Origin of the sequence: Herpetosiphon sp. (genome assembly GCF_003512625.1) — a bacterium.
Taxonomy (GTDB): Bacteria; Chloroflexota; Chloroflexia; order Chloroflexales; family Herpetosiphonaceae; genus Herpetosiphon; species Herpetosiphon aurantiacus.
Genome location: NZ_DOPT01000071.1, coordinates 1 through 48,753, shown reverse-complemented (window position 1 = coordinate 48,753; position 48,753 = coordinate 1). Strand labels below are relative to the sequence as shown.

The window sequence follows — 48,753 nt, the reverse complement described above, 5'->3', positions numbered from 1 at the left end:
TGCCTTTTGCCCTTTGCCTTTTGAGGTTCTCACTATTCCCTCGCCTAAACGTCTATGGTAAAATTAAGCTACTTCCGCGTTTGCGCCCATCGCCAAAGGATTTTTAGGAGTGCAGCTATGGCCCAAGACCCGCCTTCATCTGTCGATTTAGCTGCTCGGCTGGCTCAGCTTGAACGTGAAAATCGTATTTTACAGGCCATGCTCGACACGGTGCCTGATGCGATTGTGTTTAAAAATGCTGATCTCACGATTGAGTATGCCAATCGCGCTTTTCGCGAATGGTTTGGCTTGCCGCTTGAGCAGTTTCATGTAGCCGATGATCGTTCGGGCGATGATGCCTATGCCTCAGAATATCAAAGCCACGATCGCCAAGTCTTACGTAGTGGCCTTGGTAGCGAGTTTGAGGAGCGCTCAAATGCGCCCGATGGCTCGTTGATTACCACCCGTAGCATCAAACAACCAGTGCGTGATGCTAACCAAGTCATTGGCTTGGTGGCAGTGTTGCGCGATGTAACCAGTGCGGCCCAAGCTTCGCGCTCACTGACGGAAACCCAAGCCCGACTTTCGCGGATTATCTCGAATGTGCCTGGCATGGTTTTTCAGTTTGTGCTGCATCCCGATGGCACAAGCGAGTTTCCCTATGTGAGCGAGGGCATTCGCCAAGCCTTTGGCATCGAGCCAGAACGCCTGACTTCGGAGCGCGATGCTCTCTATAACTGGGTGCATCCCGAAGATCAGCCAGAATTTATCCGTTCGTTTGTTGAATCGGGCCAGTTGCTCGAACCTTGGCAATGGGAAGGCCGTGTGGTCTACGATGGTGTTGTGCGCTGGGTACGCGGTGCTTCGCGGCCAACTCGCACCGAGGCTGGTGATATTTTGTGGGATGGCGTGTTGATGGATATTACCTTGCAACGCGAAAATGAAGCTGCGTTGCGCCGTCTGCAAAATCGTTTGCAACAGTTTCTTGATGCGACTCCCGTTGGTTTGTATGTGGTCGAGCCTGATGGCAAGCCCTATTATGCCAATGCCAAAGCCCAAGAGTTGCTCGGCCAACATGTGATGCTGCCAGTCAGCCAGCAAACCGAGACCTATCGCACCTACAAAATTGGCAGTGAAACGCTCTATCCGCGCGAAGAATTGCCAACCCAACGCGCCCTCAAGGGCGAAATGGTGCACCTTGATGATCTTGAATTTCGCTATGCCGATAAGCCTGCAACTGCAATTGAGGTTTATGCCCGCCCGATTTACGACCCCAATGATCAAATTGAATATGCCATCGCCACCTTTTTCGATATTACCGAGCGCCGCCAAATTGCCCAAGAATTGTTTGATTGGCGGCAACGCTTCGATCTGATCATGTCAACCGTCGAGTTGGTGATGTACGATTACGATGTGACCAACAATAAAATTGAATGGAGCGATTCGGTCACCAAGATTTTGGGCTATCCCAAGGCCGAATTTAGCCTGAGCCTTGATGCATGGGCTGCTGGTTTACACCCCGACGATGCCCCCGAAGCCTTGCGCTTGCTCGAAATTGCCCAAGAAAATTGCAGTACCTATGCGGTTGAATATCGCTTTTTACATCATTCTGGTCATTGGCTCTGGCTCTTAGATCGTGGGTTCTTTATTCCAAACAACGATGGTGTGGCAATTCGCATGTTGGGCTTGGTGCAAGATATTACTGAACGCAAACAAGCTGAAGTGATGCGCGAACAAATGCAGGGCCAAATTATCGAAGCTCAAGCTGCCGCGCTCCGCGAACTTTCCACGCCATTAATCCCAATCAACGATCGCACGGTGATTATGCCACTGATTGGCTCGATTGATTCAGCACGCGCGACCCAAATTGTCGAATCGCTGCTGCAAGGTGTGAGCCAAATGAACGCTGGCGTGGTGATTCTCGACTTAACTGGGGTTCCAGTCGTCGATACCCAAGTTGCTAGTGCTTTGTTGCAGGCGGCGCGGGCCGTGCGTTTGCTGGGCGCTGAGGTGGTATTAACCGGAATTCGCCCAGAAATTGCTCAAACCTTGGTTAGCTTGGGCATTAGTTTGGGCGATGTTGTGACCTTGAGCAATTTACAAAGCGGGATCGAACGCGCCTTGAATCGCCGTTTATCCTAAGCGAGGGGGTTTGTATCAACCCTGAAACTGAAATTTGGGCAACGGAATTAGCGGCGGCGATCGCCCATACCATTCAAGCGCATACATTTCAAGCACGAACACCGCAAAATCAAGTGCGTTTGTGGGATGGTCGCACGCCATATGCCATGCACCCAATTTGGTGTGCCATGACGATTTTGGCCGAACCCTTGTTGCCTGAAACTACTCGTCGGGTGGGATCGATTGTGCTGCTCTGGCACGATTTACTTGAAGATACCAATGCCGATTTGCTGGAGAACACTCCCGAACAAGTGCGTCAGCTCGTTCAAGAAATGACTTTCGATGATTTTGATCATGAAATGCGTGATCTGTGGCAGCGCAGCGATTTGACCAAATTGTTTAAGCTTTACGACAAAACCTCGCAATTCTTCGATGCAATTTGGCTGCGCGATGCTCGTTATGCTCAATTACTCCAGCATACTCAGCAATTAATCAGTTTTGTGCGCGAAACCTATGGCGAATTGAACATTGTCAAGGTAGCCCAGGCATTGGCTGTGCCCCGTGTTACTGCTGCACAATCAGGTTAGTTATGGATCAACGCTTGCGCGAAGTGCTCGAATATTTGGCCAAGCAATCGTTGGTCGAGCCAACCCGTTGGCAGCATTGGCAGTTAACTCCAATTGCTGGTGGCGCGAACAATCGGGTCTATCGGGCGCAATCCACCAATGCCGATTATGCAATTAAGTGGACGATTCGTGATGAGCGTCGCCGCGCATGGCGTGAATATCAATCACTCCAGATAGTAGCTGAGTTTAATCATTTGCTGGCTCCGCAGGCAGTTTGGCTTGATGAAGCCAATTTTGCCCAGCCAGTTGTCGTGCAAACATGGCTCGATTTTCCAGCGTTGACGAGCATTCCCCAGGATTCGGCTCAATGGCAAGGCTTAATTGCTCACTACTGGGCGCTTCGCCAAATAACCCAAACGTCAGCCACATTTGAACTCCCCAAAGCAACCCTCAATATGACCAGTGTTGCTGATGGCAAGGCTTTGATCGAACAACATTGCGCCAAAATTCCGACTGATCAATTGCCGATTACGCTCGAAAATCTATTAATCTGGCTAGAAACTTGGGCTGTACCCGAGTTGCCTAGCCCGCCAATGAGTTTGTGTCGGGTTGATAGCAATTGGCGTAATTTTTTGGTAACACCCACAGGTTTTGTCTCAGTCGATTGGGAAAATGCAGGCTGGGGCGATCCAAACTTTGATATTGTTGATCTGATGACCCATCCGGCCTATGCTGAGGTGCCGACTGAGCATTGGTCGTGGTTTGTGCAGGCCTATTGTGGCTTTGGCGACGACCCACGGGCTGTCCAGCGAATTGAGATTTATCGCACGTTGATGCTGATTTGGTGGGTTGTGCGTTGGCAGCGATACCTGTATGAAGTGCCACGTGGCTTGGATGAACGGTTGGTACAACGCCCGCCAGCTTGGTTGATTACGGCTCAAGCCAATTATCAACGCTATTTAAATTTAGCCCAACAGGCTATCAATCAATGGAGGTGATCGATGCAAAGCAAAGCTACGACTGTCGAGCAATATCTGGCAGAGTTGGCTCCTGAGCGCTACAGTGTGATCGAGCCAGTGCGCCAATTGATCTTGCAGCATTTGCCCGAGGGCTATGTTGAAACCTGCAATTGGGGTATGCTGAGCTATGAAATACCCTTGGAGCGCTTTCCCAATACCTACAATCGCCAACCGTTGAGCTATATCGCTTTGGCTGCCCAGAAAAATTATAATTCGTTATATTTAATGCCTGTTGCTTACGATGAACCCTATGCGGCGTGGTTGCAGCAGCAATTTAGCCAAGCAGGCAAAAAATTCGATATGGGCAAATCGTGTTTGCGCTTTCGTAAACTCGAAGATTTGCTGCCCGATGTGATCGCCCAAGTCATTCAGCGCTATTCGGTTGATGACTATATTGGCTATTATCGGGCGATGCGAGGGTAAGTTGAGGGATTAGGGCGCAGAGAGTTGAGGCTAGGAAGTAGGGTCAGGGGCCAGAAAGAAATTATGAATTTAACGCAGAGGCGCAGAGCAACCATGGCTATTGGCTATTGGTGTAACGGTTCATTTAGTTGGCAATGAATGGTATGCCCTCACCCCCGACCCCTCTCCCACGGCGGCGGGCGAGGGGAGTGCCACGCTTCATGATGCAATAATTCCCCCTCGCTCGCTTGGCGGGAGAGGGGGCTAGGGGGTGAGGGAACGCTAGCGTGGCGGCGCTTGCATTTGCTCAAACCGATCAGCTTGGCCAGTTTCAGCGTCGCTCAAATCGAGCGCGATTGGAAAGCCAGCGGTGTAGCCATCGTTGGTTTTGGTTAAGCTAAGCAGCATTTGCTCGCCACCATTGGCGTAGTGCATATCGTTTTCGTTGGTGGTGTCGCGTTGGCTCCCAGCTTTGTAGGGTGCATTCGCCAAAATTTCATTGGTCAAGGCGGTATCGAAATAAAATTGCGAGGTAAATTCATAGGCTTCGTTGGTGTTGCTGGTGGTGCGAATTTTGACATGAATATGCACGGTGCGCCCTTGATACCAGCCTGGGAAAATCGTGGTAAAGCTGGCATCGCCATTAGAATCGGTTATTTGGTAGCCGCGCAAAAACTTTAAGCCCTCAGTTTGAAAGCCTGCATCAGTCACCCCCGAATAAATTCCTTCTGCATCGCATTGCCAAATATCGACCATCGCCCCTGCCAAGGCCGTACAAGCGCTGCTGCTAATTTGTGAAACGTTGATATTGAGGGTCAGCGGCACGCCCGCCCGTAGCGAATTATCCGATGGCTCGCTGCGAATATCCGAGCGATTGAGTTGCTCATCGACAAAATATGGCCCAACTGTCATCTCTGGTTTGACCACACACGATGGCAAACTGGCAATGCTGGTTGCGGCAGTCGTTGCAGTTGGTATGGCGGTTGCGGCACTTGTACCAGTTGTGGCGGTGGCTGCTGGTGCGGTGGTCGCAGTTGAGTTTTGGCTCCCACAGGCGGCCAACATCATGCCTGCGCCAACCGCTGAAAAAAGCTTGAGCGCCTCGCGGCGGCTTAAAATTCGGCCTACTGGAATATCATCATTATCCATCGTTGCTGCTCCTTCGTCGCTAAGAACTTTCCGCTTTGCAAGAGCTATTCTCGTGGGTGGCGATGAAGGATCGATGAAGATTCAACGCTGAAAATGTTTAGATTCGCTCGCTCAATTGGCCTCCAAGCCAACCTGCTAGCACGATTAGCCCAATTCCCAGCAGATGACGGCGCTTTTGGGCGGCGGCAGGCAATGGCTTGCCTAACACTAAACGCCAATAAACCGCCACCAAGCTAAGGCTAACCACTGCGTGGCTATTGATCCAAGTCAATTGCTGGCGAATCTGATCGAAGGCTAGGGCGGCGGCTAAAATACCCGTCATTACTGCCAGCAAGCTGCTCCACCAGCCGATTTTCAAGCACCAACGAGCGGTAATCGCCAGCTCGTGGTGCGGGCGGCGTTCGTTCCAGAGGGTCAAAATTGAGCTAACCAGCAAGAGTGCAATGGGAAAATGGACTGCTTGGGGATGCAAACTCATGCTTAGTTCTCCATATTATTGGCTAGTTTGGCGCGATTATTCAGCAAAAAACCGATGGTTTCGCCCAACACCTGCGATTCAAATGGCTTGGGCAGCACTGCATCAAACACATGGCGGCGAGTATCAAGATCGGGCGCATTCCAAACCGTCAACAGCATGGCCACCAACAGCGGGTCGCGGGTTTTCAGCAGTTCGGTCAAATCCCAAGCATTGATGTCGGTCAGGCCGCTATCGGCAATCAAGGCATCAAAATCACGGGCATAGGCCAAATCGAGCGCCAAGGTGCCGCTATCGGCGCAAACCACCGTGTGCCCTAAACTTTCGAGCAAGCCCGCCAACGCCGATTGGACCCGCGTATCGCTCTCGACCACCAGAATTGTGCCCCGTTGCAAGGCTTGTGCTCCCCCAACTTGCAAGGGGTCGTTGGAGCTTTCGGGGCGCGGAATTGGGAACACCAGCGAAATCGTGCTGCCAGTACCTACTTCGCTTTGCACTGCGACCCGCCCGCCATGATGCTGCACCACAATCGCATGGGTCATCGAAAGCCCTAGGCCTGTGCCATGCTCCCCTTTGGTGCTGAAAAATGGCTCCCACATGCGAATTTGGGTTTCTTCATCCATGCCAATGCCTGTGTCGCTGACTTCCATAATCACATCAGCCTCAACTTGCTCGGTGCGGATCGTCAAAATTCCGCCTTTGGGCATGGCATCGGTCGCATTCAGTACAACGTTGGTTAGCACTTCGCGCAAGGCAAAAGGTGAACCATAAATTAATGGAATTTGGCCTTTTTCAATGCGGGTTTGAATCATGGTGCTGGCAGGGCGGCTCCGCCAACGTGGGCGAATCAGCTTAATCACATCATTAATAATTGTATTCAAATCGACCATTTCATGATCTTCGGGCTGCTGAGCACGGGTAAATTGCTGAATCCGCTCGACCATATGCCGACCATCACGCGCTGCTTGTTCGATCACCGCCAAGCCTTCGCGTTGCTCCTCGGGCGCTTCGATCAGCAATAATTGGGTGTGCCCCAAAATTCCCGCAATCAAATTGTTGAAATCATGGGCGATCCCGCTCGATAATTCACCCAAAGCCCGCAAGCGCTCGGTTTGCAGCAACACATCTTGGGCTTCTTGTTTGGCGCGGTAGGCTTGCTCAAGCTCCTGGTACAGTTGCGCATTGGAAATTGCCAAGGCCATGTGTCGCGCCAAAATTTGCAACAACTGTTGGTGTGCTGGTGGAAAGGCATCAGGATCAAAGCTGGAAAGCACCAACACACCCAGCCAGCGATCATCGCGGCGCAATGGAACCAACAGTGCTACCGCCAAGCCAATTTGGCGCAACTCCGCTGCGCGACTAACTGGCGATGAATTCATAATCATGCGATAGGGCGGCGCATCGATCGGCCCAAAATCCTGCCAAATTTCCTGTGAAAGCACCAAGGTTTTATCAAGCAGGTCAACTTCGGCACGGCCAGTTTTCATCAGTACGCTGAAAAAGCGGGTTTGCTCGGTTGCCAAGGCCACACAAGCCCAATCGTAGGGCACGACCCGTTCGATTTGCTGGGCGATTCGATGGCAAACCACTTCAAGGTTGAGGGTTGCGTTGAGTGTGGCGGTAATATTCGAAACCGCATTCAGTTGCTCGGTTTGTTGCTGGAGCGTGGTAATCAAATCGCGTTGTTCGAGGGCGATCGCTGCTTGCGAACAAATTGCTTCAGCAAAATTGATATTGCTGCGGCCAAAATAGCGCTCAGGTCGTTGATCAAACAGCGCCATCAAGCCCAAGGTGCCGTTGCGTCCAACCAATGGGATGAGTAAGGCCGATACTAAGCCAGTTTCGAGCCAAAATGCGCTGGTGTTGGTGGCTGCATTACGATCGTTGTGATGGTAGGCGCTGGCCGAGGTTTGGGTCATCTGTTTCAAATCGGGAAAATACGTTAATAGCGCGGTGGCGATCACATCAATTGAGCAATCTTTGGGCATTTGCCAGGCTAGCGGCTTAAGGCTTTGGCTGTGGGCATCATATTGAAACATAATTCCAACGTTGGTTTGGAGCGCTTCACAGACCGTTTGCACCAATTGATCAAGCAAATCTTCTTTTTGCGCTTGGTTGAAAATCCGATTGACATGGCTCAGCATGGCGAGGCGTTGCTTTTCGGCGCGTTGAATATCAATTAATAAACCGCCGATCATGCTAATTAAGTAGTACACGCCTAATTCAAAAACAATGCTAGCAAAGGCTACACGGTCGTTGCCCATCGTGCCAACGCGGCGCATGCGGCTGGTTTCATCGAGGAAAAATGAGAGTGCGATTAACATACTGCCTGTGGCCGAGAGCAATGCGCCATCAAACCCATGGCGGGCAGTAAAGGCCACGATTGGCAAGAGAAACAACACATTTAAAAATTGCACAGGAATATAGGCAACCCGATCGATACCCCAGCCGATCAGGCCGACGATGGTCAGCATAAAGATCAATTGCAATACGTCGCTACGGGTGATGGTGCTGCGATGAATGCTGCGTTGCAAAGCGGCGGGCGTGCCAAACCAGCCACGGGTTGAGAGCCATGGCGTGCCTAAACGCAGCATTGGCAAGGTGATGATCAACGAACCCAAACTATTGGTGAGCCACATCAATGCTGTGGTTACCACCAACGAATGTTCCTCGATCCAGCCGACTTGCCAGCCGACAATGCTCATACAAAATGCGCTAATCGCCGTGTTGAACAACACCCCACTGGCCAAAAAACCATTCAGGGCCGATTCGCGCGACATATCGTAGGGATACCGATACAGAATAAAAATGAGGGCTGGCAAGCCGCCTTGAGCCAACCAACCACCAACCAACAGTGCTAGCCACCCAACCTGATTAATGCCCGCAAACCATGCGATGAGCGCCATGCTGATGGCACTGCCAACAGCCCATGGTGTGCGCCACCACATAATGCCTGCTTGCACAACCCCTAAGGCTAAAATCCAAGGCATCGGCAGATTGGCTAGCCAACCCAATCCAAACAAGAGCGCGGTTATGGTCGCACTGCAAAAACTCAGCAAGAGCGGCCTTGTCATGGTGAGCCTCGTCTCAGGAAGATGCTCTCTCATTCTATAGCGATGAGCATGCTAGCGTCAAGCGCAAAATTGGCATTTAACTTGATGCTTTGGGCCTATTTTAGCGCAGATTTGAACAGCCTTCGTCAAGCCTTTTGAGCTGAATTCTGTTAGCGATTTGTCATGTTGGGCCATGGCCTGCGGTTGAAAAAACCTAATCCATGGCCTATAATGGCGATCGAAGTGGGGCAAAGTGGGGGAATGTGGGGAATTCTGTAGGCGAACATCTGAGCGAAAAAACCTTGACAGTGGGAGCATGCCATGTTTTTGGGCGAATATGAACATACGGTTGATGAAAAAGGCCGCTTGGCGATTCCAGCAAAATTTCGGGCTGGTTTGGCCGAGGGTCTGGTGTTGACCCGTGGTTTCGACCAAAATTTGCTGCTCTACCCCATGCCAGTTTGGCGTGAATTGGCTGCTCGGATTAACGCGCTGCCAATTACTCAGCCTTCGGCTCGCAATTTGCGCCGTTTGATGTTTGCTGGCGCTAGCGATTTGGGCCTCGATAAACAGGGCCGAATCGTGTTGCCCCCCAACTTACGCCAGTATGCCACAATTACCAACCAAGCGGTGGTTACGGGCATGGATAGTTTTATTGAAATTTGGTCGGCTGAGCGCTGGCAAACGGTGCTCGATAGTTTTGCCGATGAAGCGCCTGCCTTGGCTGAGCATGTCTCCGCCTTTGGGATTTAGGCTGTTTGATGGTGAGTATGCATATTCCAGTTTTATATGATGCCGCACTGGCAGCCTTGAATTTACGCCCAGATGGGCGCTATATCGATGGCACGCTTGGTTGGGCGGGCCATAGCAGCGGTATCTTGGAAGGCAGCGGCCCCACAGGCCGATTACTCGCGATCGATCAAGACCCCATGGCCTTGGCGGCAGCGCGTGAACGACTTGCCCCCTATGGCGAGCGTGCGACGATTGTCCATGGCAATTATCGCCAAATGGCTAGCCTCGCCGCCCAACACGGCTGGCAGCAAGTCGATGGTATTCTACTCGATATTGGGGTTTCCTCGCCGCAACTCGATTTACCCGAACGCGGTTTTTCGTTTCAGTATGATGCGCCGTTGGATATGCGCATGAATCCGACGCGCGGCGAAAGTGCTGCCGATTTGATTGCTCAGCTTGATGAAACCAGTTTGGCTAATTTGATTTATGAATATGGTGAGGAACGCCTTTCGCGGCGGATTGCGCGGCGGATTGTTGAGCAACGCAGCAAAAGCCCAATTACCAGCACTGCTCAATTGGCTAGTTTGGTCAAAAGTGCTGTGGGTGGTCAGGCTGGCAAAACCCATCCCGCTACCCGAACGTTTCAAGCCTTGCGGATTGCGGTCAACGATGAGTTGGGGGCGTTGCGCGAAGGCTTGGCAGCGGCCACCAATTTATTAGCCCCAGGTGGGCGTTTGGCCGTGATCACCTTCCATTCTTTAGAGGATCGGATTGTCAAAGAATGGATGCGCGATCAAGCTAGTGAATGTTTGATTCCAGCCAAGCTTGAAATTTTGGCCTGCCCGCATAATTGTGCTGCCAACACTGGCCCACGCTCGTGTATCTACCCGGTTGGCCGTGATTGCGATTATGTGCCAACGCTTGAGGTGCTGAGCCGCAAGCCAATTGAGGCCACACCCGAAGAATTGAAAGCCAACCCGCGGGCGCGTTCAGCTAAATTGCGGGTTGCCGAACGACGATTAACCAAGACGCTTGCGTCTTAACCATAGCTCAACTGTCGGAGGATGCTTGATGGCGGTTCAATCTCAATCAATAGGTGGCCTGAGTGCCATCCGTAATCGCAGCACCAGCCAATCAACCCGTCAACGTCGCGCTAGCGTGCTGATCGCCTTGGCGGTGGTGGTGGCCTTAATGTGTATGCTCTATTTGGCGCAAACTGGGCGAATTGCCGCGCTGGGTTTTCGGCTCGAACAACTCGAAGTGCAGCAGACGAAATTAGAGCGCGAGAATAACCAGTTGCTCTATGAGATTGAACAATCGCAATCGCTTGAGGTTGTGCGTCAGCGGGCAACTGCCTTGGGCTTCAAGCCAATTGACGCAAGCCAAGCCGAATATCTGATTATCGAACTACCACACCATCGTTGGACGGCTCAGGCTCGTTAGCGCCCGTTCCAGCCTTTGCTGCTTGGAGGAACTTGCATGGCCTCACGTACCGCTCCAACTCCTCAAAACCCACCATTGCTCTCACGCTGGCGGATCAACGCAATTTTGCTGATCTGTGTGGTGTTTGCTTTAGCCAATGCCCATAAATTATTTGAAGTGCAAATTCAACGCCATGATCAGCTTTCGGGTTTGGCGCAGAGTGAGTTTCGCCAAAATCGCACAATTCAGCCTGCCCGTGGCATCATTCGCGATAGCACTGGCAGTGTGTTGGCAATGAATGTCGATCGCGATACGCTCGGCGTTGCTCCGCCTTATATCGATGATGACCCGACCGACCCGAATGAATCGGATCGTTTGGCCTTGTTGCTTTCGCCGTTGATTGGCAAAGCCCCTAGCGAAATCAAGCAACTGCTGCTGACCAAAAATCGCGAATATGTGGTCTTGGCGCGGCGCTTAACCCCTGAGGTCAGCGAGCAAATTCGGGCGCTCAAAAATACCGCGCTAACGCTTAATCCAGAGCCAGTGCGGGTGTACCCTAAAGGCACATTTGCGGCGAATGTGGTTGGGGTTGCCAATTACGAAAATGTTGGGATTAGCGGGGTTGAGGGCTATAACAATTCGTTGTTAGCTGGGGTCGCTGGCTCTTTAGAAGCCGAAATCGATTCGGCCTCGAACTCGATTTGGATCGAGCCGCCAACCGTGCAAGAGCCACGCGATGGCGCTGACATCACTTTGACGATTGATCCAACTGCCCAACATATTGCCGAAGAAGAATTGCAAAATGCCTTAGTCAACCATGGCGCAAGTGGCGGCTCAATCACCGTGATGGATTCCAAAACTGGCGCGATTTTGGCCATGGCAACTTCCACCAAGTTTGATCCCAATCGTTATACCGAATATCAACCAGAAATTTACAACAAAAACTCGGTGATTACCGATCAATACGAACCTGGCTCAACCTTCAAACCGATTAATTTGGCAATTGGATTACAAGCCAAAGCCTTTACGGTCAATAGTGTGGTTGATGACCCTGGGTTTATTGCCCGTGCGCCTGGCTGCTGCGCCAACTTTGATTCCAATGGCCATTCGCCGATGACTCCCGAAAATGTGATTTTGTATTCATCGAATGTGGGAGCCTTGCAATATGCCGAAATGGCGGGCGATCAAGCCTTCTATCAAGGCTTGCATGATTTTGGCTATGGCGAGCCAACTGGAATTGAGTTGGGTGGCGAAGAGGCTGGGATTGTGCAATGGCCTGAATCAACCGCTGATTGGCGGCCAATCGTGCTTTCAACCAATGGCTACGGCCAAGGGATTGCCGTCACGCCGCTGCAACATGTGCGGGCGATGTCGGCGCTTGCCAATGGTGGCAACTTGATGCAGCCCTACATAATTCAAGAATGGTGTGAGCGCGGCGAGTGTCACAAGGTTGAGCCAAAAGTGTTGCGCAAAGTCATCGATGCTGATGTTGCGATGGATGTGGCCAAAATGATGGTGCGAGCGGCCAACAATAACTATGCGTTTCAAGAAAAGATGTGGTGGACGGCATGTAATGGCTATTACGATCGCCAAGGCAATGGCGGTGTGCCCTTGGTGCCTGGCTACAATATTGCGGCTAAAACTGGTACAAGCTCAATTCCCGATGGCCGTGGTGGCTACGAAAATGCCACGATTGGCTCAGTGATGGGCTTTGGGCCGATTGAAGATGCGCGTTTTACGGTATTGGTCAAGCTTGATCGTACCCAGGATATTTGGGGCACATCGGCGATTCCAGTCTATGCTGCCGTGTTCAAACGCTTGCTGACCCATTATCAAATTCCGCCCAACCCTGATTTGGTGCATGAATGCCAAAAAGCCCAATAAGCAATGAATTAGCGCCATGCAACCCATGGCTTTGAGATAGGCCTATGCTAACCTTACAAACGGTCGTTGATGGGGTGAAAATTGCCAGCGAACCACGCCTGCAATTGCCCGCAGCCCTCGCCAATTTGCCAATTCGCAGTGCCTGCATCGATTCGCGTGAAGCCAGCGTTGATGGTTTGTTTGTGGCCTTACAGGGCGAACGGGTCGATGGCCACGATTTTATTGCGGCAGCGGCGGCACGCGGCGTTCGGGCGGCTTTAGTCCAACGCGGGCGTTTGGCTGATCCCAGCCAGCTTGGTTTGGATCGACCGTTTGTGCTGCTCGACCCTGATCAAGGCCAGATTGCCAATGAAGCGCCAGCCAATGCCTTTTTTCTGATTAGTGTTGATCAGACCTTGACTGCGATGCATCGGTTGGCGACGCGCTATCGTCAACAGCAGGATTTGGTAGTGGTGGGGATTACGGGTAGCGTTGGTAAAACCTCGACCAAAGAGGTGCTAGCGGCCATGCTTGCACCAACCATGCGCACCCACAAAAGCCCACGCTCCTACAACAGCGAAAATACTTTGCCCTTGGTGGTGTTAGGAATTGAACCAGAACATCAGATTGCAGTGCTCGAAATGGGCATCTACAACAAAGGCGATCTGGCTTTGCTAACAACGATTGCCCAGCCCCAAATTGGCATCGTGACCAACGTTGGCGCATCGCATTTGGAGCGTATGCACACGATCGAGAATGTGGCCGAGGCCAAAAGCGAATTGGTGCAAGCCTTGCCCGCCGATGGTTGGGCGATTCTGAATTACGATGATCAGCGGGTGCGGGCGATGCAACAGGTGACCAAAGCCCAAGTTTTTACCTATGGGCTTGACCCTGAAGCCGATTTGTGGGCCGATAACATCGAAAGCCGTGGCCTCGATGGCATTGGCTTTGATGCCCATTATCGTGGCGAACAATGGCATATCAAATTGCCCTTGATTGGCTTGCACAGCGTGCACACGGCTTTGGCGGCGGCAGCAGTCGGGATTGTGTTAGGGCTTTCATGGGATTCGCTGATTCAAGGGTTGCGCAGCAGCGCCCAATTGCGCTTGCTCTCATATCCAGCAGTTGGCGGCGCAACCCTGATTGACGATACCTACAATGCCTCGCCTGTTTCCTGCATTGCGGCGCTGAATTTATTGGCTGAACTACAAGGCCGCCGCATCGCTGTATTTGGCGATATGGCCGAGCTTGGCCCGCACGATGAATCGGGTCATCGTTTGGTCGGGGTGCGAGCCGCCGATGTGGTTGATCAATTATATGTAGTAGGCGAAAAAGCGCGTTGGATTGGCGAAGAAGCCATTGAAGTAGGCCTGCCTGCTGAACAAGTGCATGTGCTGCCTGATAAAGCTGCGCTGATTGCGGCGTTGCAATCGACGCTCCAAGCGAATGATTACGTCCTTGTCAAAGGATCGCGTGCTGCTGCCATGGAAGCTGTTGCAAATGCCTTGCAAGTTAGGCCGGAGGCTACGGCGTGAATAACGAACAGGTCGTGATCGAGATTCAGCGAGCGCTGGTGCTCAAACTGGCTGAGGCGTTGTTGTTGGCCGGAGCGGCCTTTATTTTGACTTTAGTGCTTGGTCGCTGGTGGATTCGCTGGCTCAAGGCTCATAACATTGGCAAAGCGATTCGGGTTGATGGCCCGCAAAGCCACATGATCAAAATTGGCACCCCAACTATGGGCGGCGTGATGATCATCGCCTCGGTTGTGATCATCACGGTGATTTTCAATTTGGTTGGACGTTGGTCGATGCTGTTGCCCTTGGCGGCGCTGGTTGGCTATGGCATTCTTGGCGCGTTCGATGATTATCTTTCGTTGACCAAAGTGCGCTCGAAAACCTTTGGCCTGACCGAACGCTTCAAAATGGTTTGGCTGGTGATGATCGCCTTTTTTGCCTCACTGGCCTTATATCTGCCCACACCATTTGGCTTGGATAATGGCGGTGAGGTGGTCGTGCCGTTTGTCGGCGTGATCGATATTGGCTATTGGTACATTCCGATTGCGACCTTTTTGATTGTGGCGATGGCCAACGCGGTGAATTTTTCCGATGGCATGGATGGCTTGGCAGGCTGGACTTCAGCGATTGCCTTTGCCGCTTTTGGCGTGATTGCCTTTGTCTATCGCTTCGATTATTTGGTGACCTACTCGTTTACGGTTTCGGGCGCGTGTGTGGCCTTTTTGTGGTTCAATGCCCATCCGGCTCAAGTATTTATGGGCGATACTGGCTCGTTGGCCTTGGGCGCGACCTTGGCGATTGTGGCGCTAATTTCCAAAGCGTGGTTGTTGCTGCCAATCGTCGGGATTATTTATGTGCTCGAAGCTGCCTCGGTGGTGATTCAGCGCTACTACTTCAAATATACCCGCATCACTACTGGCACTGGCAAACGGGTTTTCAAAATGACCCCAATTCACCATCACTTCGAGCTAGCAGGTTGGTCGGAGATGCAAGTGGTCCAGCGTTTTGTGATGATTGGGATTATTGCCGCGATGATCGGCATTTCGCTGGCGCTGAATCCAGCCTTGCCCCAACAAACCAGTTCCAATCAGCCGACAGCGCCCAATAATCCTTTTACCACGACCGATGATCCGTTGCCGACGGCCTATCCAACGCCGATCGGCAATTAACGGGCGTTCGTAAGGTTGCTGGTAGAGTTAGCTTGATTCAATAGCAAAGTGCTTAGCAAGTAAGGCAATGCATGCTCGATTTACGCAATAAACGTATAACGGTGATGGGCTTAGGTGTTCATGGTGGCGGTTTAGGGGTCACGCGCTTTTTGCTTGAGCAAGGAGCCCATGTGATTGTGACCGATCTCCGTAGCGCCGAGATTTTGCAGCCCTCGCTTGAGGCTTTGGCAGGCTTACCAGTTGAATTTGTGCTGGGTGAGCATCGTGATCAAGATTTTGAGCGGGTCGATATGGTGATTCGCAACCCAGGTGTGCCGCGTGAATCGCGTTATTTGCAATTGGCTCGCGCTGCTGGTGTGGCGATTGAAATGGAGATGACGCTGTTCTTTCGGCTTTGCCCTGCGCCAATTATTGGCATCACCGGAACCAAGGGCAAAACCACCACCACTACCCTGACTGGGGCGATGTTGCGCGAGGTTTATCCTGATACGGTGGTTGCGGGCAATTTGCGGGTTTCGGCTTTGGAACAATTGCCACGGATTACTGCCAAAACGCCAGTGGTGCTTGAGCTATCGTCGTGGCAATTGGAAGGCTTGGGCGAGGCCGGATTAAGCCCTGAGTATGCCTGTGTCACCAATTTGTCACCTGACCATCTCGACCGTTATGGCTCGATGGCCGATTATGGATTAGCCAAGCAACAAATTTTTCTGTATCAAAGCCCTGATGATGTGGTAGTGCTGCCTAAGCATGATCTGATTGTCAATACGTGGGCCAATGACGCTCCAGGCCGAGTGATTTGGTTTGATGGCAACGAAGGCTGGCCGATGGGTCAGTTGCAAGGCCAACATAATGCTTTGAATATTGCAGCGGCGGCGGCTTTGGCTCAAGCCTATGGCGTGCCCGATGCCGCAATTCGCAAGGCCATTGAGCATTTTGCTGGGGTTGAGCATCGTATGGAGTTGGTACGCGAGATCAACGGCGTGCGTTTGATCAACGATACGGCTGCTACCACTCCAACGGCTGCTGCTGCTGCGCTCAATTCGATGACCAGCCCAGTAATTTTGATTGCTGGTGGGGCTGATAAAAAACTGGCGTGGACACCATTGGTTGAAGCGATTCAACAATCGGCCCAATTGAAACGGCTGATTATCTTGGATGGCACGGGTTCGCCAGCCCTGAGTGCGGCGCTTGGTACTGAGCAAGAGCGCTATCAATCGTTTGAGCAAGCGATTCGCGCCGCCTTTGCCGAGGCTGAAGCTGGCGATACCGTGTTGCTCTCGCCTGGCGCTGCCAGTTTTGGCATGTTTCGCAATGAATTTCATCGCGGCGAAGAATTTCGCCGAATTGTTGGCCTACTGACGGAAGCTTAAAAATTATTTAGGAATATTGGGCTATAGCGCAATTGCTGGAAACCAGCCACGATAGTGAAGGTTCTGCGATTGAAGGTTATTGCCAAAAGCCTAAGTTCTTGTTTCGTCGCTATTGAGCTTGATTGCTGCAATTGGCTCAGAAATTGGCAACCCATGCAAGATCCCTATTCAGGCTATCAACCTGAGCGTGTTGAATATTCGCCCAGCCAACCTGTGATGGTGCAACTGCCCAATGCACCAGTACGGGCTACTTGGGTGTTTATGGCGATCAACGTCGTTATGTTTGTGATCTGTATTCTTCAGGGCATGAGTGTGATGGGCAATACCGAAGGCGATGCCTTTGTCTTGATCGAACTTGGAGCCAAGTGGTCGCCTTTGATGGATATCGGCGGCGAATGGTGGCGCTTATTCACGGCGACCGTGCTGCACGGCGGGATTGTGCATATTGGCTTTAATATGTATGCCCTGTATGCGCTTGGCCCAACCGTTGAGCGCTTCTATGGTAGCCTGCGGTTTAGCGTGATCTACCTGATTGCGGGGATTGGCGGGGCTTGGGCTTCGTATAGTTTTGGCAGTTTGACTGGCCCTTCAATTGGCGCATCGGGGGCAATCTTCGGCCTGATTGGCTGCTTGATTGGCTTTTTCCTTTCGGCTCGCAGTGTCTTGGGTGATTTTGCTCGCCAAAACTTGCGCCAAATGGTCGGTACAGCCGCGATTAACTTGATCATTGGCTTATCGTTTTCGTCGGTGATCGACAATTATGCTCACATTGGCGGGATGCTGATGGGCTTGGCGGTGGGCTATGGTTTGGCTCCACGCTTAGTCTATATTGCCGATTGGTTTAAGCCGCGGATTGAGGCTAAAGCACCATCAGCATTGCTCTGGCTGAGCGTGGTTGGCGCGATTGGCTTTATTCTGGTTGCGACGTGGTTTGTGCATAACCAACGCATGAACGATGCTACAAGCGTTGCGCTCTTAGAAGAACTTTATCAAGCTTGGTTAAATGCCCGTTAGACGGTTGGAGGTCGCATGAACGATCGAGTTCCGCGAAAACCTGATGGAATGTTGCTAGCCCTGGTGGGCGGCTTGGTTGCGTTTGGGCTAGTGATGGTCTATAGCTCATCGTTCTATGTGGCCTATGCTGAATATGGCTCATCGGTCTATTGGGTGTTGCGCCAAACCATGTGGGCAATTGCCGGCGTTGGCGCAATGATTGCGACCATGCGCTTTGATTATCGTAAATTGCGGCGTTTTTCATTGCCCTTAATGCTTATTACGCTCTTTTTGCTGCTATTAGTCTTGCTGTTGCCCGAACATATTACCAAGGTCAATGGTGCTAGTCGCTGGATTAATATTGGCCCAGTTGGCATGCAGCCCAGCGAAATTGCTAAATTTGCGGCAATTATTTATTTTGCCGACTGGCTCTCGCGGCGTGGCTCGAAGATTCGCCAATTTGTTACGGGGCTGTTGCCGTTTGGGATTATGCTGGGGCTATTGGCGGGCTTGGTGCTGTTGCAACCAAATATGAGTACCACGATTGTAATTGTGGTGATCAGCGCAGCGATTTTGTTTACCTCAGGTGCAAGTTTGACCCACTTGGGCATCGCCGCCAGTATGACCACGGTGGTTGGTTGGCTGGCAATTCAGTCAGCAGGTTATCGGGCCTTGCGGGTGTTGGTTTGGCAAGATCCCTTCAGCTATCCGCGTGATGGTGGCTATCAACCAATTCATGCTTTGTATGCACTTGGCTCAGGCAGCTGGACGGGCGTTGGTTTAGGCCAAAGCCGCCAGAAATTCTTCTGGTTGCCGTTTGCCCATACCGATGCGATTTACGCCGTGATTGGCGAAGAATTAGGCATTATCGGGGCTGGCTTGGTGTTGGCAGCGTTTGTCGTGTTAGCAGTGCGCGGCTTCCGCATCGCCTCGCGAACACTTGATCCATTTGGAGCCTTGATTGCCGTGGGCGTGACCACGTGGTTGGTGGTGCAAGCGCTGATCAATATCGCCGTGGTGACTACCGTGATCCCATTTACTGGAATTACCCTGCCATTTATTTCGTATGGTGGTTCATCGTTGATGATGACCATGATTGCGGCGGGCTTGCTGCTGAGTGTAACCCGTTATGCGCCGTTGAAACGGGCTGAGGAACGAACCAATGAACTCTCCATCCCCACAATTGGCCAACTCCGACCGCGAGTGGTCGCCGCTGCTGATGCTGTGCGGCGGTGGCACGGGCGGCCACGTGTATCCGGCTTTGGCGGTGGCCAGCGCCCTGAAGAAAATCACCGATCCGGCAGCTTTGCCGTCGGCAACTCCCTCGGCGGAACGTGGCGCAAACCCGCCGACGAATCCAAGCGACTTATCGCTTGGCGCAAGCCCAAACAGCGCAAAAACTTGGTCAGCCAGCCAATCAACGGCAGCACTGCCCGCGAACGCATCGAGCAACGTCGGCGCAATAAACGCCAACGTTAAGCCGCAACTGCGCTATATCGGCTCGGTTGATGGCATGGAAGGCGATTTGGTTCAGCGCGAAAGCACAATTCCGTTTGTTGGCCTGCCGGCTGCGGCCATGCGCGGGCGCAACCCATTGCAAATGGTGAAAAATGCTGGGGTTTTGATCAAAGGAGTGCTTGCTGCCCGCAGCTTGTTGCGACGCGAACGGCCTGCGGCAATTTTGGGCACTGGTGGCTATGTGTGTGTGCCGTTATTTGTGGCAGCGGCGCTTGAGCGTGTGCCAACCTTGCTGTATTTGCCTGATATTGTGCCAGGCTGGGCTGGGCGGGTGCTGGCCCGTTTAGCTACGCGCATTGCCGTAACCTTTGATGACTCCAAGCGCTACTTGCCTGCGCATAAGGTGGTTGAAACTGGCTATCCGGTGCGTGGTGAGCTGTTTAATCAAAATAAAGCCCTCTGTCGAGCCATATTTGGCCTGAATGATCGATTGCCAGTGCTGTTGGTGTATGGTGGCAGTCGCGGGGCACGATCGATTAATCAGGCGGTTGCCGCGCTCTTAAGCGATCTGTTAGAATTAGCGCAGGTCGTGCATGTTTGCGGACGGAATGGTGATGAAGCATGGCTGCGTGAGGCTCAAGCCAAACTCAGCCCTGAGCTAGCCAGCCGTTATCATCTTTACCCATATCTGCATGCGGATGCTGAACGCTCGATGAGCACAGCGTTTGGCGCAGCAGATTTTGCGTTAAGTCGGGCTGGCGCATCGACGATGGCCGAGCTTCCTGCCGCAGGCATTGGATCGATTTTGGTGCCTTTGACCATGGTGAAGCAAGAATACAACGCTGCTGCCCTAGCCGACCGCGGCGCAGCAATTAGCATTCCTGATGAAGCAATGCTAGGCTCTGGAGAGCCAACCCAAGGCCGTTTGTGGCGCGAACTCTCAGCAGTGCTGAGCAACCCTTTGCGCTTACAAACGATGGCGCAACGCAGTGCCAGCCTTGCCCAACCAGATGCAGGGGCGCGGCTTGCCAGCGAATGGCTGGCGCTTGCCCGAGGAGGCTAAAGCGTATGTCGTTTCGACTGATCCTCTTGCAACAAGCGATCCAGTTTAGCTTTTTGCAGCTTTTGATGCTTGTGATTTTTCCAATCGCAGGCTTCTTTGGCTGGCGACGCGGCTGGAAGGAAGAGGCGATCACCACGGTCGGGCTGATTTTCTCGTTGGTTCTGTTCGCAAACCCTACGGTTGCTGAAAACATGGCAGGGCTGTTGAATCGAATTGTCAATGCCTTTGCGGTGTTTATTAATGCGCTTTTTGGCAGCGAGAGCGGTGAACGTTCGCCCTTTATCGATAGCGAGAATTTCGAGAATTTTCGAGCAATTTCGTTTATTATCGGGGTGATTCTTTCGTATGTGATTGGCTCGGCAATTGGCAGCCGCGAGGAGACCAGTCGTGGTGGGCAGGTAATTGGGGTTGGCGTAGGCGTGCTCAATTCGTATATTGTGCTTTCACGCTTACTCGATTTTTGGATTGCCTTTGACAAAGATGGCGCGAATTTGCCCTTTGATGAGGGCGTGGGCATCACCGTCTCGTCAATCTCGCAAGACAATGCTTTGAAAGACAATTTGCCGACGATCTTTGCTTTGCTCTTTTTGGTCGTCTTGGTTGTGACCTTCTTCCGCTTGCCCAAAATGCGGGAGTAAGCTAAAGAGCATAGAGCAAAGAACATAGAACATAGCTGTAATGTTCATAGCCTTAACAATAATCATCAGTCCCTCTCCCACAGCGGCGGGTGAGGGGAGCACTGCTAGAGCGATTCCCCCTCGCCTCGCGTGCGGGAGAGGGGGCTAGGGGGTGAGGGACGCGATTCATTGTCAACTCGATGAACCATGACCCATCGAACATAGATTGTTTCAATGGCTGCTCGATGTTCGATGTTCTGAAAATCCTTGGGGACGCTGGGAATCGTCGATCTCAGCGTTTCTGCTGTTTTTATCTGGCTTTTTTAAGGAGTCACTGGTGCATACGCACATTGTTGGAATTGGTGGTTCAGGCATGAGTTCGATTGCGACGCTGCTGCTGGAGCGTGGCGATCAGGTTTCTGGCTGCGATCGGGCGGCCAATGCGGCTACAACCCGCTTGGCTGACCATGGTGTTTCAGTCGAAATTGGCCATAGCGCGAGCCATGTGCAGGGGATTGATCGGCTGTTGGTGACTTCGGCCTTGCCACTTGACCACATTGAGATTGTGGCGGCTCACCAAGCGGCGATTCCGGTGCTGACCCGCCATGATTTATGGCGTGAATGGAGCGCTGAACGCCCAACCCTTGCGGTTACTGGAACGCATGGCAAAACCACCACTACCGCAATGTTAGCGGTTATTTTTAAGCATTGTGGCTATACGCCTGGCTTTTTGATTGGAGCCGAAGTGCCAGCCTTAGGCGCGAGTGCCGCTTGGGGTCAAGGGCCATTGGTGCTCGAAGCCGATGAGTATGCCCGCACGTTTTTGGCCCTGAGTCCAGCAATTGGCATTATCACCAATCTCGATTGGGATCATGTGGATATTTATCCCAGCCAAGCTGAGTATGATGCAGCTTTTCGTGAGTTTGCCATCAAGCCGAGCCTACAACATTTGGTGTTGTGCGGCGATGATCTGGGCACGCAACGGGTGCTTGCTGATGTGCCAGCGATTCGTTGTGGTTTGACTGAACATAACGATTGGCGAGCAACGGCGGTTCAAGCTACGCCCGATGGCATGCTGTTTGAACTCATCAGCCCTGCTGCTGAGCCAATGACGGTGCAATTAGCGGTTTCTGGTGAACATAATGTGCGAAATGCTTTGTTGGCCTTAGCCGCTGCCCATTCCTATGGCATTGATTTAGCGGTAGCGGTGGCAGCGATTGCCCACTATCAAGGGGCAGCGCGACGCTTCGAGCCAAAAGGTCAAGTTGGTGCTGTACGCGTATTCGACGATTATGCACATCATCCGGTGGAAATTCGTGCGACCTTGGCGGCAGCTCGCAAGCGCTTTCCAGCGCAACGAATTGTGGCCTATTTTCAGCCACATACCTTTAGCCGCTTGGAAGCGTTTCTAGCTGATTTTCAAACTGCTTTTGAGCAGGCGGATCTGGTGCGAATTGGCGCGGTGTATGGGGCACGCGAAACCAGCAAGGGCGACCCAACCGCTCAAATCGTGGCTGGCATGCAACATCCCAATGCCTTGGCAGTCGGCGATTTAGACCAAGCGTTTGAGCAATTGCTGCGCGATGTGCAGGCTGGCGATGTGGTGCTGACCTTGGGAGCTGGCGATGGGGTTGTGGTTGGCGAGCGGTTGGTGGCGGCGCTGAGGTGATTCGATGATTGCTGATGCTGCCTATCGCCAATTTCATCGTGATGCGGCAGAGCGCTTGCGTCAACTCTACGCTGAACAGACAGGGCGGCCTGAAGGTTTGGATGGAATTATGGCATGGCATTTAGCATTGGCCTGTGAATGGCCCGCCGCAATTACGGCTGCGCTTGATCAAGCAGAAACGGTGATTGCTCAACATAATATTGCTGATGCGCGAGTTTGGTGTGAACGGGCCTTGGAATATCTGAACCGTTTGGCCGAGGAGCAACGCGCTAATTTTGCGATTCGGGCCTACAGCTTGGCTTGGACGGTGCTGGATTGGGCGGGCAATCACGATGATGCCTTGTTTTACGCTCAGCAATTGTTGACCTTAGCCCGCGCCGCGCAATCGGTGCAAATTGAGGGTGGTTCGTTGGTGGCCTTGGGGCGTTCGCAACGAGCAATCCGCGATTATAGCAGCGCCGAGCAAACATTAAAACGGGCGCTCGATTTGGCTCGAACTACCAACAATGTGCCGCTTGAGGCCGAAGCTTTGTTGCATCTTGGTAAAACTGAGCAACTCCAAGGCCACCATACCGCAGCAATTCACCTCTATAACGCCGCACAAGCACGCGGAGCGGTGATTGACGATCGGCTAACAATCGCTAAAATTATCACAAGCATTGGTGATGTGTATCGGTTGATTGGTTCCGGCCAACAAGCAGCCGATTACTACTCACGCGCCTTAGAAATCGAGGAACATCTGCCTGGCACGTTGGGCGTGGCGATTGTTCATGAAAAATTGGCGCTTTCGTATCTCGAATTAAACGATTTGGATCAAGCGCTGCGTTGCCAAGCTGAAAGCCTGATGCTGCGCGAAAAATTAAACGATGCGGTTGGCACCGCCCGCGCCTACACCGTGCTTGGGGTGATTCACCATGCCCGCGGCGATTATCAAACGGCGATTGAGTCGTTGCTCAAAGCCTTGCAATATGAGGATCGGCGCACGCCTGGAGTTGGCCAGATTATGCTGCACAATCGCTTGGGCGATGCCTATCGGGCGCAAGCTGATTATGGCTCGGCCAGCACCAACTACAATATTGCCCTGACTAATGCCCAACAATTGGGCGATACAGTCGGGATTGCCTTGGCCAGCGAGCGTTTGGGCGATTTGGCCTATGAGTGGAATGATCGCCATGATGCGGCCAAGCATTGGCATACGGCCTTTTTATTGCGCCAAGGTCTTGGCCATTACGATGAACAAAAACGCTTGCGTGAACGCTTGCGAACTATAGGAATACAGGTTTAAGCATGATCGATCTTCGCGAACATGAGCTACTCGCGCCCTACACAGCTTGGCGCATTGGTGGCCCTGCGCGGTATTTTGTAAACGTTACCAGCCCTGAGCAACAGGTTGAGGCGGTGCAATGGGCTGAACTTCGGCAGTTGCCAATTTTTATGCTGGGCGGCGGCTCGAATTTGCTGATGAGCGATGCAGGCTGGAATGGCTTGGTGATTCGCAACCGCGCGACTGGCTTTGAATTGCATGAACATGGCGATCAATTGACGATTCATGTGCAGGCTGGTGCACCAACTGCTGGCACAGTGCGGCGCTTGGCGGCTCAAGGCATTGCGGGCCTCGAATGGGCCGAAGGTTTGCCCGGCACAATCGGCGGGGCAATTTATGGTAATGCTGGTTGTTATGGTGGCGAAACTGTCAAACATCTGCAATCGGCCCGTTTATTAATGCCCGATAACCAGATTGTCGAGTGGGCGGCGGCTGATTTTCAATTCGACTATCGCACCAGCCAACTCAAACGACTGGCAGGCAATCGCCCAACCACGCGCATTCCATATGTGCTTGATGCCGTGTTGACTGCTTGGCGCGATGACCCAGTGTGGATCGCCAGCAAAATGGCTGAGATTGCCGAAGGTCGTAAGCAACGCACGCCCGCTGGCTCGTCGTGTGGCTCGGTGTTTAAAAACCCTGCCAATACCACGGCTGGCCGTTTGATCGATGCTGCTGGCTTGAAAGGCTTTCGCATGGGCGCGGCCCAAATTGCCGAAAAACATGCCAACTATATCTTGAATTTGGGCGGGGCGACGGCTAACGATATTTTGCGGGTGGCCGAATATGCCCAAACCGAAGTGCTCAAACAATTTGGTATCGAACTCGAATTAGAAGTTCGCGTGATCACCAGTGAGGATCAATCGTTATGACAAAACGGCGGGTTGGAATTGTTTTTGGCGGGAAATCGGGCGAGCACGAAGTGTCGTTGAAATCGGCGCGGGCCGTGATGAATGCGCTTGATCCTGAAAAATATACCGTGATTCCGATTGGAATCACCCGTAATGGCCAATGGCTCAGCGGCGGTGATCCGTTGTTGGCCTTGGAGCAACAGGCCGACCAAAAGATGCTTGGCCGTACACCGCAAGCTGGTGTCGTCAGCGAAACAGCGATTGTGCAAAGTGCTGGCAGTTTGCCCGAACAAACCAACGTTGCGGCTTTGGATGTGATTATTCCAGTCTTGCATGGCCCATTTGGCGAGGATGGCACGATTCAAGGGGTGTTTGAGTTCGCCAATCTGCCCTATGTTGGCTGTGGAGTTTTGGCGGCTTCAGTTGGGATGGATAAAGGCTTGATGAAATCGGCTTTTGCCGCCGCTGGTTTGCCCCAAGTGCCCTGGCAGTTGGTTTTGCGCCGTGATTGGCAAACCCAGCCCGAAGCTGTCTACGAGCGGCTTGAGGCTACGTTGCACTATCCAATGTTTGTTAAGCCCGCCAACTTAGGTAGCAGCGTTGGTATTAGCAAAGTCAGCAATCGAGCTGAATTGGCGACTGGCATGGCCGAGGCCGCTGGTTATGATCGGCGAATTGTAGTCGAGCAAGGCATCAATGCCCGTGAAATTGAAGTCGCAATTTTGGGCAACGACGATCCCAAGCCCTCAGTGCCAGGCGAAGTGCTGCCTGCCAACGATTTTTACGACTATGCCGATAAATACCTTGAAGGCCAAACCCAATTTGCAATTCCGGCGGAGCTTGATGCTGCGACCAGCGAACAGCTGCGCGAGATGGCAGTTACCGCCTTCAAAGCGATTGACGGGGCTGGCTTGGCGCGGGTCGATTTCTTTGTCGAGCGCGAAACTGGCGCGATCTATATCAACGAAATTAATACCTTCCCTGGCTTTACGGCGATGAGCCAATATCCCAAATTGTGGGAAGCTACGGGCCTTGGCTATAGCGAATTACTCGATCGGCTGATCGATTTGGCGATTGAGCGTTATCACGAGCGAGGCCGATGAGTAATCCACGTCGCACAAGCCGCTTGATTAGCCGCAAACCGCGTGGGCGTGCGCCGCTGGGCGTGCGTACCACCACGCCGATGGTGCGCCCAACGGCACGAACCATTCTGCGCAGCATGCTCTTAAATGGCAAATTAGCGGCGTTGGTGTTGTTGTTGGTCGGTATTGGCTGTTTGATTGTGGTCTTTCGTTCGCCAGCCTTTGTGGTTGGCGAATTGGAGATCGAGGGCAATCGCTCGGTTAATGCTGCCACGATTAGCCAATTAGCCAATCTGCAAGGCATCTCGATTTGGGATATTGATCCGGCGGAAGTGGCCGCGCGAATTAGCCAAAACCCCTATGTGTCCACCGCCAGCGTGCAGTTGCGGATTCCCGCCCGCGTATTGGTGCGGGTGCAAGAGCGTCAGGCCGCCGTGGTTTGGAATATGGGTGGTACAAATTACGAAGTGACGGCGGGTGGCGAAGTGTTAGGCTTAGCTACGTCGATTACGACGGCAACCTTAGTGATTTACGATACCCGCACGATTCCGATTTCGGCGGGGAGCTATATTGACACGGATGCGCTGAATTTGGCTCAAACGCTCTATTTGCGCATTCCCAAAGAGCTTGGTTGGCAACCGACGCGCTACGAATGGGACCCATACTATGGGCTTTCGGTTTACAATGATACCAATCAAGCGGTATTTGGGCGGTTGGCTGAACAGCAGGTGAGCCTTGATTTGAAACTTGCAACGTTGCAACAAGTTCAAGCAAGTAACACTGTATGGACATTTATCGATTTACGACCGGAAAAACCCTACTATCGACCGCAGGCGACTCCAACGCCAACGGCAGGGTCGCAATAAGGAGCACATGCGTGGAGCAGCGACAAGCTATGTGGATTCCGCTGGCGGGGCTGGGAGTCGGGGTGGCGATTGGACTTGTTTCCGGTCTGACAATCCCCTCGCAATTTGCCCGTTATACAGCGGTGGCAGTTTTATCAGCGCTTGATTCGATTGTTGGGGCAACGCGAGCAACAATCGAAAAACGCTATCGGAATCGGATTTTTATTTCGGGATTAATTGGCAACACTGTATTGGCGGTTGTGCTGGCGTTTCTTGGTGAGCGGCTAGGCATTGACCTCTATTTGGCGGCAGTGGTGGCCTTTGGTGTCCGTTTGTTTGAAAATGCCAGTCGCATTCGACAACACCTGGTTGGCTAGGCGCAGGTTAGTAAAACAAGGCTGTGGTACGGTTGATAGATGCACTTTTTCGCAATGTCGCGCTCTCATCATTCATTATTTCGAGCAACCCGACATTGAGCATTGTTCCAGCCTTGAAGATGCAGCTTCTTCTGCGACCTAGTGTAGGTTGTTGACGCAATGCAGCGTGGTTGCAAAGCGATCTGCTATCTCGTATAATCGCCAGCAACCCTGCTTGACAGGCAACATTTTAGCCTAACACAAGGGGTTTTCCATGAATCGCACCATTGTCGGTATTGATGTCGGTACAACCAAAATATGTACTTTGGTTGCTGAAGTTCACGATACAGGCAAAGTGAATATTTTAGGGGTTGGCCTCACTCCTTCCAAGGGTCTCGACCGTGGGGTCGTGGTCAATATCGACGAGGCGGTTAGCGCGATTGCGACCTCGGTTGAAAAGGCCGAGCGGCTTTCGGGTTATCGGATTGGAACTGCCTTTGTCGGGATTGCGGGCCGCCATATTTCCTCAGTTAATAGTCGTGGGGTGGTCGCCATCTCACGGCCTGATCATGAAATTTCGCGCACAGACGTTGCCCGCGCTGTCGAAGCCGCCCAAGCGATTGCCATCCCAACCCAACGTGAAGTGATCCATGTGATTCCACGGGCCTATATCGTTGATGGCCATGAGGGTATTCGCGACCCAGTGGGTATGGCAGGCTATCGGCTTGAAGTTGAAACGCATATCGTTACTGGCGAGGTAATGGCGATTCAAAACTTAATCAAGAGCGTTGAACGGGCGGGGGTCGGCATCGACGACCTGGTGCTGCAACCCTTGGCTTCAGGCGAGGCGGTGCTGAGCGAAGAAGATAAAAGCCGTGGGGTTGTGCTGGTTGATATTGGTGGCGGCACAACCGACATTGCGATTTTTATTGGTGGTGGCATTTGGCACACCGTGGTGTTGCCAATTGGCGGAGCACATTTTACCAACGATTTGGTTTATGTGCTGCATACACCGCATAACACCGCCGAATATCTCAAATTGCGCTATGGCAAAGTAACCGATATCGACAGCCATGACCCTGCTGATGATCTGATCGATACCGATGGCTTTTCGCCAGGCGAACATCAACAAGTCTCGCGAGTTGAATTGAATGAAATTCTGCAAGCGCGAGCCGAACAACTAATCGACATGATTGGCAATGAAATCCGTCGTTCTGGCTATGAAGGCCTACTGCCTGCGGGGATTGTCCTGACAGGTGGCTCGGCTCAATTGCCTGGCTTAGATGAGATGGCACGCCAACTTTTAGGAATGCCAGTGCGCATTGGCATTCCAACGAATTTGACTGGATTAGCTGAAGCAATAGATGCACCACCCTATGCCACGGCTGTGGGGCTTGTCCGTTGGGGCTTGCGTCATGGAATGGGCAGCGTTGGCGGCCATGCTGCGAGCCAACCAGCAACGACCAACTGGAAACAAACCTACGACCGCTTCAAAATGTGGTTACGGGAATTTTTACCGTAAACAAGCATCGTGGCTACAGTCGATCCACGCCATTGCTGGGCTTTGGTGCTGATCTGGAGGCAAACTTAACATGGATTTCAATAGTAACTTAATTGAAAATTTCGCCCAAATCAAGGTGATTGGGGTTGGTGGTGGCGGCTCGAATGCGGTTGATCGCATGGTCGAATCAGGCCTGCAAGGGGTCGAATTTATCACCGTCAACACCGATGCTCAAGCCCTGATTCACTCACCTGCCACGATTCGCGTGCGGATTGGCGATAAACTGACGCGCGGACTTGGCTCAGGTGGTAATCCCGTAATTGGTCAAAAAGCCGCCGAAGAAACCCATGATGAGCTGCACGATGTGTTGCGTGGCTCGGATATGGTTTTCATCACTGCTGGCATGGGTGGTGGTACTGGCACGGGTGCTTCGCCCGTGATTGCTTCGATTGCCCAAGAAATTGGCGCTTTGACGGTTGGTGTGGTGACACGACCCTTCTTGTTTGAAGGCAACCATCGCCGCAAAGTTGCCGAATCGGGAATTGACCAACTCAAGCCAAGCGTTGATGCCTTGATTGTGGTGCCAAATGATCGTTTGCTGCAAATTGCTTCGAAAAACACCAAAATGAACGAAGCCTTCCGCATGGCCGACGATGTGCTGCGCCAAGGGATTCAAGGGATCTCCGATTTGATTACCAGCCGTGGGTTGATTAACCTCGACTTTGCCGACGTAAAAACAATTATGTCGCAACAGGGCACAGCCTTGATGGCAATTGGCCATGGCATCGGCGATAATCGCATGATCGATGCTGCCAATATGGCGATCTCATCACCCTTGCTCGAAATCTCGATTGATGGCGCTAAGGGTGTGCTGTTCAACGTGACTGGTGGTGAAGATTTGGGCTTGTTGGAAGTCAACGAAGCTGCCGAGATTATTTCCAAGGCAGCTGATCCTGATGCCAACATTATTTTCGGGGCACGGATTGACCCCAACCTGCCAGCTGATGAAGTTAAAATCACGATTATTGCGACGGGCTTTGATCAAGCGCGACCACAAGGCAACAATCGCTCACGTTCATATCCATCGGCGCAAAGCCAACCGACGAGCCAACCAACCAGCTACCAACAACCAACCCAGCAACCAGTGCGGCCAGCACCTCAACCACAACAACCACAACGGCCCACCCCGCCAACCTCGTTTGGTAGCAACGACGATTTAGATATTCCGCCATTCTTGCGCAACCGTGAACGCCGCAAGTAAGGCTTTTGGCTCGCTCTGAGGGAGTGGTACTACCCCCTTGGGGCGAGCAAATTGCCCAAATTGAGCGTAAATATTTTTAGATAGTTAGCTAGGTCGTTGGGCAAACTGCCCAAAGATTAGGCAAAAAGTACTACAAATTTTGACACCAGCTTTTTAATGGTTATAATGATGCTCTGAATACAGATTGCATCTGTGCTACTTATACTATCCCCAAAAACCACATTGGAAGGAGGTGGTCGCGTCACCAACGAGACACCTGTTGGCCCTATATCCCTCTGATATAGGAATGTTCGATTTATAAATCGTCCTTTCAACTGTTTGATTTAGGAGGCAAGAATGCTTCGATCAAAGCGCCAATTGATGAGCTTTGCGCTCATGTTGGTCCTTGTTGTTCCGATCCTTGCTGCTTGTGGTGGCGAAACAACTCCAACCACAGCTCCAGCAACGACTGCCCCAGCAACCGCAACTACAGATACCTCATCAGCAGCAACTGCTGAACCAACTGCTGCTGAAGCAACCGTCGAACCAACCGTTGCTGAAGCAACCGCCGAACCAAGCACCGGTACTACTCCTGATATGGATAAAACCATCATCATCGGTATGACCCAATCGCCAGATACCTTGTTCGGCATTGAATCACAATCAAGCGCCACGACCCAAGTGTTGTCAGCGATTCAACCAGCTTGTTTCACCACTTTGAGCTACGAATATCAACCAGTTTGTTTCACCAAATTGCCAAGCTTCGAAGATGGCGATGCAGTGACCCAAACCGTCTCAGTTGATAGCGCCTATGCTGGCAACATCGTGATCGATGATGAGTTGATCACCGATACCGCTAGCTTGACCGAAGCAATCGAATTGGAACAAGTTGTTGTGACTTGGACCTTGATCGATGGCATGACTTGGGAAGATGGTACGCCAATTACCGCTGCCGACTTCGTGTTTGCTGCTGAATTGTACCAAGATCCAGGCATCAAGAACGCTAGCCGCTTCGTGCTTGATCGCACCGAAAAATACGAAGCCAAAGACGAAAAAACCTTGGTATGGTACGCTGCACCAGGTTACACCGATGCAACCTACTTCTTGAACACCTTTGGGCCTGAACCAAAGCACGTTTTGGAAGGCGAAGATCCAGCAACCATTGGTGGTAGCGACTACGCTAGCAAGCCATTGGCATATGGCCCATACAAGATTGCTGAAAACACCCCACAAGAAAGCACCAAGTTGGTTGCAAACGAAACCTACTGGAAAAAAGGTTTCCCTCTCGTTGGTAATGTTACCTTCAAGTATCTGACCAGCGAAGATCAAGTGTTGCAACAATTGGAAAGCGGCGAAATCGACGTAGTTGGTTCAATTGGTTTGACCTTGGCTAACGCTCCTAAGCTCGACGAACTCGAAGCTGCTGGCGTGCTCAAGGGCCAATATGTTCCAGCAACCGTGTGGGAACACATGGACTTCGGTGTCGAGCGCAACGACGGCCAACCATCAGTATTCGCTGATGTCAAGTTGCGCCAAGCTGTTGCTTACGCTGTCAACCGCAAACAAATCATCGATAACGTCTTGTTCGGCAAGACCGTTGTGATGAACACCTTCTTGCCAGCCGACCACTGGGCTTATCCACCAAACGGCGAAGGCTTGGAAGCATACGAATATGATGTAGAAAAAGCTAAGGCTCTCTTGGCTGAAGCTGGTTGGGTTGCTGGCGCTGATGGCATTCTTGAAAAAGATGGCACCAAGCTCACCATCCAATTCTACACCACCGAAAACAACCAAACCCGCGAAGCCGTTGCTCAGTTGATCCAAGAAGACCTGAAAGCTGTTGGTATCGATGTTACCTTGAACTTCGTTCCAGCAACCGATGTCTTGTTCAAGAACGGCTCAGAAGGTATCTTGTCAGGCCGCCGCTTCGACTTAGGTTTGTACGCTTGGGTCAGTGGCCCAGAGCCTTCGACCGCTCTGTACCTCTGTGAACAAGTGCCAACCGAAGAAAACAGCTTTGGTGGTCAAAACAACACTGGCTGGTGTAACCCAGATTACGACAAGCCAGCCTTGGCCTCACAATCAGAAACCGACCGCGCCAAGCGGATTCCTTTGGTCATCGAAGCTCAAAAAGTCTTCAATGCCGAATTGCCAACCTTCCCATTGTACCAACGTGTCAATGTTGGTGCCTACAACGTCAAGGTTAGCGGCTTGGAATTGAACCCAACCAGCCAAGTTGACTTCTGGAACATCGAAACCTGGGATGTTACTGAGTAATCGGTAACCTTCCAGCTGCGGAGCTACGTGCCTACACGTGGCTCCGCAGTCGATCCCTCTCTTTCCCTACAGCTTTCGCGAGCACCATGCAGCTAAATCAAGACAATGTTGTCAGACTCGGAATGGAACCACCAGACAGTGATTGTCGTGCTTGTGTGGTTTTTTTTGTAATGCGAGATAAATGGTACAATAGGCCAGTTTTCCAAGCTTAAAATTGATTGCTCTTTTTTTGAACGTAATTTGCCAAAGTAGAGTGTAGTAGTTAACAACTGTTTATCTTGGCATTAACCATTCAAGCAAGTGTAGAGGTACCGCATGACCGTATATCTCATTCGGCGCTTGTTCCAAGCGATTCTCGTCCTTATTTTATCGTCAGCAGTGATTTACTCGCTGTTTGCCCTGGCTCCTGGTGGCCCACTTGAGGAGCTAACCCAAGTTACCGACCCCAAGAATCGGCCTAGCCCCGAAGATATTCAACGTCAAATCAAGTTGCTAGGGGCCGATAAGCCTTGGTTCTTGTGGTATCCAACTTGGCTCGCTGGTGATACCTGGATGGATAAAATTGGGTTTGAAGAATATCAGGGCGAACGCAAGGGGATCTTGCGCTGGGATTGGGGTACATCGTGGAAGTTTCAACGTAATAAGCCAGTCTTGGAGATTATTGGCGATAAATTGCCCGATACCCTGTGGTTGATGATTTCATCAACAATTATTTCGTTGGTGCTGGGCATTCCGCTGGGGGTTTTCTCAGCAGTGCGCCAATATTCTTTTTTTGATTATGTGTTGACCACATTTAGCTTTATTGGCTTATCACTGCCGGCCTTCTGGTTTGGTTTGTTGATTATCGCGGTATCGCTGTGGTTTAAACGCAATGGCTGGTTCTACTTCCCCGCTGGCGATATTCTGGCCCTGCGTAATTACGAGGTTCCGATTCTTGGCACGGTCGTCGCTGGCTCGTTGCTTGATCGGGTGATGCACTTGGTTATGCCTGTTACGGTGCTTTCAATGCTCAACTTGGCCAACTGGAGCCGCTTTATGCGGGCGAGTATGCTTGAAGTGTTGAGCCAAGATTATGTGCGGACTGCCCGCGCTAAAGGGGTCAAAGAACGCGTCGTGATCTACAAGCATGCCTTCCGCAATGCCTTGATTCCATTGATCACGATCATCGTCTTTGCGATTCCTGGGGTGTTTGGTGGCGCACTGTTTACCGAAACAGTCTTTAATTATAAAGCGCTCGGCTTTACCTTTATTAGCGCTCTGAACCTCAAAGATTATCCTTTGGCGATGGCCTTCTTGCTGATTTCGTCGATCTTGTTGGTGTTTGCGACGTTGCTGGCGGATGTGCTCTATACCATTGTTGACCCACGAATTCGACTTGACTAGTTGCTACTGGTAGGGTGCGATTGGTTTCATTAACCTTGTGAAAGGAAGATCCATGGCTGTTTCAACAACGCAAGTCGAAGCTCATGAGCCTAAAAAAGAAGAATATGAGCGTCCATGGCTTGAGGTGCTCAAACGGTTTACCCGCCACCGCTTTGCGGTTGGAAGTGTTGTCGTTTTGTCTTTGATGATTTTGGCGGTTACTTTTGGGCCGTTGTTTATGCCTTTTGGCGAAACCGATAGCGCCGTTACCAAGAAAGACCAACCGCCAGGCACCGAATATACCTTGCCCAAAGATCTTTATTACAATAGTATCGGTGGCGAGGTTCGGACTCCCAAAGGTACAACCCTGACCTTCTGGCTTGGCTCGGATAATATTGGCCGCGATTTGCTGACGCGTTTGCTCTATGCTGGGCGGGTTTCGCTGTATATCGCGGTTGCCGTTACCTTACTGAGCGAATTAATCGGCATCATCGTTGGTGTGATGAGTGGCTATTTTGGGGGCTTGGTCGATGCATTCGCTATGCGCTTTGTAGACTTCCTCAACACCTTGCCGTTGCTGCCAATTCTCTTGATTATTTCAACGATCTTAGAACCAACGATCAATCTGTTGATTTTGATTCTGGTGTTCTTTAGTTGGACGGGCGGCGCACGTTTGATGCGTGGCCAAATCTTGAGTTTGCGTGAACAAGAATATGTTTCAGCATCACGTGCTTTGGGTGCTTCCAACTTGCGGATTATGTTCCGCCACCTTGTGCCAAATGCCTTAGCTCCCAACATTGTCAATGCCTCGTTGGCCTTGAGTGGTGTGATGATCACCGAGGCTGCTCTCAGCTTCTTGGGCTTCGGCGTGAAACTGCCCGCCGCATCATGGGGCAATATGCTCAAAGGTGTTAATACGACCATTCTTGAAAAATATACATGGCAAGCCTTCTTCCCGGGGCTGGCAATCTTTATTTGTTCATTGTGCTTCAATTTCATTGGCGATGGCTTGCGCGACGCTCTTGACCCACGCGCCAAACGCTAACCTGTAATTCTTGCTAGATAGGGGCATGCTTGTGGCTCAATCCGATGTTTTGTTGAAACTCAAGGGTGTCAAAACCTACTTTTTCACCGATGAAGGCACTGTCCATGCTGTCGATGGCCTCGATTTTCAGGTGCGTCGTGGCGAAACCTTGGGCATCGTCGGCGAATCTGGTTGTGGCAAAAGCGTAACGTCCATGTCGATCTTACGTTTGTTGGGCAAAACTGGTAAAGTCATCGAAGGCGAAATTATGTTCGATGGCGAGAATTTGCTCGACCTGAGTGAAGAAGAAATGCGCAAAATCCGTGGCAATCGGATTTCAATGATTTTCCAACAGCCAACGACCTGTCTGAATCCTGTTTTCCGCATCGGCGAACAGATTATCGAGGCCTTGCAAATTCACCAAGGGCTTTCGGGCGAGGAAGCCAATAAACGCACGATTGAGCTGCTTACTTTAGTTGGTTTGCCCGACCCCGTGCGTCGGATGCGTTCGTTCCCCCACGAAATTTCTGGCGGTCAGGCCCAACGGGTGATGATCGCGATGGCCTTGGCATGTAACCCTGAATTGTTGATTGCCGATGAGCCAACGACTGCACTTGACGTAACGATTCAAGCCCAAATCTTGGATCTGATGCGCGAGTTGCGCGAAAAGGTTAATACTGCAATTATTTTGATTACCCACGATTTAGGGGTGGTGGCCGAAATGGCCGAAAATGTGATGGTGATGTATGCCGGTAAGGCGGTTGAATATGCGCCTGTCCATGCGCTGTTTGAAGCACCCAAACACCCCTATACCCAAGGCTTGATCGCTTCAACGCCAGTTTTGGGCAATGTGCGCGATGAATTAGAGACAATTCCTGGCCAAGTTCCAAGTTTGTTGAACCCGCCAGCAGGTTGTCGGTTTGCTTCACGCTGTGCCCACAAAATGGATCAATGTACGCAAGAAGAACCCCCGTTGATCAAGCTTGAAGGTGATCGACTGGTACGTTGCTGGTTGTACTAGAAGAGGTTTGACATGACTGTTTCCAACAGTACCAGTGAGAATTTGCTTGAGGTTCGTAATCTCAAGAAATATTTTCCAATTAAGGGTGGTTTGATGCGCCGCACCGTCGCCCAAGTTAAGGCGCTCGATGGGGTGAGTTTTAGCATCAAGAAGGGCGAAACCCTTGGCTTGGTCGGTGAATCGGGCTGTGGCAAAACTACGACGGGCCGCACAGTCTTGCGCCTGATCCCACCATCGGGTGGTGAGGTGCTGTTTGAAGGCCAAGATGTGCTCAAGGCAAGCTCTAGCCGCATGCGAACCTTGCGCCGTGATATGCAAATTGTGTTTCAAGACCCTTATGCCTCGCTTAACCCACGGATTCCAGTGGGCCAAAGTATTGCCGAAGGTTTGACGATTCACAATATTGGTACGCCCAAAGAGCGACTTGACCAAGTTGCCCAGGTGCTGGATCGGGTGGGCCTTAATTCCGGTCACATGCGCCGCTTCCCGCACGAGTTTTCGGGTGGCCAACGCCAACGGATCGGGATTGCCCGTGCTTTGGTGATGCAGCCCAAGCTGATCGTCTGCGATGAGCCAGTTTCAGCTTTGGACGTGTCGATTCAAGCCCAAGTGCTCAACCTGTTGAACGACTTGCAAAAAGATTTGGGCCTGACCTACCTGTTTATTGCCCACAACTTGAGTGTTGTTGAGCATATCAGCAATCGGGTCGGTGTGATGTATCTCGGTCGTATGGTCGAACTCGCAAGTCGCGATCAACTCTTCCGCAAACCAATGCATCCCTATACCAAAGCCTTGATGTCGGCAATTCCCTTGCCTGACCCAACTATCAAGCGCGACCGGATTATTTTGGAAGGCGATGTGCCTAGTCCAGTTAATCCACCAAGTGGCTGCCGCTTCCACCCGCGCTGCTGGCTGGCCCAAGATATTTGTAAACACGATGACCCAATCTTTGAGGAAAAAGAGCCAGGCCATTTTGTGGCATGTCACTTTGCTCAAGGTTAAGCGTATTGTTGGGCAATAACACCAGAACCGAGGCGGCTTTGCTACCTCGGTTCGTTGTTTAACGAGCTAAAGATCTGATGAGAAACCCCTGTGTTCCCTGAAATATGGCCTACAAATATTAGACAAAAGTGGCGGGCTGCGCTACACTGCCTGTTGCTTAAAAGTGATCGAACGTTGCGGTTTGAATAAATTAGAGCGTCAACCATCAGCACGTTGTTAATTGCTTGCTTGATGCTTGACCTTGGATTGATGCTCATGAAATTGCGTTTTAGCCTTGCGCTGTTGCTCTGTTTTAGCTTGATTGGTTGTAGTATTGAGGGTGGTGCACCAGCTGGTCAGCCCACTGTCCAAGTGCCAACTCCCTTGCCAACGACCAACCCTGCCACTTCCAATCTTTGGACGTTGGGCTTAACGGAGGAGCCAGTTGATCTGTATCCCTACAGTTATGCCTTTCGTGGCGCAGCTCCATTGATTGAATTGCTTTACCCTGCGCCTTTGACGGTGGTTGCTGAAGCCTATACCACAACTGGCGTTTTGGAGCGCGTGCCATCATTCGAAAATGGTGATGTGCAATATATTACAACCACGGTTAATCTTGATGCGAATGGCGTAATTACCACCACGCAAACCGAAACGATTACCAGCGTGCGTCAGTTGACCGTCACCTATCGCTGGAATAAAAATTTGCAATGGGAAGATGGCCAACCATTAACCGCAGCTGATTCAGTTTTTGCCTATAATTTGTTGCGTGGTAGCGCCTCAACCGCCCAATTGGCAACCCAAAGCGACTTAACCGCCGATTATGTGGCGATTGATCAATATACGACTCGTGCTTATTTGCCGCCCGAACGCGACGACCCAAATTATTTGGTGACGGTCTGGACTCCATTGCCAGCGCATTTGTTTGAAGGTCAGCCAAGTGCCAAAGAAGTTAGCGATCGTTTGGCCCAGTCGCCAGTTGGCTATGGCCCGTATACGCTCAAAGCCTGGACGGCAGGCACGCAGTTGGAATTTGTGCGACGCGAAGGTCAAACGGAACAATTGCCTAGCACGATTATTGCCCGTTTATATCCTGATATTGCCATGATGCGCGACGATGTGCTGAGCGGGCGGGTCGATGTGGCTTGGACAGAAGGTTCGTTGGAGCAATTAGCGCTTGATCTGAAAACTGATGTGCAATCCAAAACCTTGCAATTGCTCCAAGCTCCCAACCCAATTTGGGAACATATCGACATGAATTTGGCGGTTGTAGCTTTGCAAGATATTCGGATGCGCCAAGCGATTGCCCATGGTTTTGACCGTGAGGCGATTAGCACAACCTTGTATGGCACGCCCAAAGCAGTTTTGCATAGTTGGTTGGCGGCTGAATCATGGGCTTTTGATCCAACAACAGTGGTCAGTTATACCTTTGATCCTGCGCTTTCACGCCAATTGCTTGATGAAATGAATTATCGTGATACCAATGATGATGGTTTGCGCGAACGCCCTGATGGTACGCCCTTCCAATTGACATTAACCACTTCGGCTCAAACCCCGATTCGCCAACGCCTGAGTGAGCAATTTGTCAGCGATATGCAGGCAATCGGGATTGATATTAAGGTTGAAGCCTTATCAACCACCGATTTGTATAGCCAGCAAGGGCCATTATTTGGGCGACGCTTTGAATTGGCCTTGTTTGGCTGGCTGCGCAGCGTTGATCCCGATGGCGCGGTGTTGTGGAGTTGTGCCGCGATTCCTAACCAAATTAACGGCTACTCCGGCGATAATTTTACTGGTTGGTGTATGGATACCGCCGATCGGGCGATTCGTACCGCGACCAGTTCGCTTGATCCGGCGGTGCGTAAGGCTGCCTATAGCGAACAACAGCAAATTTTCACCCGCGAATTGCCAGTCTTGCCCGTGATTACCCGCCAAACCACGGTGTTGCTTGCGCCGAATGTGCGAGGTGTGCAACCGCAACCATTGGCTCCAATTACTTGGAATGTGGGTGCTTGGCAACGCTAGCGGCGCAGATTTTGCTTAATCGCGCTGATGACTACTGACGATCAACGTGGATCAAACTGAAATTATGCGCTTACTACTTGGAATCTTATTGCTAAACTTAGTGTGGTGTAGCTACCGCCCCCAAGAACGCCAAATTCTCTGGGGGTGGTTTTTGCGTATCTGGCCACGGGTTCGACCAATATTGGGCTGGTTTTTGATTTTTATCGGCATCTTGGGTGTGATTCTGCCAATTCTCCAAGGGATTATCTTCTTGGTGATTGGCTCGGCCTTGATTGGCCCACGCCATCGGCTGATTCGCCGAACGCGAGTAGCTTATAAACAGGTTTTGCATCGTTTGGCTGGTTCGTCCAATCGATTTTTGGCATGGCTGGGGCGCTTTGGTATCAGCTCGTTGCGCACCATGAACCAGCAAATTCGGCGTTTTATGGAATATCGCACGCGCTATCAGCGCAAGCATCGGCCAATTCGCTTGGCAATTGTGCCGCCGCCCGATGTAGTGGCAATGCTTGATCACTATCGCCAGCGCTACGATCCGAGTTATCGCCATGGCTTGCCGCCGCATATCGTGCTTGTGCCAAGCAGCCATCCCAGCGATCGTGATGATTTTGAGCGAGCGGTGGCAACCACCTTGAGCCAATGGTCGAGTTTTGATCTGACCCTTGAGCACTTGCAAATTGCCCCAAATCAGCATCGTTTGGTGCTGCTCCCTAGCCAAGGCAAAAACTTGCTCGAACAACTCCAAGCGAGCTTGCCGCAAACGCGCCCAATCAAACGCCAGCCATGGCCAGCCTTAACGATTGGCAAATTGCTGCAATATAGCAGTTTGGCGAGCGCTCAAACCTGGGTCGCCGAAACCTGGCAACCACAACGCTGGCATGTAGCTGAATTGGTCTTGTTTGAAGAACGTTTTGGCCGGATGTGGCACGAAGTACGGCGTTTTCGTTTGGGCGCTCGCACGAACCATGCGGAGTGTGTTAAGATACATGCACTTAACGATTATGCCTAAAGCAGCGTTGCTTTACACTCACTGCCGAGGAGTTTTACGATGATTGAAACCACAATGGCAACCGCCCAGCGCCAATTTGATATTGCCGCTGAATTGCTGGCCTTAGAACCGGAAGTTCGCGATATGCTCCGCGAGCCACGGCGTGAGTTGATCGTGCATTTTCCGGTCAAGCTGGATAATGGGCGGGTGCGAACTTTAACTGGCTATCGTGTCCATCATAATATTACGCGTGGCCCAGCCCTAGGTGGCTTGCGCTTACAATCGTCGGCTACGCTCGATGAAATGCAAGCTTTGGCGATGTGGATGACCTGGAGTTGCGCGATTGTGCAAATTCCCTATGGTGGAGCCAAGGGCGCGATCGTTTGCGATCATCGCGAATTGACTAGTGGCGAACTTGAGCGGATTATTCGGCGTTATGTGACCGAAATTACTCCATTGATCGGCGCTGAACGTGATGTGATCATGCCCGACCTTAACACCAATGAGCAAACCATGGCTTGGATTATGGATACCTATTCGATGCATCATGGCTACACAATGCCATCGGTTGCAACCGGTAAACCAGTTCAAGTTGGCGGTTCACAGGGCCATGGCCAAGGAACTGCCCGTGGTTTGTGCTATACCGTGCGCCAAGCAGCCAGCAAAATTGGCCTCGATTTGGCGGGAGCACGGGTGGTGATGCAAGGTTCCGGCTCGACTGGGCGTTTGGTGCTGCAATTCTTGGCGGAAATGGGCTGTCGGATTATCGCTGCCAGCGATGATACTACCGGCATTGTCGCTGAATCCGAGGCTGGAATCGATGTTGCTGCTTTGATTGAACATCGAGTTCAGACCGATGGCGTAGCTAATTTGGCTGGCACAAAGCCGATTAGCCATAACGAATTGCTCGAATTACCATGCGATATTTTGGTGCTCGCAGCAGGCCAAAACGATATTAGCGGAGCCAATGCTGGCCGAATTCAAGCTAAAATTGTGGTCGAATTAGCCAATGGTCCAATCACGCCAACCGGCGATTCGATTCTCGCCAACAAACAAATTATGGTTGTGCCCGATATCTTGGCCAATGCAGGCGGGATTGTGGTTTCCTACTTCGAATGGGTCCAGGGCTTGCAAGAGTTTTTTTGGACCGAACGCGAAGTTCATGGCGAATTAGCCACGACCATGGAACGGGCCTTTAACGAGGTCTTTACCGTCGCCCAAGAACGTTTTGTGCCATTACGCACAGCGGCCTATCTGCTAGCCGTTGATCGCGTCGTCCGTGCGATGGCGATGCGTGGGATTTATCCGTAGTAGCTGGGGATCGGGGGATCGGTTGTTGGGGATCGGGATAGTTTCGTTCTCTCACCCCCCGCGGCGGGCGAGGGGAGTTGTCGGCTCATGATAGGCTGCTTCCCCCTCGCCTCGCGTGCGGGAGCGGGGCTAGCTTACAAGGGTAGGTTTTAAGTCCCCTCACCCTCGACCCCTTTCCCACGGCGGCGGGAGCAGGGCGTTCCATATAGATGATTCCCCCCTCGCTCGCTGGGCGGGAGAGGGGGCTAGGGGGTGAGGGCATGCTGGCGGTTGTTCATACGATAAACTATTACATCTCTCTTCTATAATGGGCGATATGCGATGATTTCATCCCTCATCCTTCATCCCTCATCAATACGATTATGCCCTTAGCAACCCATCACCCCTATAATCTGCAATTGCCCGAATTTGCTGGCCCTTTGGATTTGTTGTTGCGCTTGATTGAGCGTGAAGAATTGGCGATCACGGCAATTTCGTTGGCAGCGGTTGCCGATCAATATCTGGCCCATGTGCGAGCCATTCCCGACCCCGACCCTTTGACCGTGGCCGATTTTCTTGCCTTGGCGGCCCAATTATTGTTGATTAAATCGCGGGCTTTGCTGCCTCGACGCGAGCCACCACCCGCCCCGCCTGAAGAAGATGTGGCTGAGCAACTGGCCCAGCGTTTGCGCGAATATCAACAATTTAAACAAGCTGCAACCCAATTGCGCGAATGGGAAAGCGCTGGTTTGCGCGTGTGGGAGCGGGTTGCGCTGCCACCCCAGCCCGATTTACCAGCGCCCCAAATTGCAACCCATAAATTAAGTGCCTTGGTTAATGCCCTCTCGCGGCGTTTGAGCCTGATCGAGCGTGAAACTCCACCAATTGCCATCCCCAAGGCCAAAGTTATTACAATTGCCGAAATGGCCGAGCTGATTGGCGAACGTTTGTTGCGCCAACGCTATGTCGCCTTCGACGATCTGCTGAGCCTCGCGACGACTCGTAGCGAAGTGATTGTGGCCCTTTGGACGATTTTAGAGCTCGCCAAACGTGAAATTATTAATGTTGAACAGGATGATTTGTTTGAATTGATCAATCTCTCGCGCGGGGAGCGCTTCGGCGAAACACTGACTGAACAGATGAAGGATGAGGGATGAGGGTATACTATTCCTAATTCCCCGCAGCAATTGATTGAAGGAATGAAATCATAATGCACATCGAAATTCTCTACCGCGACGAGCAAATCCTGGTGATCAATAAACCAACCGGGGTGGCAACCCACGCACCCCAAGGCGATTTGGCATTAACCGATGTTGAACGCGCTTTGCGTGCCCAATTGCAACTTGAGTATTTGGCGATTCATCAGCGGCTAGATCGCGATACCTCGGGCGTGATGCTGTTTGCGCTTGACCCCGCCGCCAATGCCAATTTGGCCACGGCCTTTGCTGAACATACGATTGAGAAAACCTACCAAGCCTTGGTGTATGGCGTGCCCATCCAAACTCAAGGGGTCATCGATGCTGCGCTTGCGCCTGCTGGCGATGGCATGATCCAGGTTGCCTCAGCCCATGATCGGCGTGCTCAATCAGCAATTACGCATTATCGGGTCTTGGTCAGCAGTCCTGATCAGCGATTTAGCTTGTTGGAATTACAGCCAAAAACTGGCCGAACTCACCAATTGCGGGTGCACTGCGAATGTTTGGGCCATCCAATTGTTGGCGATCCGCTGTATGATGTGGCGCGAGCTGCCCCCCGACTGATGCTGCATGCCAGCGAATTACGCTTCACCCACCCGCTTACTCAACAACCATTGCATATTCAAGCGCCAACTCCAGCCTTATTCACGCGGGTGGCGCAAGGCTTGCCCGAATTACAACAAAGCACCGAGCTAGCTGCGCTGAATGGCTTAATCGAGTTAGCGGCTGAACGGCGGGCTGTCCTGGCAGCCGATCCTGCTACGACGATCTTTCGGGTGTTTCATGGCCCAAGCGATGGTCTGACCCATCCATGGTTGCAGCATTGGACGGTCGATAAACTTGATCAGGTATTAATTGCCTCGTGCTATGACGAACATGTGCGCCAAGTGCCAGCCAGCTTAATCAACGCCTTGGTTGCGCAATGGCAGCCGCAGGCGATTTATGCTAAATATCGCCCTCGGGCTGCTGCCAAAGTTGACGAGGCCGCGATGGCTGAGTTAGCTCCAACTAGGCCAGTGTGGGGTGAGCCAATCGAGCAAGTGGTGGTGCAAGAAGCTGGGTTAAGCTATGAATTGCGGCCTAACGACGGCTTGAGCATTGGTTTATATGCTGATATGCGTGAAACTCGCCAACGGGTGCGCAATTTGCTTGCCAAGCGTCAATTGCGGGTGCTCAACACCTTTGCCTATACCTGTGGCTTTGGGGTGGCAGCCGTTGCCGATGCCCCTGAGGCAATCGTGACCAATCTTGATCTTTCGCGGCGCTCGTTGGATTGGGGCAAAATTAATTATGGCCTGAATCAGTTGGCCGTTGAAGATCGTCAGTTTGTATTTGGCGATGTCTTCGATTGGCTCAGTCGTTGGGTGCGTCAAGGCCGTCAATTCGATGTGGTGATTCTTGATCCACCGTCGTTTGCCCGCAATCGGGGTAAGCGTTGGCGAGCCGAAGAAGATTACGCCGATTTGGTAGCCTTGGCGGTGCAGTTGTTGCCAGCCGATGGCCATTTAATCGCTTGCTGTAACCATGTTGGGCTTTCGCGGCGGCAATTTCGTGGTCAAGTCGAACGCGGTATGCAGCAAGGGCGTTGGCATGGCACGATTGAAGCCAATTATCCGGCCTCGCCCTTAGATTACCCCGCTGCCTATGGCGAAAGCCACTTGAAAATTATTTTAGCGACTGGTCAAACCAACGATTAATCCTGCTTTAAACTTCTGATGTATAGTAGAGAGCGGAGTATTTTGCTGTTTAAGGTCGGAGCGCAATGGAACGTCAACAAGTGCAAGTTCGTTTGGCCAGTAGCGCCGATTATCCGGCGGTGATTGCGGTAACCTATGCGGCCTACGCCCCGCAACGAGCCAAAAGCGAGCTGTATGCCTATGTCTATAACGAAACTGTCGAGAGCCTGAGCGCCTCGCAGGCCAAGCATCCCAATTGGCAGATTTTGGTGGTCGAAGAGGCCGGCCAGATTGTCGCAGCAGTACGGGTTGGCACGTTCAGCCCAACCGACACCGATTTGCACCTCTGGCGTTTGAGCGTCGATCCTGCAGCTCAAGGTCGCGGTTATGGCAAGCTCTTGGTGCAGACAGTCGAACAATGGGCCAGCGCCCAAGGCTATCAAAGCATTTCGTTGGGTGCGCTGGAAGTTTCGCCCGAAAATCAGGCGATGTATGAGCGTTGGGGCTATCGCTATCATGAACGGCGCGAAATGACCAGCGCTCCTGGTAATTTTTACGCCATCCTACATAAGCCAACTGAGCGTATGGCTAATCAAACCGTGGCAACTTACGAAACAATTGCCGATGATTATCAGCAACGGCGGGGGGCAATTAGTGCTTGGACTTTAAAATCACGTGATCGTTTTATGCACTACTTGGCCGCACCCGCTAAAATTCTTGAAGTTGGTTGTGGGCCTGGCCGCGATGCCCTGATGCTGCGCGAAGCTGGCTACCAAGTAGTTGGGCTTGACCCAACGTGGGCCATGTTGCAATTTGCCAAACAGGCTGAAGTTGCTTTGGTTGCTGGCGATGCGCGGAGTTTGCCAATTGCAGCGGCCAGCGTGCAAGGCGTTTGGGCCCAAGCCTCATTATTGCATCTACCACATTTGGAATTTTCGCTAGCCTTGAGCGAAATTGCTCGGGTATTGCAACCGCACGGGATTTGTTATCTCAGCCTAAAAATTGGCGAAGGTGAACAGATGCAGGCCGATGGACGCTTTTTTGCCTATCATCAACCTGAGTTGGTAGCTAAGGCCTTGGCGGGGGTTGGCTTGCACGTGCTGGAACAATGGAACATTGATGATAGTCGGCCAAATTGCCCGCCATGGGTTAAAACGATTGCGCGAAAGGAGCCTGCATGAGCGAACCAAAAATTCCTTTCAAGGCCAAAATGTGGTTTGCCTGGGGCCAAAGTTGTACCTATTGGGGCAATCGCACGCTTTCCAAGCAAATGTATCGCTGGGCGTTCAATGCCTATACCCGTGCTCAAACCTATGCACCGTGGTGGGGCATGCCCGTCTTGCGGCGGGCGGTAATTCGTGGGCGTGAGCTTGATGATTATGCTGGAGCCGTGCGCGATTTTGGTGATCTGATCAAGCTTGATCCTGCGTGGGCCGAGCCATATTTGCAACGTGGCATTTTGCATAGCTTTCATGGCTTGCATGCGGCGGCGCGGGCAATTGCCGATTTTGACCAATTTTTGAAGTTGGCTCCAGCGACCCATAGTTGGCGCACTGATGCCGAGCGTTTGACCGAGCGTTTACGCGACGAATTGCAAGAACGAGGCTGGAGCGAACAAACCGAGTAGCTCCAGCCTCGTTCGGGAGTTTAACTTTGAGGAATAGTGGTTTTGAGCCAAGCCGCTAGGTTGCTGTAATCGCGATAGTGTTGGGCTTGCCAACCATGGCTTTGGGCGGCAACAACATTGGCTTGGGCATCATCCCAAAAGGCGATGCTGGCGGGTGCTAGCCCAAGTTGCTGGGTAACCCGCTCGAAATATTCGGGCATTGGTTTGCGTGCGCCAATGCCCCATGAAGCCAACATGCCATCGCACCAGCGCCACATACCTAAATCGTGCCAAAGATAGTTGCTACGATGGCGCTCTTGGTTGGTCGCAAGATAGCACTTCATTCCACGCTCACGCAGCAGTTGCATCGCATTCAACACCCGGGCATCAACCAAGCTCTCTTCGTGAAACCAACGCGCCAAGAAGCTATCAAGGTCGCTAGGCCAAGCCCATTGCTCCAGGTACGATGGCAAAACCTCTCGCAGATCGGCCTTGCCATCAATGCAATCCAAAAATACCCCTTGAAAAAATGGCTGGGTATGTTTGAAGCTGAGGTTATGTTCGCGCTCCAAATAAGCAGCAAAGCGAAACATCGGCACACATAGCACCCCATCAACATCGAACAACACCGCTTGGAGCTTGCTCATGCTTGTGGCTCAGCTGCCAAGGTGCGCTGAATTTGGTCGATATGACCAAGGCCATGGTTGGCGTAGGTTTCGACCAAACTGATTAAGCTGACTGGGCCGTTTTCGGGGTGAAAACCAGTGCGTTGCCAATCGTCTTCAGGCAATTCGCGCCAAAATTGCACCCAGCGAGCATGCAACGAACGTAACAATTGCAATGAAATTTCGACATCAGCTTGCTGCGCATCGCCAAACGCCGCCCACGAATCTTGATCATAGGGCTTGAGCGTAGGATTTTCCTCGCTGGCAATCAATTTGCAACGAATATACGAATTCATATGCGAATCGGCCAGATGATGAATATTTTGGGCTACGCTCCACTCGTTAGCTAAAAATTGTGTGGTCAGTTGGCTTGGGCTGAGTGGTCGCACCAACTCAGTTAGTTGCGCAGGCAATTGTTCAATTTGGGCAATCCATTGGTCGCGCTGCTCACTCATGCCAATTCTCCTACCAGTTTGGGGCTAACAACGCCTAAAGTTTGGAGCACATGGGTATAAACGCCGACGATCACATCATCGCCAGCATCGCGGGCAATATATTCAAAGCCAGGCGAGGCATTGGCTTCAATCAGCCACCATTCACCATTGCGATCTTGAGCAATATCCAAGCCTGTCCAGCGCAAAGGCAAGGCTTCAAATAGCGAGGCTGCAAAATTACTAATTGTCGTATGTAAGGCTTGATCGTCAATCACCACTGCCCGGCCACCATTCCAGTGCAATGGGCTAAGATTGCCTTCAAACATGGCTTGATCGATATTTTTTTCGTAGAGCAAAATCAACTGACCATCCAAAAAGACTGCGCGATATTCGTGAGCAATCTCAATTGTGCCCTGAGCCAGCGCAATATAATCAAAATCTTTGCTTGCGCCATCGAAAATTTTGGTCAAGGCGCGAATGATGCCCTCGCGGTCGTGGCAGCGAAACACATTCAAGCCGCCCGAGCCACGATTGCGTTTGATCATTACGGGCAAGGCGAATTTGGCCAACACATCGTCGGCGATTGCTTCGAGGCTATCGAAGGCGCGATATTTGGCAAAACGATCCGGCCCAAGTGGGTGGAAGTACGATTCAGTTTGTGGTTGCTTAATCCAATTGTGGGTGAGGGTATAAAAATAATCTTTATCGCGGCAGATTTCGCTCATTGTGTTGTCGTTGAGCGGTGCTTTCCAATTGACAAACAGCCAATTACGGGTAGGACCAACGATGCGCAGAATGTTTTCCGTCGAGTGTAAATGTTCATACGTCAAACCGAGCCGTTCACAAGCCAGCGACAGCAAACGAATATTCGGATTCATGGATCGTCCTTAAAAAACTTAGGCGGGAAGCTCTGGTGGTTGGCATGTAGCATACCGCACTCTGCGCTAGTTGCAAGTGGTATTTTGCCACAGTGCAGCACAAAATTAGTAAAACCTAACAATTATATATAGTCAAAATGATTTGTATTTAATCAGAATTTACTGAAACAGATCAGGTTTGTTCTGAATATCCATATAGCTAGCAAGCATTTTCAAGTGAGTATGATTCGATTCAATGCGCTAGCAAGGGATTTAGGCCCGAATTAATGAAATTTTTAAATACTCAATTTCGTGCTTGTCAATGTTGGCGAATAATGTGATAATGGGGCATCAATCTAGCCTGCAATTTTCGGCACTTGATACTCGAAGCGGATACTCCGCAGTTGACGTTGTAGGATTACAGCAATGAAATCATTTGAACATACCCAACTGGGTGAGTATACATTGCAAGAAGAGATTGGCCGTGGCGGGATGGCGCAAGTCTATCGAGCGCAGCATCAAGCCTATGGTCTGGTTGCCTTCAAAGTATTACCACCCTATTTTGCCCACGATAACGATACACTTCAGCGTTTTATGCGTGAGGCGCGGGCCAATCGTACCTTGCACCACCCGCACATTGTGCAATTGTATGAAGCCAGCGACATTGCCCAAGCCCAAAACCCCTACCAGCCGATCCACTATATCGCAATGGAATATATCGCTGGGGGCACGCTGACCGATCGCTTGCGTCAACAGCCGCAACAGCCATTAAACTCGACGCTTGAAATGGGTGAGCAAATTGGCTCAGCCTTGGATTATGCCCATGGCAAGGGTTTTATTCACCGCGATATCAAGCCGAGCAATATTTTGTTTCGCAGCAACGGCCATGCTGTGCTCGCCGACTTTGGGATTGCCCTCGCCAACAACGAGGCCCGCATGACCAAGGCTGGCGGTTTTGCTGGTACGGTCGCTTACACTGCGCCCGAAATTTTCGAGGGCGAAACCGCCGATGTGCGCTCGGATATTTATGCTTTGGGCTTGATTTTGTATGAATCGTTGGCTGGGCATAACCCCTATGCCAACATCAGCACTAATGCCCAAATTGCCATGAGCAAAATTTTAACGACACCGCTGCCACCATTGCAAGATGTTGCGCCGCATGTGCCTCCGTTGACGGCTGAAATTCTGGCTCAAGCAACCGCCAAAGATCCAATTCGGCGCTTTGCTACAATGTCGGATTTTGTTGAGGCCTTGAAACAAGCTAAATTCAATCGGGTCAGCGATCGACCTGCGCAACAATTGAATGCCAGTGGTCGCCCGATGATTCCAATTGCTGGTCGGCCTGGAGCGCCAAATCGCCCACCACCACGCAATCAGCCAAGTGGCGATAACCCAACGCAAGCCTTTGTAGCTGGGGTTGCTGCTTCATCTGCGGCGGCTGCGGCCATGCCTGAGTCTAATGAAGGCACGATGATCTACACGCCACCAACCCCAAATCCGGTGGTGAATCAACAGGCTGCG

General features: G+C 51.7%; 41 protein-coding genes and 1 pseudogene. 36 read left to right on the top strand and 6 right to left on the bottom strand.

The window, feature by feature from the left end; genetic code table 11:
• Positions 1-117: 117 nt before the first annotated feature.
• The 4 genes from DEF47_RS15810 to DEF47_RS15795 all read left to right on the top strand — a co-directional run bounded on the left by DEF47_RS15810 (position 118) and on the right by DEF47_RS15795 (position 4,108).
• A complete protein-coding gene (locus DEF47_RS15810) occupies positions 118-2,121 on the top strand; it encodes a PAS domain S-box protein (protein ID WP_012191059.1) in 2,004 nt (667 codons plus the stop codon).
• A 113-nt stretch (positions 2,122-2,234) separates the two neighbouring features.
• The gene (locus tag DEF47_RS15805) at positions 2,235-2,687 is read left to right on the top strand and encodes a hypothetical protein (protein ID WP_287045225.1); all 453 of its coding nucleotides are present in this window, start codon (positions 2,235-2,237) and stop codon (positions 2,685-2,687) included.
• Between the two features lie 2 nt (positions 2,688-2,689).
• Positions 2,690-3,664 carry a phosphotransferase gene (locus DEF47_RS15800; RefSeq protein WP_012191057.1) on the top strand — a complete coding sequence of 325 codons (975 nt, stop codon included), beginning with the start codon at positions 2,690-2,692 and terminating at the stop codon, positions 3,662-3,664.
• A 3-nt stretch (positions 3,665-3,667) separates the two neighbouring features.
• Positions 3,668-4,108, top strand: a complete 441-nt coding sequence (locus DEF47_RS15795; protein ID WP_012191056.1) for a DUF1801 domain-containing protein — start codon at positions 3,668-3,670, stop codon at positions 4,106-4,108.
• A gap of 261 nt (positions 4,109-4,369) precedes the next feature.
• On the opposite strand, the gene DEF47_RS15790 is transcribed toward DEF47_RS15795, so the two are convergent.
• The 3 genes from DEF47_RS15790 to DEF47_RS15780 all read right to left on the bottom strand — a co-directional run bounded on the left by DEF47_RS15790 (position 4,370) and on the right by DEF47_RS15780 (position 8,785).
• The gene (locus tag DEF47_RS15790) at positions 4,370-5,236 is read right to left on the bottom strand and encodes an intradiol ring-cleavage dioxygenase (protein WP_012191055.1); all 867 of its coding nucleotides are present in this window, start codon (positions 5,234-5,236) and stop codon (positions 4,370-4,372) included.
• Positions 5,237-5,333: 97 nt separating this feature from the next.
• Positions 5,334-5,714 carry a DUF2231 domain-containing protein gene (locus DEF47_RS15785; RefSeq protein WP_012191054.1) on the bottom strand — a complete coding sequence of 127 codons (381 nt, stop codon included), beginning with the start codon at positions 5,712-5,714 and terminating at the stop codon, positions 5,334-5,336.
• A gap of 2 nt (positions 5,715-5,716) precedes the next feature.
• Positions 5,717-8,785 (bottom strand): GAF domain-containing protein, encoded by a 3,069-nt coding sequence (locus tag DEF47_RS15780; RefSeq protein WP_012191053.1) that lies wholly within the window; start codon positions 8,783-8,785, stop codon positions 5,717-5,719.
• A 300-nt stretch (positions 8,786-9,085) separates the two neighbouring features.
• On the opposite strand from DEF47_RS15780, the gene mraZ reads away from it, so the two are divergent.
• The 31 genes and pseudogenes from mraZ (at position 9,086) to DEF47_RS15625 (ending at position 45,297) form a co-directional block, all read left to right on the top strand.
• Positions 9,086-9,517 (top strand): division/cell wall cluster transcriptional repressor MraZ, encoded by a 432-nt coding sequence (mraZ, locus tag DEF47_RS15775; RefSeq protein ID WP_012191052.1) that lies wholly within the window; start codon positions 9,086-9,088, stop codon positions 9,515-9,517.
• A gap of 8 nt (positions 9,518-9,525) precedes the next feature.
• Complete coding sequence (gene rsmH, locus DEF47_RS15770; protein WP_012191051.1) at positions 9,526-10,539, top strand: 16S rRNA (cytosine(1402)-N(4))-methyltransferase RsmH; 1,014 nt, start codon at positions 9,526-9,528, stop codon at positions 10,537-10,539.
• 28 nt (positions 10,540-10,567) lie between these two features.
• Positions 10,568-10,939 carry a cell division protein FtsL gene (locus DEF47_RS15765; RefSeq protein ID WP_012191050.1) on the top strand — a complete coding sequence of 124 codons (372 nt, stop codon included), beginning with the start codon at positions 10,568-10,570 and terminating at the stop codon, positions 10,937-10,939.
• Positions 10,940-10,975: 36 nt separating this feature from the next.
• Positions 10,976-12,802, top strand: coding sequence for a peptidoglycan D,D-transpeptidase FtsI family protein (locus DEF47_RS15760; RefSeq protein WP_012191049.1), 1,827 nt, complete (start codon positions 10,976-10,978; stop codon positions 12,800-12,802).
• Between the two features lie 44 nt (positions 12,803-12,846).
• Positions 12,847-14,316, top strand: a complete 1,470-nt coding sequence (locus DEF47_RS15755; protein ID WP_012191048.1) for a UDP-N-acetylmuramoyl-tripeptide--D-alanyl-D-alanine ligase — start codon at positions 12,847-12,849, stop codon at positions 14,314-14,316.
• Positions 14,317-14,333: 17 nt separating this feature from the next.
• Positions 14,334-15,464 carry a phospho-N-acetylmuramoyl-pentapeptide-transferase gene (gene mraY / locus DEF47_RS15750; protein WP_353845074.1) on the top strand — a complete coding sequence of 377 codons (1,131 nt, stop codon included), beginning with the start codon at positions 14,334-14,336 and terminating at the stop codon, positions 15,462-15,464.
• A gap of 71 nt (positions 15,465-15,535) precedes the next feature.
• Positions 15,536-16,834 carry a UDP-N-acetylmuramoyl-L-alanine--D-glutamate ligase gene (gene murD / locus DEF47_RS15745; RefSeq protein ID WP_012191046.1) on the top strand — a complete coding sequence of 433 codons (1,299 nt, stop codon included), beginning with the start codon at positions 15,536-15,538 and terminating at the stop codon, positions 16,832-16,834.
• Positions 16,835-16,987: 153 nt separating this feature from the next.
• Positions 16,988-17,848, top strand: coding sequence for a rhomboid family intramembrane serine protease (locus DEF47_RS15740; RefSeq protein WP_012191045.1), 861 nt, complete (start codon positions 16,988-16,990; stop codon positions 17,846-17,848).
• 15 nt (positions 17,849-17,863) lie between these two features.
• Positions 17,864-18,946: pseudogene (gene ftsW, locus DEF47_RS15735) on the top strand (putative lipid II flippase FtsW); the annotation flags it as partial.
• Positions 18,947-18,989: 43 nt separating this feature from the next.
• A complete protein-coding gene (locus DEF47_RS15730) occupies positions 18,990-20,348 on the top strand; it encodes a UDP-N-acetylglucosamine--N-acetylmuramyl-(pentapeptide) pyrophosphoryl-undecaprenol N-acetylglucosamine transferase (protein WP_502697254.1) in 1,359 nt (452 codons plus the stop codon).
• Between the two features lie 5 nt (positions 20,349-20,353).
• Positions 20,354-20,986: a hypothetical protein gene (locus DEF47_RS15725; RefSeq protein WP_012191042.1), complete on the top strand. Its 633-nt coding sequence runs from the start codon at positions 20,354-20,356 to the stop codon at positions 20,984-20,986.
• 316 nt (positions 20,987-21,302) lie between these two features.
• On the top strand, positions 21,303-22,634 hold the full coding sequence (gene murC, locus DEF47_RS15720) for a UDP-N-acetylmuramate--L-alanine ligase (protein ID WP_012191041.1): 1,332 nt from the start codon (positions 21,303-21,305) through the stop codon (positions 22,632-22,634).
• Positions 22,635-22,638: 4 nt separating this feature from the next.
• Positions 22,639-23,919 (top strand): tetratricopeptide repeat protein, encoded by a 1,281-nt coding sequence (locus DEF47_RS15715; protein WP_012191040.1) that lies wholly within the window; start codon positions 22,639-22,641, stop codon positions 23,917-23,919.
• A 2-nt stretch (positions 23,920-23,921) separates the two neighbouring features.
• Positions 23,922-24,830: a UDP-N-acetylmuramate dehydrogenase gene (murB, locus tag DEF47_RS15710; RefSeq protein WP_012191039.1), complete on the top strand. Its 909-nt coding sequence runs from the start codon at positions 23,922-23,924 to the stop codon at positions 24,828-24,830.
• Positions 24,827-25,912, top strand: coding sequence for a D-alanine--D-alanine ligase (locus DEF47_RS15705; RefSeq protein ID WP_012191038.1), 1,086 nt, complete (start codon positions 24,827-24,829; stop codon positions 25,910-25,912). The genes murB and DEF47_RS15705 overlap by 4 nt, the downstream gene beginning before the upstream one ends.
• Positions 25,909-26,757: a cell division protein FtsQ/DivIB gene (locus DEF47_RS15700; protein WP_012191037.1), complete on the top strand. Its 849-nt coding sequence runs from the start codon at positions 25,909-25,911 to the stop codon at positions 26,755-26,757. The genes DEF47_RS15705 and DEF47_RS15700 overlap by 4 nt, the downstream gene beginning before the upstream one ends.
• Positions 26,758-26,768: 11 nt before the next feature.
• A complete protein-coding gene (locus DEF47_RS15695; RefSeq protein ID WP_201783493.1) occupies positions 26,769-27,113 on the top strand; it encodes a small basic family protein in 345 nt (114 codons plus the stop codon).
• Positions 27,114-27,366: 253 nt separating this feature from the next.
• Positions 27,367-28,614 (top strand): cell division protein FtsA, encoded by a 1,248-nt coding sequence (gene ftsA, locus DEF47_RS15690; RefSeq protein ID WP_012191035.1) that lies wholly within the window; start codon positions 27,367-27,369, stop codon positions 28,612-28,614.
• 70 nt (positions 28,615-28,684) lie between these two features.
• Positions 28,685-29,854: a cell division protein FtsZ gene (gene ftsZ / locus DEF47_RS15685; protein WP_012191034.1), complete on the top strand. Its 1,170-nt coding sequence runs from the start codon at positions 28,685-28,687 to the stop codon at positions 29,852-29,854.
• A gap of 336 nt (positions 29,855-30,190) precedes the next feature.
• Positions 30,191-32,110: a peptide ABC transporter substrate-binding protein gene (locus DEF47_RS15680; RefSeq protein ID WP_012191033.1), complete on the top strand. Its 1,920-nt coding sequence runs from the start codon at positions 30,191-30,193 to the stop codon at positions 32,108-32,110.
• Positions 32,111-32,425: 315 nt separating this feature from the next.
• Positions 32,426-33,493, top strand: a complete 1,068-nt coding sequence (locus DEF47_RS15675; protein ID WP_012191032.1) for an ABC transporter permease — start codon at positions 32,426-32,428, stop codon at positions 33,491-33,493.
• A 52-nt stretch (positions 33,494-33,545) separates the two neighbouring features.
• Entirely contained in the window at positions 33,546-34,517 is a 972-nt protein-coding gene (locus tag DEF47_RS15670; protein WP_012191031.1) for an ABC transporter permease, read from the top strand.
• A 25-nt stretch (positions 34,518-34,542) separates the two neighbouring features.
• The gene (locus tag DEF47_RS15665; RefSeq protein WP_041304663.1) at positions 34,543-35,517 is read left to right on the top strand and encodes an ABC transporter ATP-binding protein; all 975 of its coding nucleotides are present in this window, start codon (positions 34,543-34,545) and stop codon (positions 35,515-35,517) included.
• A 12-nt stretch (positions 35,518-35,529) separates the two neighbouring features.
• Positions 35,530-36,519 carry an ABC transporter ATP-binding protein gene (locus DEF47_RS15660; protein ID WP_012191029.1) on the top strand — a complete coding sequence of 330 codons (990 nt, stop codon included), beginning with the start codon at positions 35,530-35,532 and terminating at the stop codon, positions 36,517-36,519.
• Positions 36,520-36,774: 255 nt separating this feature from the next.
• Positions 36,775-38,523 (top strand): peptide ABC transporter substrate-binding protein, encoded by a 1,749-nt coding sequence (locus tag DEF47_RS15655; RefSeq protein WP_041304661.1) that lies wholly within the window; start codon positions 36,775-36,777, stop codon positions 38,521-38,523.
• A 46-nt stretch (positions 38,524-38,569) separates the two neighbouring features.
• A complete protein-coding gene (locus DEF47_RS15650) occupies positions 38,570-39,529 on the top strand; it encodes a 2'-5' RNA ligase family protein (RefSeq protein WP_041304659.1) in 960 nt (319 codons plus the stop codon).
• Between the two features lie 39 nt (positions 39,530-39,568).
• Positions 39,569-40,819, top strand: a complete 1,251-nt coding sequence (locus DEF47_RS15645; RefSeq protein ID WP_012191026.1) for a Glu/Leu/Phe/Val family dehydrogenase — start codon at positions 39,569-39,571, stop codon at positions 40,817-40,819.
• A gap of 362 nt (positions 40,820-41,181) precedes the next feature.
• Positions 41,182-41,955, top strand: a complete 774-nt coding sequence (locus tag DEF47_RS15640) for a segregation and condensation protein A (RefSeq protein ID WP_012191025.1) — start codon at positions 41,182-41,184, stop codon at positions 41,953-41,955.
• A gap of 53 nt (positions 41,956-42,008) precedes the next feature.
• Positions 42,009-43,691: an RluA/RlmK domain-containing protein gene (locus tag DEF47_RS15635; RefSeq protein ID WP_012191024.1), complete on the top strand. Its 1,683-nt coding sequence runs from the start codon at positions 42,009-42,011 to the stop codon at positions 43,689-43,691.
• A 65-nt stretch (positions 43,692-43,756) separates the two neighbouring features.
• Entirely contained in the window at positions 43,757-44,851 is a 1,095-nt protein-coding gene (locus DEF47_RS15630; protein WP_012191023.1) for a bifunctional GNAT family N-acetyltransferase/class I SAM-dependent methyltransferase, read from the top strand.
• Entirely contained in the window at positions 44,848-45,297 is a 450-nt protein-coding gene (locus DEF47_RS15625; protein ID WP_012191022.1) for a tetratricopeptide repeat protein, read from the top strand. Before DEF47_RS15630 ends, DEF47_RS15625 begins: the two co-directional genes overlap by 4 nt.
• 20 nt (positions 45,298-45,317) lie before the next feature.
• On the opposite strand, the gene DEF47_RS15620 is transcribed toward DEF47_RS15625, so the two are convergent.
• From DEF47_RS15620 to DEF47_RS15610, 3 genes are read right to left on the bottom strand one after another with little or no spacing between them, the layout of a single operon-like run.
• The gene (locus DEF47_RS15620) at positions 45,318-45,923 is read right to left on the bottom strand and encodes an HAD-IA family hydrolase (RefSeq protein ID WP_012191021.1); all 606 of its coding nucleotides are present in this window, start codon (positions 45,921-45,923) and stop codon (positions 45,318-45,320) included.
• Positions 45,920-46,396 (bottom strand): DinB family protein, encoded by a 477-nt coding sequence (locus tag DEF47_RS15615; RefSeq protein ID WP_012191020.1) that lies wholly within the window; start codon positions 46,394-46,396, stop codon positions 45,920-45,922. Before DEF47_RS15615 ends, DEF47_RS15620 begins: the two co-directional genes overlap by 4 nt.
• Positions 46,393-47,253 (bottom strand): ATP-grasp domain-containing protein, encoded by an 861-nt coding sequence (locus DEF47_RS15610; RefSeq protein WP_012191019.1) that lies wholly within the window; start codon positions 47,251-47,253, stop codon positions 46,393-46,395. Before DEF47_RS15610 ends, DEF47_RS15615 begins: the two co-directional genes overlap by 4 nt.
• Before the next feature lie 405 nt (positions 47,254-47,658).
• Here DEF47_RS15610 and DEF47_RS15605 point away from each other — a divergent pair.
• Positions 47,659-48,753, top strand: a 1,095-nt coding sequence (locus DEF47_RS15605) for a serine/threonine-protein kinase (protein ID WP_287045224.1), incomplete at its 3' end; no start/stop codon positions are given.

Excerpts from the sequence above, each read along its gene's own strand:
- DEF47_RS15785 (WP_012191054.1), bottom strand. The coding sequence starts at position 5,714 with ATGAGTTTGCATCCCCAAGCAGTCCATTTTCCCATTGCACTCTTGCTG.
- DEF47_RS15645 (WP_012191026.1), top strand. The coding sequence starts at position 39,569 with ATGATTGAAACCACAATGGCAACCGCCCAGCGCCAATTTGATATTGCC.
- rsmH (WP_012191051.1), top strand. The coding sequence starts at position 9,526 with ATGGTGAGTATGCATATTCCAGTTTTATATGATGCCGCACTGGCAGCC.
- DEF47_RS15675 (WP_012191032.1), top strand. The coding sequence starts at position 32,426 with ATGACCGTATATCTCATTCGGCGCTTGTTCCAAGCGATTCTCGTCCTT.
- ftsZ (WP_012191034.1), top strand. The coding sequence starts at position 28,685 with ATGGATTTCAATAGTAACTTAATTGAAAATTTCGCCCAAATCAAGGTG.
- DEF47_RS15730 (WP_502697254.1), top strand. The coding sequence starts at position 18,990 with ATGAACTCTCCATCCCCACAATTGGCCAACTCCGACCGCGAGTGGTCG.
- DEF47_RS15625 (WP_012191022.1), top strand. The coding sequence starts at position 44,848 with ATGAGCGAACCAAAAATTCCTTTCAAGGCCAAAATGTGGTTTGCCTGG.
- DEF47_RS15655 (WP_041304661.1), top strand. The coding sequence starts at position 36,775 with ATGAAATTGCGTTTTAGCCTTGCGCTGTTGCTCTGTTTTAGCTTGATT.
- DEF47_RS15760 (WP_012191049.1), top strand. The coding sequence starts at position 10,976 with ATGGCCTCACGTACCGCTCCAACTCCTCAAAACCCACCATTGCTCTCA.
- DEF47_RS15800 (WP_012191057.1), top strand. The coding sequence starts at position 2,690 with ATGGATCAACGCTTGCGCGAAGTGCTCGAATATTTGGCCAAGCAATCG.
- DEF47_RS15635 (WP_012191024.1), top strand. The coding sequence starts at position 42,009 with ATGCACATCGAAATTCTCTACCGCGACGAGCAAATCCTGGTGATCAAT.
- mraZ (WP_012191052.1), top strand. The coding sequence starts at position 9,086 with ATGTTTTTGGGCGAATATGAACATACGGTTGATGAAAAAGGCCGCTTG.
- DEF47_RS15725 (WP_012191042.1), top strand. The coding sequence starts at position 20,354 with ATGTCGTTTCGACTGATCCTCTTGCAACAAGCGATCCAGTTTAGCTTT.
- DEF47_RS15705 (WP_012191038.1), top strand. The coding sequence starts at position 24,827 with ATGACAAAACGGCGGGTTGGAATTGTTTTTGGCGGGAAATCGGGCGAG.
- DEF47_RS15795 (WP_012191056.1), top strand. The coding sequence starts at position 3,668 with ATGCAAAGCAAAGCTACGACTGTCGAGCAATATCTGGCAGAGTTGGCT.
- DEF47_RS15620 (WP_012191021.1), bottom strand. The coding sequence starts at position 45,923 with ATGAGCAAGCTCCAAGCGGTGTTGTTCGATGTTGATGGGGTGCTATGT.
- murD (WP_012191046.1), top strand. The coding sequence starts at position 15,536 with ATGCTCGATTTACGCAATAAACGTATAACGGTGATGGGCTTAGGTGTT.
- DEF47_RS15740 (WP_012191045.1), top strand. The coding sequence starts at position 16,988 with ATGCAAGATCCCTATTCAGGCTATCAACCTGAGCGTGTTGAATATTCG.
- DEF47_RS15765 (WP_012191050.1), top strand. The coding sequence starts at position 10,568 with ATGGCGGTTCAATCTCAATCAATAGGTGGCCTGAGTGCCATCCGTAAT.
- DEF47_RS15615 (WP_012191020.1), bottom strand. The coding sequence starts at position 46,396 with ATGAGTGAGCAGCGCGACCAATGGATTGCCCAAATTGAACAATTGCCT.
- DEF47_RS15610 (WP_012191019.1), bottom strand. The coding sequence starts at position 47,253 with ATGAATCCGAATATTCGTTTGCTGTCGCTGGCTTGTGAACGGCTCGGT.
- DEF47_RS15810 (WP_012191059.1), top strand. The coding sequence starts at position 118 with ATGGCCCAAGACCCGCCTTCATCTGTCGATTTAGCTGCTCGGCTGGCT.
- DEF47_RS15680 (WP_012191033.1), top strand. The coding sequence starts at position 30,191 with ATGCTTCGATCAAAGCGCCAATTGATGAGCTTTGCGCTCATGTTGGTC.
- ftsA (WP_012191035.1), top strand. The coding sequence starts at position 27,367 with ATGAATCGCACCATTGTCGGTATTGATGTCGGTACAACCAAAATATGT.
- DEF47_RS15660 (WP_012191029.1), top strand. The coding sequence starts at position 35,530 with ATGACTGTTTCCAACAGTACCAGTGAGAATTTGCTTGAGGTTCGTAAT.
- DEF47_RS15755 (WP_012191048.1), top strand. The coding sequence starts at position 12,847 with ATGCTAACCTTACAAACGGTCGTTGATGGGGTGAAAATTGCCAGCGAA.
- DEF47_RS15700 (WP_012191037.1), top strand. The coding sequence starts at position 25,909 with ATGAGTAATCCACGTCGCACAAGCCGCTTGATTAGCCGCAAACCGCGT.
- murB (WP_012191039.1), top strand. The coding sequence starts at position 23,922 with ATGATCGATCTTCGCGAACATGAGCTACTCGCGCCCTACACAGCTTGG.
- DEF47_RS15780 (WP_012191053.1), bottom strand. The coding sequence starts at position 8,785 with ATGACAAGGCCGCTCTTGCTGAGTTTTTGCAGTGCGACCATAACCGCG.
- DEF47_RS15715 (WP_012191040.1), top strand. The coding sequence starts at position 22,639 with ATGATTGCTGATGCTGCCTATCGCCAATTTCATCGTGATGCGGCAGAG.
- DEF47_RS15790 (WP_012191055.1), bottom strand. The coding sequence starts at position 5,236 with ATGGATAATGATGATATTCCAGTAGGCCGAATTTTAAGCCGCCGCGAG.
- DEF47_RS15665 (WP_041304663.1), top strand. The coding sequence starts at position 34,543 with ATGCTTGTGGCTCAATCCGATGTTTTGTTGAAACTCAAGGGTGTCAAA.
- DEF47_RS15630 (WP_012191023.1), top strand. The coding sequence starts at position 43,757 with ATGGAACGTCAACAAGTGCAAGTTCGTTTGGCCAGTAGCGCCGATTAT.
- DEF47_RS15640 (WP_012191025.1), top strand. The coding sequence starts at position 41,182 with ATGCCCTTAGCAACCCATCACCCCTATAATCTGCAATTGCCCGAATTT.
- DEF47_RS15670 (WP_012191031.1), top strand. The coding sequence starts at position 33,546 with ATGGCTGTTTCAACAACGCAAGTCGAAGCTCATGAGCCTAAAAAAGAA.